Origin of the sequence: Nocardia sp. NPDC003269, from assembly GCF_042888005.1 — a bacterium.
Lineage (GTDB): Bacteria > Actinomycetota > Actinomycetes > Mycobacteriales > Mycobacteriaceae > Nocardia.
In genome coordinates this window covers 278347-335076 of record NZ_JBIAPA010000003.1, presented here as the reverse complement: position 1 = coordinate 335076, position 56730 = coordinate 278347, and the positions used below count along the sequence as shown (strand labels likewise).

Here is a 56730-nt window from a genome sequence, read left to right as displayed (position 1 = left end):
CAGGCGGCGCGCTGCTCGGCGCGGTGGGGGCGCTGCTGGCGATCCCGGCCACCGCGACGGTGCAGGCGTTCCTGTCCGAATACGTCAAACACTATGCGGTGAGCGAGGATCCGCGTATCGAGCAGACGGCGTCGCGCCGCAAGCGCGCCAAGAGCGCTCCGGCCCCGCAGACCGATCAGGACGCGGAGTAGGTCTGATCGCCGCTGATCTACCCGACGGTAGGGGCCACCGGCCGGTGTGAATCTTGTACTGTCACAACAGATCAGAAGCTGCCTACCGTCAGCACTGCTCGTCCGGGTGACTGACGCCGTCGAACTCTGCTGAGGAGCCAGGTTCATGACCGAAACCGATACCCCGGTGATCCGGACCGACATCCCCCATTCCGCCCGGATCTGGAACTACTGGATGGGCGGACAGGACAACTACGAGATCGACCAGATCGCCGGCGACGCCGGACTGGCCGTCGACCCCGACATCTCCACCATGGCCGTGCAGTCGCGCCAGTTCCTGATCCGCGCTGTCGGCTTCCTCGCCCGCGAGCGCGGCATCCGCCAGTTCCTCGACATCGGCACCGGCCTGCCGACCATGCAGAACACCCACGAGGTCGCCCAGAGCATCACCGCCGACGCGCGCATCGTCTACGTCGACAACGACCCGCTGGTGCTGACCCACGCCCGGGCCCTGCTGCGCAGCACCACCCCCGAAGGCGTCACCACCTACATCGACGCCGACTTCCACAACCCCGAGCAGATCGTCGCCGACGCGCGCAACGTCCTCAACTTCAACGAGCCGATCGCGGTCATGTTCATGGGTGTGCTCGGTCATGCCCGGACCTACGAGGACCTGCTGCGGATCGTGCGGACCGTGGTCGGCGAGGTGCCGTCGGGCAGCCACCTGATCATGTGGGACGGCACCGACGACAGCGAGGCCTATGTCACGCTGTGCGAGAACTACACCGGCACCGGCGGCACCCCCTACATTCCCCGGCCGCAGGCGCAGATCCGCGCGGTGTTCGACGGCCTCGAACTGGTCGACCCCGGCTTCGTGTCGATCACCCAGTGGCGCCACGACACCGTCGAGGTGGGCGAGGTGCTGCCGATCTCGGCCTACGGCGCGGTGGCACGCAAACCCTGAACACCACCGGCCACCACCGGCAGCGCGACACCACCAGCCGCCCTGCCGGTGGTGCCGGGGACCGCTTGTCCGGCGAATGATGTTTCAGCACAGAAACATTCATGTGACATCCGATGGTCGGGGTAGCGAACGGCGAAGAACGGAAGCAAAGATGAGGAGACCGCCGACTCGCCCCGGGGACCATCTGTGAGTCGAGCGCCACCGATGCCGCGTGTGGAGCGAGATCGCCTATGCCACAAGGGAGCCCGCCGGTGAGCCAAGCATTCTTTCGTGTGACGACCGAGGTCCGCACCCAGACCGAGATCCTGATCCCGGAGCCCGAGGCGGTCGCCGGCTGGGAGGGCGGACAACTCCGCGGCATGGCCGTCGGCGCCGCACTGGCCCGCGCGGTCGAACGCGAGGTCGCGGCCAAGGGCCGGACCGATCTGCGGCCGGTCCGGTGGACCCTCGACCTGTTCCGCCCGGTCTTCCTGCGCCCCTGCCGCATTCGCGTCACCGTGGTGCGCGACGGCCGCAGGCTCTCGCTCTTCGACGCCGTGCTGATCCAGGACGACCGACCGGTCGCCCGCGCCGGCGCGCTGTACCTGCGGCCCGGGGTCGATCCGCAGGGTGTCTGCTGGTCGCCCGGCACCATCGCCGATCCCCCGCCCACCGATCGGCTCCCCGAACCCGGCCGGAATCGGGTCTACTTCAGCGAGGACGCGGGCTGGGGACCGGACCCGCGCACCCATCACAATGTGGGCCGCACCGGAATCTGGCACCAGCCCATCGCGGTGGTCGCCGGCGAAGAGCCGACGCCGTTCCAGTTCGTCGCCGGACTGGCCGACGTGACCAATGTGATCGCCAATCTCGGCAGCAACGGCCTCGAATACATCAATGCCGACGCCACACTCACGCTGACCCGGCTGCCGGAGGGCAACGAGGCCGGGCTGCTCTGCCTCGATCGGCTGGCCGAGGACGGCATCGTGATCGGCACGGCCGCGGTCTACGACCGCAAGGGGGTGTTCGGCACCACGACGGTCAGCTCCCTCGCGAACGCACGCGGTGCCGCCGATCTGAGCGTCATCGGGACGCTGGCGCGGGCCGGGGCCGCCGAGGCGGGCTGATCACGGCGCCGCGCGCAGTTCCCGCTTGTAGAGCTTGCCGGAATCGTCGCGCGGGAGTTCGGCCACGACGCTGATCCGCGAGGGCAGCTTGTAGGCCGCCAGTTCCCTGGACAGCGCCGCCGCGACCTCGTCGGGATCGAGAGCGTGGCCGGGACGGGCGACGAGGTACAGCACCAGCGCCTCGCCGAGGTCGTCGCCGGACGGCACACCGACCGCGGCGGCGTCCTCCACGCCGGCCAGTGCCATGGCCGCGTTCTCGATCTCGGCCGGGTAGATGTTCACCCCGCCGCGGATCACCACCTCGCTGGATCGCCCGGTCAGGAACAGGTAGCCGTCGGCATCGAGGTATCCGGTGTCGCCGACCCACAGCAGATCGCCGTGGGTGACCGCCGACCCGGCCCGGTGCAGGTAGTCGAAACGCGGCCAGTAGTCGGCGCCACGGACGAACACCCGCCCCGGCTGCCCGGCGGGCAGTTCCGCGCCGTCCTCGTCCAGGATCGCGACCGCCGACCCGTCGGCGGGGCGACCCACGCTGCCGGGCCGTGCCAGCCATTCCGCGGCACCGATCCAGGTGATGGTGCCGGTCTCCGTGCTGCCGAAGTATTCGATCAGCGCATCGCCGAACCAGTCGATCGCCGCCCGTTTGATCGCGGGTGGGCACGGCGCCGCCGAATGGATCAGGTGGGTGAGGCTTCTGGTGTCGTAGCGCTCGCGCACCTCGGCGGGCAGTGACAACAGCCGGGACAGCATCGTCGGCACGATCTTGGCCTGCTGGATGCGATGCCGCTGCACCAGCCGCAGGAATCGTTCGCTGTCCCAGCGCGGCATGATGGTGATGTCGGTGCCCATCCGCAGCGCGAGCACGGCCACCGCGTTCGGCGAGGTGTGATACATCGGCCCGGCCACCAGGATCCGGCCGCCGGGGGTCACCCCCATCCGCTGCGCGATGCCGCCCGCGATGGACAGCAGCTGGTGCGGCGTCATCCGTTCCCGCAGGACGCCCTTCGGGGTGCCGGTCGTGCCGGAGGTGTAGATCAGTCCCATCGAATCGGCCACGGCGCCGTCGAGATAGCCGACCGGCTCGGGATGGTCGGTGATCCACTCCGTCAGGAGCGGATGCCTGCCCGTCGGCACCGACAGCGCGAGGTCGAGCCCGGCCTCGGACAGTGTCGTTGCCGGCATGGCGATCTCGACGATCCGGGCCGTGCTGCCCACGCGGTCGCGGGCGTCTTCGACCGTGGCGACGAACTCGGTGTGCGCGAAGATCACGCGCGGGGCACAGTCGGCGAGCACATGGGCGACCTCGCCCGCCCGCCAGCGGGTATTGATCGGCACCGGGTTCCCGCCCGCCGACGCGATGGCCAGCGACACCTCGAGGAATTCGATGTCGTTGCGGGCCAGCACCGCGACCCGGTCCCCACGGCCGACACCGGCGGCGAGCAGTGCCGCGGCCAGGCGGCCCGCCCGGTCGTGCGCGTCTGGCTGGGCACGCAATCGGTCGCCGCAGCGGATGATCGGAGTCGCGGTGTCGGCCATCGCTACCTTCGCCTCGGGAGTCGGTGTCCCTCAGCGTATCCGGACCCCGGAGCGGGGACAGTGCCGCGCGGCTCAGGTCGCCAGGTCGATGGCGACGGCGCGCCCGGTGCGGAACCAGTACTCGTGCAGCGCACGGATCTTCGCGCGCGAGGGCAGGCCGCGCAGGTGGAGCGCGCACTCACCGACATCGACCGGGACCACGGTGTCGCACAGCAGCGCGCGGGCGACCTCGAGCTCCGCCGGATCGGTGATCTCCCTGGCCGTGCCGTGGTGGGTGCCGTCGCGCAGTTCCAGGGTGACGCGCGGATCGGCGCGAACATTGCGCAGCCACGCGTTGACCGCCTGCGGCCGGTCGAGGGTGACCTGGGGCGGCATCAGCTGCACCAGATACGCCCGATCACCGGCCCGCATCACCCGCACGCATTTCGGGCGGGGCAGGCCGGTCTTGCGTCCGGTGGTCGTGAGGATGCCGTAGCCACGGGGAACCCGCAGCCGGAACCACGGCAGCATCCCGGCGCTGAGCAGCTTGCCGTCGCGCGGACCGCGGATCAGCCGACCGTGCTTGCCGACTTCCGCCTGCGCCGCCGCTCGCCGGGCGCGCTGCTCCGCTGCCTCGTCCATCTGTCCATCATGCGCGCACCGGCCCGGGGGCGTCGCCGCTTCGCCGGTCACCGCGACGGCGGGTGCACGCCGGGATCGCGGTGCAGCAGCCACCACGCGACGATGAGGTCGTCGGTCCGGCCCAGATCGAGGCCGGTGAGCTCGGCGAAGCGGGTGAGCCGATTGCGGACGGTATTGCGGTGCAGGTACAGCCGGGCCGCCGTGTCGTCGATGCGCTGGTCGCAATCGAGGTAGGTCCCGACCGTACCGAGGATCTCGTCGGCTCCGCCGTGGCGGCGCAGCGGCGCCAGGTGTTTGTCCGCGAGCAGCCGCGCGATGTCCTCGGCCTCGCCGAGCAGCGGGAGCGGCCCCAGCGATCCGAGATCGACCAGGCCGCTCCTGCCGTGCCGCATCGCGAGATCGAACGCGCGACGCGCCTCCCGGTAGGACGTCGCGGCGTCGCCGAGCGGTACCGCGGATCCCACAGCGACCAGGCTGCCGTCCGGCAGCGTGTCCGGGGTCCGCGGCAGCAGGGCGACCAGGTGCTGATCCACCACCGTGTCCACGACCGGCAGTCGCGTCGTCGAACCGCGTGCCCGCAGGGCGGCGAGCAGGTCCGTGGCCGCGGCCGTACCGTTCCACGCGGCGCAGGCGATCCGGTACCGGTGCGCGGGATCGAGCCGGTGCTCGCGCGCCTCGGCGCGCAGGACCGCCGGGGCGACCGTGCCGTCGACGAGGCTGCGCAGGAAGTCGGCCCGCCGCGCGGCCCCGGTCACCGCCCGTTCCCGCAGCACCCGGTGGATCGCGGTGGCGGACGCGGTCGCCCATTCCCAGGTGAGGTCCTGCATCTCGTCGATCTCGGCGGCGGGCACCCCGTGCGCGGCGGCCCGGCGGCGGATCAGCTCGAAGATCCGGCGCGCGCCGATCTGCAGGCTGTGCGCCACCAGATCCAGCGGGATCTGCTGGTCGGCCCAGGATCTGGCCAGGGTGGTGAGCTCGTCGAACCCCGCCTGCGCGGCGTCGTCCTCGCCCAGTTGCCCGACGACGATGCGCAGCACAGCCCGGGTGTTGGTCTCGATCGAGCCCGCGTCGACCTGGTCGTAGACCGGGATGCTGTCGCGGTAGAGCCGTGTCAGGTCGGCGGCCATCTCGTTGAGTTCCGGATCGACCTCCGCGATCAGCGCGGCCACCCGGGCCGCGGCCTTGCGCCGCCGTGGTCCCAGCTCGAGCGCGGGCATCGGCGGAGTGGTGTGCATACGCACAGTCAACTCGGGTGGCGCGCCTATTTCAACGTCGCTGACCGGGGCCCAGAATGGCATGTGCACAGAGCGCGGCAGTGGGCGGCGCTCGATCACAGGGGAGGCACGCATGGTCGTCGGTGCTCGGTCGGGACCTCGGATGACGCCGGTGCGCTGGTCGCCACCGACGGCGACACGCAGGGCCGGGCAGCGCCGGAGCACGCCGCCGATGCCCGCGATCCGGCGGATCGAGCTCCCCGGCGCGGGCCCCGAAGACGTGGTGATCGGTGCCGACGGCCTCGTCTACACCGGCATCGCCGACGGCCGGATCCTGCGCGTCGACCTCACCACCGGGACCGTCGAGACGGTCACGCACACCGGCGGCCGTCCGCTGGGCCTGTGCGCGGTCGCCGACGGAACCCTGCTCGTCTGCGACGCCCACCGCGGCCTGCTGCGCTGGACCGGGACCGAACTCGAGGTCCTGGTGGACACCGTCGACGACGGCCCGGTGAACATGGCCAGCAATGTCGTGCGGGACCCTCGCGACGGCACCGTCTATTTCACCGCGTCCTCCCGCCGCTGGCCGCTGGACCTGTGGATGGGCGATCTCATGGAGCACTCCGGCACCGGCCGCCTGTTCCGGTACTCCCCCGACGGAACGACCGAGACCCTGCTCGACGGTCTCCAGTACGCCAACGGCGTCGCCTTCACCCCCGATCAGGACTCACTGATCGTCGCCGAGACGGCGGCCTACCGGCTCAACCGCTACTGGCTGCGCGGCCCGAAGGCCGGTACCCGCGAGGTACTGGTCGACAATCTGCCCGGTTTCCCCGACAACATCGCCCTCGGTTCCGACGGACTGATCTGGGTCACCCTGGCCTCGCCCCGCAATCCCCTGCTCGATCGGCTGCTGCCGACCCCGCCCCTCGTGCGACAACTGTTGTGGCAGGTGCCCGATCGGCTCAAGCCGCGCCCGGTCCGCACCGCCTGGGTGATCGCGGTCGATCCGGACGGGACCATCGTCCACGACCTGCAGCGCGACGGCGCGGACTACGCGATGGTCACCGGCGTCGCCGAGGCGCACGGCACGCTCGTGCTCGGCAGCCTGGACGAAACCGCCCTCGCGATCACCCACCTCCCCGCCTGACCACCGGCGAGATCACCACCCGTTCCCTTTCCCCGAAAGCAGAGACATGGACTTCGCACCCAGTGCCCGCGCCACCGATCTCGCCGGCCGCGTCCGCGGCTTCATCGCCGAGGAGATCGCCCCGATCGAGGCGGACTATCACCGCCGGGTAGCCGCGCTGCGCGAGACCGGCGCCGATCCGTGGGATCCACTGCCCGTGCTCGCCGACCTGCGCGCCATGGCCCGCGCGGCCGGACTGTGGAATCTGTTCCTGCCCGCCGCCCACGCCGGCGAGTACGCCGCGCGCTTCGGGACCGACGGCGGCACCGGCCTCACCAATGTCGACTACGCCCCGATCGCCGAGGAGACCGGGCGCTCGTTCCTGGCGCCGTACGTCTTCAACTGCAACGCACCGGATTCCGGGAACATGGAGGTCCTGCTCCAGTACGGCGACGCCGCGCAACGGCAGCGGTGGCTCGAACCGCTGCTCGACGGCGGCATCCGGTCCGCCTTCGGGATGACCGAACCCGACGTCGCGTCCTCCGACGCCACCAATATGGCGGCCACCGCCGTCCTCGACGGCGAGGACGTCGTCGTGAACGGCCGCAAATGGTGGACCACCGGCATCGGCCATCGCGACTGCGCGCTCATCATCTTCATGGGCCTGACCTACCCCGAGGCCGAGAAGCATCGCAGGCACACGATGGTGCTGGTCCCCGTCGACACTCCCGGGGTGCGGATCGAGCGGATGCTGCCCGCGATGGGCCGCTACGACGAGCCGTTCGGCCACGGTGAGGTGTCGTTCTCCGACGTGCGCGTGCCCGTCGCGAACATCGTGCTCGGCCCCGGTCGCGCCTTCGAGATCGCCCAGGGCCGTTTGGGTCCCGGCCGCGTCCACCACTGTATGCGGCTGATCGGCCTGGCCGAGGCCGCGCTCGCCGCGGCCTGCGAGCGGGCGACGATCCGCACCGCGTTCGGCAAGCCGCTGGCCCGGCTCGGCGGCAACCGGGAACGGATCGCGCAGGCGCGCATCGCGATCGACGCCGCGCGTCTGCTCGTCCTCAACGCGGCCTGGAAGCTCGACACCGTCGGCGCGTTCGGCGCGCTCAGCGAGATCAGCCAGATCAAGGCGCACGTGCCGTCGATGGCGCAGCACGTCATCGACTTCGCCATGCAGATCCACGGTGGTGCCGGGCTGTCCGACGATGTGCCGCTGTCGGCCGCCTGGACGACCGCGCGGGCGATCCGCCTGGCCGACGGTCCCGACGAGGTGCACCTGGACATGGTCGGGCGGCTCGAGCTCGCCAAGTACGGGCAGGGGCGCTGACGTGGCCCGAGTGCTGATCACCGGCGGGGCGTCCGGCCTGGGTGCCGCCTTGGCCCGACGCTTCGCCGCTCGCGGTGACCGGGTCGTGGTCACCGATCTCGCCGACGACGCCCCGGTGCCCGCGGGCGCCTCGTATCTGCGCCTGGACATCACCTCCGAGCAGGACTGGGACCGCGCCCGCGACACCGTCCGCTCCACCCTGGGCGGCCTCGACATCCTCATCAACAACGCGGGCATCGCGGCGGGCGGGCGCATCGACCGGGTGCCCGCTGAGGAGTGGGCCCGGGTCATGTCGGTCAATGTGCTCGGTGCCGCGACCGGGTGCCGGACCTTCACCCCGATGTTCCAGGCGCAAGGCAGCGGTCACCTGGTCAATATCGCCTCGATGGCCGGTCTCGTGCATCCACCGGCGATGGCGCCCTATACCGCCGCCAAGGCCGCGGTCGTCGCCCTCAGCGAGAGCCTTCGCTACGAGCTGGCGCCGCACGGCATCGCCGTCTCGGTGGTGTGCCCGTCGTTCTTCCACACCGACCTGGCGTCGTCACTGAGCGACGCCGACCCGCTGATGTCCGAGATCGCCCGCCGCCTGATCGACGGCGCGACCGCCGACGCCGAGGCCATCGCCGCCGCCGCACTCGCCGGCATCGACGCCCGCCGCTTCCTCGTCCTGACCGACCGGTCCGGACGCGTGGCCTTCTGGACGAAACGACTGCTGCGCCCGCTCTACGACCGGCAGCTGACCACGATCGGCCGTCGCATCACGGCGGCCGAGAACAAGGAGACTTCCCGATGAGTACCGGCACCATCGTCATCACCGGCGCCAGCGCCGGGCTCGGCGCCGAGATGGCGCGGCAATTCGCCGCGCGCGGTTACGATCTCGGCCTCTGCGCCCGCCGGGTCGACCGCCTCGACGACCTGCGCGACGAACTCGTCGCCGCCCATCCCGGCATCGTGGTCCGCACCGCCGCCCTCGATGTCACCGACGACGCCGCCGTGCAGACGGTATTCGAGAAGTTCCGGGCCGAATTCGGCGTCCTCGACCGGGTCGTGGTCAACGCGGGCCTCGGCCACGGGGCTGCCCTCGGCACCGGCGGGCACGCCGCCAACCGGCGGACCGCGCTCACCAATTTCGTGGGCGCGCTCTCCCAGAGCGAGCACGCGCTGGCGGCGTTCCGGGCGCAGGGCCGCGGTCACCTGGTCCTCATCTCGTCGTTCTCCGCGCTGCGCGGTATGCGCCGTTCGATGACGGTCTACGCCGCGAGCAAGGCCGGTGTCGCCGCCCTCGCCGAAGGCCTGCGCTCGGAACGCATTCCCGGCGTGGACATCTCGCTGATCTGCCCCGGCTACATCCGATCGGAGATGACCGACCGCAAGGAGGGCCGCACCACCTTCATGGTCGACACCGAGCCCGGCGTCGCCGCGATGGTCCGCGCGATCGAGGCGCGCAAATCGGTCGCCTACGTCCCGGCGTGGCCGTGGGTTCCGCTGTCGGTCGTGGTGAAGCGGCTGCCGGTGTCACTGCTACGGCGGCTGACATGACCCGGTCCGCCACCCGCACCGTGCGCGCCGAGGACGCCTTCGATGTCGCCGCCCTGGCGGCGTGGCTGCGCACCGAGACCTCCGAAACCCTCACCGGGCTCCCGCAGGTGCGTCAATTCTCCGGTGGCGCTTCCAATCTCACCTATCTCGTGCAGTACCCCGAGCGGGATCTGATCCTGCGCAGGCCGCCCGGCGGGCACCGCGCCGACGGCGCGCACGACATGGCGCGCGAGTACCGTGTGCAAACCGCCCTCGGCCCGGTGTTCGACTACGCACCGCCGACGGTCGCGCTGTGCGAGGACGACAGCGTGCTCGGTTCGCCGTTCTACCTGATGGAACGGCTCGACGGCCTCATCCCGCGCAAGGAACTCCCACCCGAACCCACCTGGACGGCGCCGCGGGTGCGCGCACTGTGCACCAATGTGCTCGACGTCCTCGTCGACCTGCACGCCATCGATCCGACCGCCGCGGGCCTGGACTGGATGTCCAAGGGCCCCGGCTATGTCACCCGGCAGGTGTCCGGCTGGTCCGATCGCTATCGCCGCGCCCGCACCCGCAACGTCGGCTCGTTCGAGTCGGTCATGTCGTGGCTGGCCGCCCACCAGCCGCCCGATCGCGCGACAGCCTTGATCCACAACGACTTCCGCTTCGACAACATCGTGCTCGACCCCGCCGACCCGATCCGGCCCATCGGGCTGCTCGACTGGGAGATGGCCACCATCGGCGACCCGCTGATGGACCTCGGCAGTGCCCTGGCCTACTGGGTCCAGGCCGACGACAACCTCGCCTTCAGATTCTTCCGGCGCCAGCCCACCCACACCCGCGGCATGCTGACCCGCGACGAGGTGGTCGAATACTACTGTCGCCGCACCGGAATCGGGCTCACGGATCGCGAATGGGCCTTCTACGAGGTCTTCGGGCTGTTCCGCCTGTCGGTGATCTGCCAGCAGATCTACTACCGCTACTACCACCGCCAGACCACCAACCCGGCCTTCCGCTCCTTCGGTCTCGCCGTCCGACTCCTGGAATGGCGCTGCCGCGCGGTCATCCGCCGTAGCAAGTGAGCGTCGGCCTCAGAGCCCGGTGTTCTCCGCGAACACCGGGCTGGCCAGCACGAAACTCGCGAAGTCCAGCTTCCGGATCTTCCAGGCGCCGTCGCGCCGCACGAACTCGAACGCGTACCCGCCCGACAGCAGTTGATGCCTGCCGTCGGACGTCAGGCGGAAATAGATCACGTCGGCCGTCGCGGTCGCGGTGTCACCCGCGATCTCGACCACCGATTCGAACTTTCGAGTGACCGTGGATGATTCGTGCCGAAGTAACCGGTCGAGCAGGGTGACGACCCGACGTGATCCGCAACGATCGCTGCGCGACCTCATTCGGCGCAGCTAGTTCTTGAAGGCGTCCTTGAACTTCGCGGCGGACTGTTTCAGGTTGCCCTTGGCTTGTTCGATGCGGCCTTCGGCCTCGAGGCTTCGATTACCGGTGGCGCGACCGAACACCTTCTTGATCCGGCCCCTGGTGGCCTCGACGGAATTCGCGATCTTCTTGCTCATACTCATGGCGGTTTCCTCGCTGTCTGAGAACCAAGTCAACGCCGCGGTCTCCTCGGTGTCAACGATGCTGCGCTATGGCAGAGCATCGTCAGCCGATCGCGCCCTGTTCACGCAGGGCGGCGAGCTCGGCGGGAAGGAAGCCCCAGTCGCCCAGCACCTCGTCGGTGTGCTCACCGGGTTCAGGCGGTGGGCGCTGGATCATGCCCGGCGTGCGGCTGAATCGCGGCGCGGGGGCGGGTTGGACCACTCCGTCGATGTCGACGAAGGTGCCGCGAGCGCGGAGGTGTGCGTGTCGCGGTGCTTCGGCGAGCGAGAGCACCGGAGCCAGGCAGGCCTCCTGACCATCTGCGAGGGCACACCACTCGTCGCGGGTCCTCGTCAGGAATATCGCCGTGAATCGTTGGTGCACCGACGGCCACTGCGATCTGTCGTGCTGGTCGGGCATCTCGGATTCGTCGATGCCCATGATGCGCAGCAGGTTGCGCCAGAATCGGGATTCGTTGGCGCCCACGCTGATCCAGCCGCCGTCGGCCGTTTCGTAGACGTTGTACCAGGGCGCGCCCGAGTCGAGCCGGTTCACGCCGCGTTCGTCGCTCCAGTAGCCGGCGGCGAACAGGCCGTAGAACAGGGTCATCAGGGAGGCCGAGCCGTCGACCATGGCGGCGTCGACCACCTGGCCACGGCCCGACGTCGTGCGCTCCAGGAGCGCGGAGACGAGGCCGAGCGCCAGATACAGTGAGCCGCCACCGAAGTCGCCTGCCAGGTTGAGCGGAATCGCGGGCGGTTCGCCCGCGCGACCCACCGCGTGCAGGACGCCGGTGAGCGAGATGTAGTTGATGTCGTGGCCGGGATCCTGGGCCAGCGGGCCGCCTTGGCCCCAGCCCGTCATCCGGCCGTACACCAGCGCCGGGTTGGCCGCGAGGCACTGCTCGGGTCCCAGTCCCAGCTTCTCCGCGACGCCAGGACGGAATCCCTCGAGCAGGATGTCGGCCTCGACGACCAGTTTCAGCACGGCCGCCACGGCGGCGGGCTTCTTCAGATCGACGACAGCGCTGCGCCTGCCGCGGTTGAGCAGATCGAATCGGGCGTCGATCGGGGCGCCGCCGTCGTAGCCGGGTGGCCGGTCCAGCCGGATGACGTCGGCGCCCAGGTCCGCCAGCAGCATGGCGCAGAACGGGGTCGGCCCGACCCCGCCGAGTTCGACGACACGAACGCCGGCCAGTGGCCCGCGCGCGTCACCCATGGCCGAGCCCACCCGGACGCTGCCCCAGGCTGTCCCGCAGCGCGTCGTCGGAGGCCCCGATATCCTGCGCCGCGGGCAGCGGCGGCGGGCGGCGGCCGTCGAAGGACAACGGCAACCCGACCACCCCGATCTCGTCCGCGGACGGCGCGCCGATGATGCCCAGTGCCCTGGTCTGTTCGTGGGCGACCATCTCGGCGGTGGTCTGCACCGGCGCGACCGGAACACCGAAGTCCTGCAACCGTTTCTGCCAGTACTCGCGCGGCTGCCCGGCCAGCCGATCACCGATCAGGCGGTCGATCTCGGCGCGGTTGGCCAGCCGTCCGGCGTTGGTGGCGAACCGGTCGTCGCTCGCCCATTCCGGCCGGTCCAGCGCCTCGCTCAAACGCGCGAACAGGCCGTCGTTGCCGCAGCTGACGATCAGATCGCCGTCGGCGGCCGAGTACGCGCGGTGCGGCACGATGAACGCGACGCCGGAGCCGTGCCGCTCGCCGGGCGCGCCGTCGGTGTTGTAGCCGGCCACGCCGACCGACATCCACGTGATCGCCGTTTCCAGCAGGGAGGCGTTCACCGCGGCCCCGTCGAGCTTGGACCGGCGCCGGTGCAGCGCGGCGAGGATGCCGATGGCGGCCCACATGCCGGTGCCGAAGTCGATGATCGACACTCCAGCGCGCACGGGCGCGCCGTCGTGTTCGCCGGTGATGCTCATGATGCCGGAGAAGGCCTGCATCAGCGGGTCGTAGCCGGGCAGGGTGTTCATCGGCCCGGTGTGGCCGAAGGCGCCGACCTCGCAGTGCACGAGTTCGGGCTTGGTCACCCGCAGGCTTTCGGCGTCGAGGCCGTACTTCGCCGCGGAACCCGGCCGCAGATTGTGCAGGAACACATCGGCGCGTTCGGCGATCAGCTGATGCAGCAGCGCGAGCTGATCGCGGTCCTTGATGTCGATGCGGATGGAGCGTTTGCCCCGGTTGAGCGCGTGGAACGCCGCGCCGCTGCCCTGCCACATGCTCGGGCCCCAGCCGCGCGAGGAGTCGCCGGTGGGCCGCTCGACCTTCCAGACCTCGGCGCCGAGTTCGGCGAGGATCTTGCCGGTGAACGGCGCCGAGGCACTGTCGCCCAGTTCGACCACGACGATTCCGGACAGTGGAAGTTCGTTCTGCATCGGCTGCTCCTGTCCTCGTCGTGATCGATCATGTCCTGTCATCGTGCACCTCTACCCGGGGCTCGTGGCGGTGAAAACCGGGATGGTCTGGGCGCCGCGTTCGACGAACCGGACGGTGACGTCCTGGTCGATCGCGATCGACTCCGGCTCGCCCTCGATCTGGGCGAAGAGCACATAGCCCTCGGCCATCTGTACGAACCCGACCGTGTACGGGGTGATCGACGCCCACACCGGGGTCGGGCCGCGCGTCACCGTACTGAAGGAATAGACCGTGCCTCGCCCGGCCGACTCCGCCCAGACCAGCGCGGCCGAGGAGCAGTAGGGGCAGGACGAGTGTGCGGGCCAGACGGCTTCGGCGCAGTCGGCGCAGCGCTGGTAGGTCAGCCGCTGTTCGTCCAGGGCCGCCCAATAGGGCGCGGCGTCGAGCAGTTGGTAGGGCTGCGGCCACTCGGTGGGTGCGGTTGCTTCGCTCATGATGTTCTCCGATTCCGCTCAGGCCGCCAGCACGAGGACACTGCCCGCGGCCAGCATGCCGCCCGCGCCCTGGACCAGCGCGGTTTCCGGCTTGCGGTTCGGTGCCAGGCCCAGCGGCTGCCCGCGCAGCTGGCGCACGGTCTCGACGATGGTGTCCATGTTGCAGGAGATGCCGGGCTGGCCGAAGGACAGCCAGCCGCCGTTGGTGTCGGTCGGCAGGTCGCCGTCGATCCCGGTGCGGCCTTCGCGATAGATGTCGATGCCGTGTCCCTTCTTCGCGAAGCCCAGGTCCTCCATGACGATGGGGCCCATGTGCGCGAAGTTCACCGACATCTGCACCATGTCGATGTCGGACGGGCCGAGCCCGGACATCGCGTAGGCCTGCCGGGCGGCCTCGATGGTGGCGGTGTGGGTGAGATTGGGCAGCGTGCCGAAGCCGGGAAACTTGCAGGCGCGCATGTTCATCCGGTCCGACAGGTATTCGTGCGTGGTGGCCGAGCCGTACCCGTGCAGGTAGACCGGTTTCTGATGCGCCCGCACATTGTCGGGCGCGGTGACGACCAGCGCGCCGCCGGTGCCGCCGCCCCAGGTGGAACACATCCACCGGCGCAGCGGGGTGGCCACATACGGCGAGGCGAGCACGGTGGCGACATCGATCTCGCCGTGCCGGGCCTTGGCCGCGTGCGGATGGTGCGCGCCCCAGCGCTGATTGGCGACAGCGACTTCCGCGAGATCGGTTTCGGTGATCCCGAATTCGTGGAAGTACCGGCGCGCGGCCTGGGCGTAGAGCGACGGGATCGTCGGTCCGTACATCACTTCGTACTGCGGATCCGCGTCGGCCTCCGCGCCCATGGCCACGGCGTCGACGAACAACTCCGTCGCATCGCTCTGCAGGCACAGCACGTACTCCGCCTTGCCCGCGGCGATCATCTGCGCGGCCTGCGCGAGCGTGGCGGTCAGGCCGGCGCCGTGCAGGGTGAGTTCACTGGTGAACGTCAACGGCATCTGCATGTGCGAGGCGAAGATGTTGTTCCACTGCGAGCGCTTGTCGGCCCACGGCGAGCGGCCGGTGAACAGGGCGTCCACCTGGTTCTTCGTGATCCCCGCGTCGGCGAGCGCCGCCACGGTGGCCGCGACGGCCAGCTGCAGCGGGTCCTGGCGATTCGCGCGTGTGGCATAGGCGTCGCCCATGCCCACGATCGCGGCGACGGGTTGTGCGGTCATCAGGTCAGCCCCGCACCTTTTCGGTCGGCAGCGAGGCGCCGACGAGGGCGTCGAGGTCCGCGCGCTTGCGCAGCATGAGCAGGCTCCACTCGCTGCGCTGGACCACGTCGCCGTGCTGGTTGAGTGCCTTCATCAGGAACGTGATGACGCCGAACTTCTCGTCCTTGTCCTGCTTCGCCACGACCTCGGCGGTGACGTAGATGGTGTCGTTGATCAGCACCGGCTTCAGGTAACGCAGATTGTCGATGCCGTAGTTCGCCTGGATCGACGGGCCGAACTGGATCAGGCCGGTCATCAGCGAATAGGTCAGCGATCCCTGCACCAGGCGCTCACCGAAGCGGGTCTGCGCGGCGTAGTGGACATTGGAGTGGATCTCGATCCAATTGCCGGTCAGCGCACAGTAGTTCACCACGTCGGCTTCGGTGATGGTACGTCCGCCCGAGCGGAAGACGGTGCCGACCTCGATCTCGTCGAGCGGCATGTCGATACGGTTGTTGATGGTGGCCATCGCAGGTTCTCCTCGAAATTGTTGCGGGCGTGCGGGATCAGAGGCGCATCGACTTGGCGATGATGGTGCGCTGGATCTGCGAGGTGCCGCCGCCGATGGTGGACTGCACGCTCTCGCGCAGGTAGCGCTCCATGTCGGCCTCGGGCAGGTTGGCGTAGCCGCCGAGGATCTGCATGCCGTCGAGCGCGCACTGCTTGAGGGTCTCGGAGCCGTAGAGCTTGGCCATCGAGGTCTCGCGGGCGGCGGGCAAGCCGGCGGCCTTCATCTTGGCGGCGCGGTAGCAGAGCAGCCGCGCGGCGTCGACCCGGGTCTGGTTCTCGGCCAGCATGTGCTTGAGCACCTGGAACTCGTAGATCGGCTTGCCGAACTGGATGCGCTCGTGGGCGTACTTGTTCGCGGCCTTGACGGCCTCCTGGGCATTGCCGACGTAGGCGGCGGCGACCGCGCAGCGCTCGAGCTCGAGGTGGTCGGTGATGATCTTCCAGCCCTGGCCGACCTCGCCCAGCAGCGCGTCGGCGGGGACGCGAACCTCGTCGAGGAAGATCTCGGTGGTGCCGGTGGCGTGCCGCGACAGGGTCGGCAGCTTGCGGATGTCCAGGCCGGGAGTGTCGTTCGGGATCAGCAGGACCGACAGGCCGCCGTGCTTGTCGTCGGCGTCGGTGCGCACCAGCATCGCGATGACGGTGTCCTTCGCGGCGGCACCCGAGCACCACAGCTTCTGGCCGGAGACGATCCAGTCACCGTTCTCGTCGCGTCGGGCGCGGGTCTTGGTGTTGGAGGCGTCGGAGCCGGCGTCGGGCTCGGAGATCGAGACCGAGAAGCGGATCTGGCCGTCGATGAACGGCTTGACGTAGCGCGCCTTCTGCTCGTCGGTGCCGTACTTGAGGATGTTCATGGCGGTGAAGGTGGGCACCAGCACCGAGCAGGCGAAGTCGAAGCCGAACTTGCCCAGACCCTCGGCCATCAGCGAGTAGTCGAAGATGTCGCCGCCGGAGCCACCGTCGGCCTCGTCGATCAGGATGCCGAGCCAGCCCTGGGCGGCGATCTTCTCGTACGCCTCGTACGGGTACTCGCGGCCCACATCGCACTTGCGCACGTACTCGACGGTGATCTCGTCGTCCATGAACTTGTTCACGACATCGAGCCAGGCGGACTGCGCCTCGTCCAGGAAGTTCGAATTCATTCTCTGTGCTCCGTAATGCGATGGTTTCGGATAATTGTTCGCCGAGCATTACGGTATTCCCGCTCCGGCCACGCGCCAAGTGATGATCTTCGAATTCATCATTCGACAGTTTCGAATCCCCTTCCCCCGTTGGCAAGTGAAGAATTTCGAAGTCGCGATTCGAAGACAGCGAATTGAATAGCGGTAATTGCCGAACTATGGTCGGAGAAACAATCGCCGCCGGACGACAACGGTAGCGCGGCGGTTTTGCATCGGCCATTCGGGAGTTCATCATCATGAGAAAAGTTCCTTTCTCGGCGCAGTACTGGAGTGCCGTCGAGACCCTGTCCGCGACGGAATCGCGCCGGGTCCAGGACGAGCGGCTCCGGGAGCAGCTCACCTACCTGGCCGCGCACAGCGCGTTCTACCGGGCGAAGTTCGCCGAGCACGGGGTGGACGTGGACAAGGTCCGGACGGTCGCCGACCTGGCCGGACTGCCGTTCACCGAGAAGCAGGAACTGCGTGACAGCCTGGCCTCGACCCCGCCGCTGGGCGCGCACGTCGCGGCCGACGCCGCCGACATCGTGCAGATCCAGGCCTCCTCGGGGACCACCGGCTCGCCCTCCTACGTCGGCCTCACCGAGCGCGACATCCGCACCTGGAGCGAGCTGGGCGCCCGTGCCCTGTACGCCAACGGCTTCCGCCCCGGTGACCGGTTGCTGCACGGGTTCGGCATGAGCAAGGGCTTCGTCGGCGGACTGCCGATCGTGCAGATCCTGCAGTACATGGGCATCGTCGACATCCCCATCGGCGCCGAAGCCGGCGCCGAGCGGTTGCTGCGGGTGCAGGCCGACCAGCGACCGAATGCCCTGATCGGCACCCCGTACTTCCTCACCCACCTCGCCGAACAGGCACCGCGGATCGTCGGCCGCGCCGCCGCCGAGCTCGGCGTGCGGGCGATCAGCGTCGGTGGCGAGCCGGGCGGCGGACTGCCCGCGGTCCGCGAGAAGCTCGAATCCCTCTGGGGCGCCACGGCACGAGAAATGCTGGGCGGCACCGACATCGCGTGCACCTACTGGGGCGAGTGCGAGGTCGGCGACGGCATGCACTTCCTGTCGCCGGACCTGATGATCGCCGAACTCGTCGACCCCGAGACCGGCGACCAGGTCGCGCCGGTGGCGGGAGCCACCGGCGAGCTCGTCTACACCGCGCTGCGCCGCCAGGCCTCGCCCCTGCTGCGCTTCCGCACCCGCGACCACGTGGTGGTCACCGGCACCGACTGTGCGTGCGGCCGGACGGGGTACAAGGTGCGCTGCGTAGGCCGCACCGACGACATGCTCATCGTGCGCGGCATCAATCTGTTCCCTTCGGCGGTCAAGGAACTCGTCATGGAACTGGCGCCCGCCACGACGGGCGAGATGCGCATCCGCGCCGACTTCGAGGGCCACTCCACCCAGCGACCGCTGCCGCTGGTCGTCGAGTTCGCGCCGCACCTGAGCGTCGAGCAGCAGAGCGACCTGCGTGCCACCATCGAACAGCGGGTGCGCTCGGCGCTCAACGTGAAGGCGGTCGTCGAGCTCGTGCCCGACGGCACCCTGCGGCGCCCCGACCACGTGAAGGTCGCCCTGATCGAGCGCGTCCCGGCACTCTGAATGCAACATATACGATATATAGCATTTGGTGACGGCGTATGATCGAGCTCACCGGTACGGCGCACACGGAGGTGGAATGGGCACGCTCAACCGGCTGCATCTGATCCGGCAGGTGGACCTGTTCACCCTGCGGCTGTTCCTCTCGGCCATCGAGGAGCAGCAGATCGGCCTGGCCGCGATCAGGGAGAACATCGCGGCCTCCACCGCCACCAAACGCATCCAGGTGCTCGAGAACATCGCCGGCGTCAAGCTGCTCGAGCGCACACCCAAGGGCGTCGTCCCGAGCGCGGCGGGCGCCATTCTGGCCCGGCACGCGCGGATGATCTTCGACAGCCTCGACGACATGCGCACCGAGTTCGCCTCGCTCACCGAGGGGGTCCAGGGCGAGCTGCGGATCGTCTCGGCGCGGTCGGTGCTCGTGCCCTTCCTGGCCCGTGAACTCGGCGAGTTCGGCCGCGAGTACCCGCTGGTGGATCTGGTCGTGCACGAGGTGGAGAACGCCGACATCGTGCAGGAGGTCGCGCGCGGCGAGGCCGACCTCGGCGTCTTCGCCTCCGCCTACGGACTCGACCTGGACGGCGTCGACGTGACCCCGTACCGGCGTGACCGGCTAGTCGCGGTGGTGCCGCTGGGCCACCGGCTCAGCGAGGCGGGCAGCGTCACCATCGGCGATCTGCTGCCGGAGAACCTGATCGCCCCGCGCGCGCTGGTCGGCGCGTTGCGCGCGGCGGCGCACCGTATCGGCCTGGACTACGCGCCCAAGCACGTGCTGCGCAGTGGCGGCGCCGCCATCAGCCTGGTCAACGCCGGACTCGGGGTCACCGTGCAGCCGGAGTGCCTGGTCGGGCACGAATGGACCGGCCGGGTCGCCGTGCTCGAACTGGCCGAGCCGTGGGCCGAGCGCCGGATCCACCTCGCCACCGCCCGCGGCCGCGAGTTCAGCCCGGCTACGAAGATCCTCGTCGAACAGCTGCTGACCCGGCCGATCGACGACCCCGAGCCGACCGACGACTTCTGAGTCACCCCGTCACTCCTCCCGCGCCGGTGCGTGTCACCACCGGCGAATCGGTGTGCGCCACAGAAAAATACGGACATGATCGAACCGCACTCCCCGCCATTCCGCGGTTCGTTCCCGGCCCGAAACGTCACCTCATCGGCGGCGAGTGGGTCGACGCCGCCTCGACAAGGCCGCCCCGGGGGCCGCGATGGACATCTTCACCAACAGCGGCCAGGTTCGACGACCTCGACGAGGCGCTGGCCGGCGACACCCCCTACGGACTGGCGGGCGGGGTCTGGACCCGCGACCTGTCCACCGCGCGCACGGTGGCCCGCGGCATCGACGCGGGCACCATCTGGTCTATATCAATCTCGGCCGACGAGGCTGCCGCGGGACGCCCCGGCGTACGATCAGCGAACACACTGAGGCGGGGTAGTCCAACGAGGTGATGTCGCATGGTCGAGACGGATGTGCTGGTCGTCGGTGCCGGTCCGGTGGGCACGGCCGCCGCTGTCGAACTGGTCCGGCGCGGGGTGCGCTGCCGGGTCGTCGACACGCAGGCCCACCCGCCCAGATACGCCAAAGCGGTCGGCATCCAGCCGCGCACGCTGGAGCTGTTCGAGGGGATGGGCGTTCTCCGCGACGTCCTCGACGCCGCGATCCTGATCCGCGGCCAGCTCGTCTTCGTCAACGGCGTCGAGTCGGGGCGGCTCGACCTGGCGCTGCCACCCGAGGTGCCGTTCGCCTTCGTCGGGCTGCCCCAGTACGAGACCGAGCGCATTCTCTGGCAGCGGCTGGCCGCGCTGGGCACGCACGTGGAACGCGGGGTGACGCTGACCGGGTTCACCCAGGACGACGACGGCGTCGACGCAGTGCTGGCCGGACCCGACGGCGAGCACACGGTGCGGACGCGATACCTGGTGGGCTGCGACGGCGCGCACAGCATCGTCCGCAAGACCCTCGGGCTCACCTTCGAGGGCGCGGCGTTCACGGAGCAGTACATGCTCGGCGATGTCGAGCTGGACTGGTCGCAACCGCGCGGCTACGGCGTCCGGGCGATGCACCAGACCGACGGCGTCACCGACGACGTCCTGGTGTGCATCCCGCTGCCCGGCCGCCACCGCTACCGCGTCTCGATGCGGGTGCCCCCGGAACTCGAGATCGGCGCGGGCGCCGACGGTGTCGCGCACGGCTTCGGCAGTGGTCCGGCACCCGAATTGGCCAATATCCAGGCGGTACTGGACCGGTTGTCGCCCGAGCCGGTGCGCGCGTCACACCTGCGCTGGTCGTCGGTGTTCCGGATCAGCCACCGCATCGTCGACTCCTACGGGCGCGGACGGGTTTTCGTCGCGGGCGACGCCGCCCACATCCATCCGCCCACGGGCGCGCAGGGCATGAACACCGGCATCCAGGACTCGCACAACCTGGCCTGGAAACTGGCGCTGGCGGTCGCGGATCTGGCCGCGCCGCAGCTGCTGGCGAGCTACGACGCCGAGCGCAGGCCGGTGGGCGAAGAGGTCGTCGGCCGCACCGTGCGCCATGCCAGGGACGGCATCGGCGCGGGCGACCCCGACCCGGAGCATGTACTGCTGCGCGAAGCCCAGCTGCTCATCGACTACCGCGACAGTCCCATCGTTTTCGATTCCCCGGTCGGCGCACCCGCGCCGACGGCAGGCAGCCGCGCCCCGGACGCGACCGGGCTGACCCGCGACGCGGTGGCCTCGCCGTTCCGGTTGTTCCCGTTGCTCACCGGCCCGGACCACACCGTGCTCTGCTACGTGGACAGCACCTGCGACGCCGCGACGCTCGACGAGATCGAGAGCCGTGTCGAGCTGCTCCGGGAACTGGCCGACGACCGGCTCGACGCCTATCTCGTCGCCGCGCCGGGCGCCACCGCCGTGGCGGCGGCCGTGCTGCCGGTGATCCATGATCGCGACGGTGACTTCGCCCGGCAGTACCACGCCGGACCCGGCGCGGTGTACGTCGTCCGGCCCGACGGCTATCTCGGGTACGCGGCCTGCCCTGCCTCCGCGCACGACCTCACCCGCTACTTCGGCGCGATCTTCGCGCCCGTGCCGGAGGGTGTCGCCGGGACCGCCTGAGCGTGGCTCAGTGCTTCCCGTCCTCGATCCGACGGCGCAGCAGACAGAACTCGTTGCCCTCCGGGTCGGCCAGGACATGCCACGATTCGGCGCCGGTCTGCCCGATCTCGACCGGTCGGGCCCCGGCGGCGAGCAGCCGCCGCAGTTCCGCATCCTGATCGCGGTCGGTGGGATTCACGTCCAGGTGCAGGCGCAGTTTCTCGCGCTTCGGTTCCGTGCTGCGGCTGAACAGCAGGGTGGGCTGCGGGCCGCCGAATGCCGTTCCGGGCGGGCCGATCTGGATGTCGCCCTCGTCCCGGTCGAGTTCGACGTAGCCGAGGATCTCGCACCAGAAGTCCGCCAGCCGTTGCGGATCGGCGCAGTCGAGGACGAGTTCGGTGATCCGGCAGGCCATGCCGGCGACCCTACGCGGGTGGCAGCCGCGGCCGGGGACGACACCCGGTGCCCGGCCCGCGGGGCGATAAGCTGACCTGTGATGGCGACAGGAAGGCGACGATGACCCCCAGGGCCGAGGACCCGCGACCCACCGCGCCGGTGTCCAAGCGCAAAGCGGCGTCGGCCGGACGCGCGGCACGCAGGCTCGGGGTCGAGGACTGGACGAACGCGGCGCTGCGGGTCCTGCTGCGCGAAGGGGTCGCCGGCATCACGATCGCCAAGTTGTGCGATGAGCTCGGGGTGACCAAGGGCAGTTTCTACTGGCATTTCGACGGTATCGATCAGCTGTTGCAGACCACGGCCCAGTTCTGGTGCGCCGATCAGAACGATGCCGCGCGCGGCTTCCAGGGCCTCGAGGAACTGCCGCCCCGCGAGCGGCTGGCCCGCATGGGCGAACTGCTCACCGCGGAGCGGGTGTGGCAGATCGAGCTCGCGGTGCGGGACTGGGCGCGCACCAACGCCGAGGTGGCCGCGGCCGTCAAGGCGCTCGATCAGCGGATCTTCCACGCGCTGTCCGACACGCTCGTCGAGATGGGCTTCGCCGCCGATCAGGCCGAGATGCGGGCGGGCCTGATGTGTTTCGCCGGGATCGGCTTCGTCCACGGCAACCAGAATCTCCCGGTGCCGACCGAGGATCAGCGCCGGGAGTTCTTCCGCTTCATCACCAGCACGGAGTCCGTGGACTGACCGCTGATCAGGTCAGCGCGACCAGTTCGTGCAGGGTCGTCCCGGTGCGGTGCTCGGTGCCCGCGCCGGTGCGCACGGCCAGCGTGAAGGTCGACTCGAACCGGAAGTAGCCCGGATGCCCCACCAGCCGGTGCACGAGCGGTTTGATCAGCCGGGACCGGGCCACCGGGACATCGTCGAGCAGGTCGTGGGCGTGGATGACGCGCACGACGTCCAGGCGCAGCTCGAGGCTGCCGGGCACGGTCAGTTCCACCCATTCGGGGTAGGTCCGTCCGGCGGTGGCGTCGAAGCGCGCGGGTCCCTCGGTGAGGACGGTCTCGCCGGTGGACAGCACGATCTGCTCGTGGTGGGCCAGCATCAGCGGGCTGATCTCGTGCCCGCCCCGGCGCTGCTGGGTCAGGACGGAGGCGAACAGCAGGGAGTAGTCCTCGACGTAGAGCCGTCCCCAGTGCCAGCGCTCGATGATCTTCTTCATGTCGCCGACGCCCCAGTTGTGGTCGTGGTATCCACGCCCGGTGACCTCGTGACGCACACCGTCGAGTTCGATCGCGCCGGTCACCCGGGCCCGGGGCGCGCCCACCATCCAGCCGAAGGAATCCCTGGTGCCGAAACGGGTTTCGCCCTTGCCGGGCATCCAGCTGGGCACTTCGTTGTGGAAGCGCAGGTCGAAGACGATGCCGTCCTCGGCCATCCAGAGATGATGGATCGGCAGGCCGTCGGACCCGGTTTGGGTGCGGGCGGTGTTGTGGCCGACGCGGATATCGCAGGCCACGGCCGAGAACGACGTCTCGGCGCGGGGATAGCGCCGCGACACCTGACGGCGGGTGCCGTCGGGCGCGTAGACCATCATCTCGACCCACGGCCGCGCGGTGGGCAGGTCCTCGGGCCTGCGCTTGGTGAGGAAGCCGATCACCACGTGCCCGGTGTCGAGGTGGGCGTCGAAATACCAGTGTTCGAAGGCGAGCCTGCTCGGCGAGGGATGGAGTCCGTTGTGCCGTGGCTCGACTGTTGTCAGGACACCGTCGCGGCGTCCCGGTCCGTTCCACACTTCGACGATGTCGCTGGTCATGACTGCTTCCGGTCGGTTCATCGGCGCAGGGCGCCGCTGGCGTCGAAGGCCGCTTCCCGGCCCTGCATCTGGGCGCGATACCAGTTCTCGCGATGCCACAGCATCAGCTTCTCGTGCGCCCGCGCGAACGGCGGGCAGACCCGGCGGGCGACCTCCATGGCGGTGATCAGCGGGAACCGGACGATCGGCACGACGATCCACGGAAACGCGGGCGGCATCGTGTAGCGACGGCGGGTGCCGGGCGCCATGTACATCGCGGAGTACACGGAATTGATGCGGTAGTTGTACTTCTCGCGTAGCCGGGTCAGGCCACGGTGACCGTCGCGGGGCGCGAAGGCCGCCGGGTAGGACTCGATCAGTTCCGTGCCGTGCTGTCCCGCGTCGTAGGAGCGCGACACGATCGTCATGGCCAGCACCCGCAGCGCGTCCAGGACGGTCTCCGGGTACCAGCGCAACCGCACGCCGAGCAGGTGCCCCAGGTACTTCTGGAAGTGCAGCAGCGCACGGATTTCCGACGGCGTGGTCTGATACCCCAGTACCCACAGTCCCAGGCCGGGCGTCACACTGCCGCCGAGCAGCGTCAGCATCTGGTAGGTCTGGCTGATCGGCAGACCCCACCGTTCGATGTCCCATTCGGGGTGACCGGCGACCTTCGCCCGCACCGAGACGTGCATGACGCGCACCTTCAGCGCGGTGGCGCGACCGGCCGAGCCCGGGGTGAGCAATGCGTCGGGGGCCGAGACGTCCATCCAGAAGCGGGTGGTCTCCAGGAACCGGCGCAGGGCGCTGTCCCCGGCGTAGCCGCCGGCGAGCGACAGCGGGGTCGCGACCGCCGCCTCGGTGTACATCTCGAGCGTCTCGGCGCCGGCGAAGCTGAACAGCATGGTGCCCCAGCGCCGCCAGATGGCCGCGCCCTGTTCCACCAGCTCCGGCACCACCCACTCGGGTACGGTCTCGAACTCGTAGAACAGCGCGCGCATGGATTCGGGCGCGTCGGGCACCGCGTCGATACCCTCGGCCAGCGCGCGGTCCAGCAGGCGGCGTCCGGCCTTCGCGCCGATCGCACCGTGGCTCACCTCGGCGACGAACCGTTCGGCCACCGGGTCGCCGGTGAACAGGTCCGCGCACAGCGCCACGGCTTGTTCGTCGCTGGGAAACAACCGCTGCCGGGTCACCGTGGTGAACAGGCGCTCGATCCGGCGCACCCGCGCGGTACCGCGTGCCTCCCAGTAGCGGAAGGCGGTGGGGCACTGCACCGGTGGCCGCTCGACCGCCGACCGGGGTGGGTCGGATCGGACCTGACTGTCGACGAATTCGGCCAATGCCGTGCTCCTGACGTGAAATTCGCTCCCCGGCTGTCGCGATAAGCCGACCATACTACGGAGAACATGTATCCGTACCTGAAAGTATGGAAGCGAGCGTCAGGGCACGATGCGGTACTTCAGCATCATGTCGTGATCCTCGTGATCGAGCAGGTGACAGTGCCACACGTAGCCCTGCAGATCGTCATGCGAGCGGCCGCTGTGATCGGCGGTGCGGTGCGCGCCGTGGGAATCCGTGGCGTCGAGTTCGGTCGCGATCCGGCGCGGGAAGGTCGCGTCGGGGTCGAAGCCGAGTTCGGCCGCGGTGGGGAATCGGACGATGATGCTGGTGACGGTGCCGCCGTCGACCCGCACGATGTCCTTCCAGCCGGCTTCCCACGGCTGCGGCGGCACCATCGGACCGGCCAGGAATCCCTCGGCCGAGGGCGCCCACTTCTGCCCGATCGGCGGCTGCGGATGCGCCAGCTGGTAGTCGACCGTGCGCAGCGGTGTCCGGCCGAGAATCCGGAAGGTGACCAGGTGCAGGTGGATCGGGTGCGGGTCGGGCGTGATGTTGATGATGTCCCACTGCTCGACGGTGCCCTGTCGCGGCCGCTCGATGTCCGGGCTGGCGAAGGTGAGATTGTTCAGCGACATGATCGCGGGCGGCACCCGCAGCTCGTAGGGCTGACTCACCGTCACCTGACGGACCACCGTCGGGGTCTCGAGCGCCGGGAGCACCGCGGGACGAGATCCCCCGCCGCGCAACCGCTCCGGCACGCCACCCGCGAATCCGGGCCGATCCTGTACCCGGAACTGGCAGAACACCGGCATCGCCACCTCACCGAGAACAGCCGCCTGGAAGACCGGCGCCTCGTCATTGCACAGTTCGACGGTCTCCCCCGGCGCCAGTCCGGCGAAATCGACCAGCACGTCCACCCGTTCCCCCGGCGCCAGCCGCAGCTCGTGTACCGGGACCGGCGCGTCCAGCAGTCCGTGCTCGGTGCCGATCACCCAGAACCGCATCCGGTTGCCGAAGAACAGATTCCACACACTGAACGAGGCCGCGTTGAGCATCCGGAAGCGGTAGAGACCGCGCGCGACCGGCAGGTACGGCCAGATCTTGCCGTTGACCACCCCGACGTCCCCGACCGCCCCGCCTTCCCATCGCCCCTGTGGAACGACCGGCGTCGAGCGCACCGATTGCCGTCCGTCGGCGGTGAACAACTTCTCCTGCAAGACCAGTGGCACTTCGAACTCCCCGGCGGGCAGACCGAGCGGGTTGCCGGGCGCACCCGTATCGACATCGTCGCGGAGCAGCAGCATTCCGGCGAGTCCCGCGTAGACGTTCACGCGGGTGATCCCCATCGCGTGGTCGTGATACCAGAGGTGGCCCGCGTCCTGCGCCAGCGGGAAGTCGTGGTCGAGATCGCCGCCGGGATAGACGAGTTGCTCCGGGTGCCCATCGCTGTCCGGCGGTGTCACTCCCCCGTGCAGGTGCAGCGAGGACGGCGGAGCGGCCCGGAAGCTCTCGGCGACGCCGTGCAGGGTGGTGTCCATGTCGGCGGCCAGCGGATGGGCGCTCATCCGGTTCGCGAAACGCAGGCGCAGCGGCGTGCCCGCCCGATGCTCGATGGTCGGCCCCAGGTAGGTCGACCCGTTGTAGCCCAGCGCCGGTGATTCCGGCAGATCACGGTGGAAGCGATGGGAGGTCGTCGCCGCGACCAGATCGAGCCGGTCTCCGCGCACCACCGGCAATCGGGGCAGCTCGTCCACGAACGGCTCGACCTTCGGGGAAGGAAACAGCAGCGGACTGCGCGCCCGCGGCGGCACCGCGGCGGCCGAGGTCTCGAACAGCGCCGCGCCGAGCAGGCCAGCCCCGGCGGCACGCAGGAACCCACGACGTTCGATCGGATATCCCATGGCCGAGCCCTTCCCGGGCTGCACCGTCGCACGCACCGCCGTGCGACCATACCATTGGGTACAGTTATCAGTACCTCATCGAATGTCGCGGGACCGAGCTGTTCATCGCGTCGCCGGACAGCGCGACTGGCCGATCGGCCGCCTCGTCTCGGACGCCTCGAGCGGTCGCGGCGCGAACCCCGACATCGGCCTCGTCACCTCGGATGCCGATGCGGGACAGACGACCCCGTCCGCCGGACCGAAGTTCATCGTGGCGAGCGGTGCGCAGACAACCTGGGCGAGGGCGATGAGACACAGCATCTCGGTCCGCGTCGGCGCCGCATCCAGGTCGCGACTGCGCCGGAACGCCCGGGAAGCAGCGCCGCCCCACACTCGACCGAGAAATCGTCGACAGCGGCTCACCGGGTCGACAGGCGGTCGTTGGCAACCAAGGCTTCCGAGGCAGCGAGTGCAACTATGCACGCGAGTTCGGTTGCGTACGACGGAGCCTCGTCGAGCACGCTCAGCCACGCGAACAGCGGCGCGAGGAGTAGCGACCTGGTGATCGCGGGATCGGGGCGGCAGCGCAGCTCGCCACGGCGGATCGCGCGATCGAGCAAGGTGGCGACCACCGCGCGCTCCGTCACCGGACAGGTCGACGCGAACCGGGCGCTCAGCGTGCAGTCGCCGCGGATATCGGCCAGCAGACCCGCCACTGTCTCGCCACCCGATCGCCGCAGCCGGGCGCCGAGACCGTCGGCGAGGGCACCCAGATCGCCCCGGAGCGAACCGGTGTCGGCGGGCGGATTCTCACGCAGGGCATGCAACAAGGCCGCGAAGGCCATCTCCTGACGGGTGACGAAACGCCGGTGGATCGCCGCCACGCTCACCCCGGCCCGCGCCGCGACCGCGTCGACGGCCAGACCCGCGTATCCGGACTCGTCGAGGATCTCGCGCATCGACTCCGCGATCGACTCGTCGATCCGCCGCTCGCGCACGCGGACATCCTCGCGTTTCACCGTCACCATGAAGGCAGCATACGAAACTGTTAGTTTCGATATCAAGCGTCTCGTAACCGGTGACCCCGCTACTCGATCAGACGCTCGCTCTTCAACCAGTCGTAGGCGACATCGGACGGGTCCTCGCCGTCGATGTCGACGCGGCCGTTGAGGTCCTGCATCAGTTCGTCGGTCAGCCGCTCGGAGATGGTGCCGAGCAGTGCCCGCAGTTCGGGGTGCTGCTCGATGACCACGCCGCGGACCACGGCTGTGCCGCTGTAGGGCAGGAAGAACTTCTTGTCGTCGTCGAGGACGGTCAGGTTCAGGTTCTTGACGCGGCCGTCGGTCGTGTAGACCATGCCGAAATTGCAGGGCTGGCTCTTGGCGGTCGCGGTGTAGACGACGCCGGCGTCCATCCGGGTGACATTGCCCGAGGGCACGCCGTTCGGATCGTTGTACGGGATGCCGTACTTCTCCAGCATCGGCAGGAAACCGTCGGAGCGGCTGAAGAATTCGTCGTCGACACAGAAGGTGCGCTCGGCCACCGGCAGGGCGGCGGCCTCGGTCAGCGACCGCACGCCCAGCCGCTGGGCGGTCGGCGCCGACGCGGCGAAGGCGTAGGTGTCGTTGAAGTTGGCCGGTGGGAGCCATTCCAGGTCGTAGTCGCGCTTCTCGACGTCGTGGACGCGCTGCCACAGTTCCTGCGGGTCGGCGATCGTCTCGGTCTCGTTGTGGTAGTTCACCCATCCGGTGCCGGTGTACTCCCAGAGCACGTCCGCGTCGCCGTTGAGCTGGGCCTGGCGGGAGGAGGCCGAGCCCGGCGCGCCGGTCAGGTCGGTGACCGAGGCGCCCGCCGCGGCCAGATAGGTCGCGGTGATCTTGCCGAGCAGCACACCCTCGGTGAAGCTCTTCGACGTCACCACGATGTCCGCGCCGTCGAGCGGGCGGTCGCCGCCGGGCAGGCTCGCGTCGTGGAAGGTGCCCGACGAGCTCACCAGTCCGCATCCGGTGAGCAGGGTCAGACCGGCCACGAGCACCGGAACCAGCCGTCGTCTCATGAGACACCTCGCGGGGTCGCGGCCAGTTCGACGAGTCGGCCGAGCCAGTCGATGATCAACGCCAGCAGCCCGACCAGGACGGCACCGGAGATCAGCAGCTTGGGCAGGAACAGCGTGACGCCGGTGGTGATCAGGGTGCCCAGGCTGGTCGCGCCGATGAACGTGCTCAGCGTCGCGGTGCCGACCAGGATGACCAGCGCCGTGCGCACCCCGTTGAGGATCACCGGCACCGCCAGCGGCAGCTCGACCTGCACCAGCGTGCGCGCGGCGGAGAAGCCGATCCCACGCGCCGCTTCGATGGTCCGCTGATCCACCTGCCGCAGTCCGACGATCGTGTTCTGCAGGATCGGCAGCACCGCGTACACGACCAAACCCACGATCGCGGTGCGGAATCCGGTGCCGAGCCAGAACGTGAACAGCACCAGCAGGCCCACCGCGGGCGCGGCCTGCCCGATATTGGCGATATTGACCGCGATCGGCTCGAATCGCTTCAGCGCGGGCCTGGTCAGCGCGATGCCGAGCGGAATCGCCACCAGCACCACGATCAGCGTGGCGACCACCGTCAGCCGGATGTGTTCGGCGATGGTGGTCTGCAGATTGTCCCAGCCGAGGGAGGCCTGCTCGGTCGCGGTGAAGGTCGTCGACCGGTACCAGAGCAGGTAGCCCAGGCCGACCACCACGATGATGATCGGCTCGAACCACACGTCGATCGGCACGCGACGCAGCCTGCTCATGACGGTTCGGCCGGTGTGGTGCCGTCGTCGGCGGCGACGACCGGGGTCGGCGTCGGGTCGGACCCGTCGACATAGGTCTCGTAGGAGGACGCGGGCTCGGTGGCGTGATTCTCGGCCAGCTTCGTCTGGATCACCTCGGTCACCGACCCGATGCTCAGCGAGCCGACGACCGCGCCGCGCCCGTCGGTGACGAGGGTGGCGCCCTGACTGGCGGCCAGCATCGCGTCGAGCGCGTCGTTGAGCGTGGAGGACTGCGCGACCACCGGCAGCCGGCGATCCAGATAGTCGGAGACCTCGGGCTTGCTGGCGACTTCGGTGAGCGAGGGCCACGAGCGCGGCCTACCCGCCGCGTCGACGACCACGACCCAGGTGTGCCCGGCCGCCCTGGCCCGCTGGATCACCGCCTGCGCCGGTTCGCCGATGCGCGCCGTGGTCACCGGGTCGTAGGCGACATCGCGCACCCGCGAGACCGTCAGATACGCCAGTTTCGCGCCGGAGCCGACGAATTCCTCCACGAACGGTGTCGCGGGATCGGTGAGGATCTCCTCCGGGCGCGCGTACTGCTCGACGTGCCCACCCTCGGACAGGATGAGCACCTTGTCGCCGAGCTTGGTGGCTTCCTCGAAGTCGTGGGTGACGATCACGATGGTCTTGCCGAGTTCGTGCTGGATCGCGATCAGGCTGTCCTGCAGGCGAACCCGGGTGATCGGATCGACCGCGCCGAACGGTTCGTCCATCAGCAGCACCGGCGGGTCGGCGGCGAGCGCGCGGGCCACGCCGACGCGCTGCTGCTGGCCGCCGGACATGTCCTTGGGCAGCCGGTCGGCGAAGGTGGCGGGATCGAGACCGACCAGATCCAGCAGGTACTCGGTGCGTTCGGCGATGCGTTTCTTGTCCCAGCCGAGCACCCGCGGAATGGCGCCGATGTTCTTGGCCACCGTCCAGTGCGGGAACAGGCCGCCGGACTGGATCACATAGCCGATCGACTGGCGCAGTTTGTCGGGGTCCTCCCTGGTGACGTCGCGGCCGCCGATGAAGATCCGTCCCTCGGACGGCTCGATCAGCCGGTTGATCATCTTCAGCGTGGTGGTCTTGCCGCAGCCCGAGGGCCCGACGAAGGCGACGATGTCGCCGGCGTCGATCTCCAGATCGAGCCGCCGCACCGCGGGCGCGTCCTGCCCCTTGTACCGCTTGACGACACCGTCGAGCGTGATCGACGCCCCGGTCACGGTGCGCTCCGGCGTGGCCGGGGCGGGCTGGCTGGTCACTTCGGTCATGTCAGTCCTTCGGCAATCGTGAGCCGTCCGAGCAGGACGAGCAGCGCGTCGAACACCAACGCGATCGCGACGATGAGGATGGTGCCGGTCAGCGCCATCTCGAGGGCGTTGGCGCCGCCGAGGCGGGACAGGCCGTTGAAGATCAGCGAGCCCAGTCCGGGACCGAGCACATAGGCGACGATGGCCGCCACGCCGACGATCATCTGGGTGGACACGCGGATACCGGTGAGGATCACCGGCCACGCGATCGGGAACTCGACCGTCAGCAGGATCCGCCATCGCGACAACCCGATGCCGCGCGCGGATTCGATCACCGAGGGCGGCACCGACCGCAGCCCCACGATGGCGTTGCCGATCACCGGCAGCGCCGCGAAGAAGGCCAGCATGATGAACGACGGCACCACGCCGAGCCCGAACGGCACCAGCAGCAGCGCCAGCAGGGCCAGCGAGGGAATGGTCAGCGCGACCCGGCTGGAGGTGAGGGTCAGCGCCGAGGCCAGCGGCAGGCGATAGACGGCCACCGCGACGAGGACGGCGACGAGGGTGCCGACCAGCACGGTCTGGAAAGCCAGCGAGGCGTGCTGGTAGGTCAGGAAGGTCAGCAGCTCCCCCCGACCCCGCACATAGTTCCACAAGTTCACGGGAATCCCATCGTCGAGCCGGGCCGGTCAGGACCTGTGCGCGCGTGATCACCGGACGTACGTGTCGTCGAAGGGTAATCCATGACGTGCGTTCGGCCGGGGACCCGAAGTTCCGGAGGTGTTGCGATGCCGGTCGATTCCTAGGCCGCGCGCCGGTGCGGTGCACTCGTGTAGCCGGCGGCGTCGCCCGCGATCACCGTGCTCGGCGTGCCGTCGACGCCCACCGGGACCGCGCCGGCCAGGGTGATGCGGGTCAGCCTGCGGTGCTCGCGGCCGTCGTAGTCGTCGACGGCGTAGTGCTGGGTGGCGCGGTTGTCCCAGACGGCGACGTCACCGAGCGACCAGTCCCAGCGGGTGGTGTGCTCGAGCCGGGTCACCCGATCCTGGAACAGCCGGAACAGCGCCCGCGATTCCGAGCTCGACAGCCCGACGATCTCCTTCACGAAGCAGCCGAGCAGCAGGGCGGGCTCACCGGTCTCGGGGTGCACCTCGACGACGGGATGCTCAGTCTCGAAGTAGGTCGACTCGAACTCGCCGCGGTAGGCGCGGTCCTTGTCGTCGGGCCGGTCCTCGATGTCGGCGGCGTAGTCGTAGCGGTTGGTGTGCCGGGCACGCAGGTTCTCGGCCAGCAGTTTCAGCGGTGCGGGCAGCGCGTCGTAGGCGGCGACGGTCGAGGCCCAGGTGGTCGAGCCGCCGTAGCTGGGCAGCGCGACGGCGCGCAGGATCGAGGCGCTGGGCACCCGGTCGACGAAGGTGACATCGGTGTGCCAGACATTGGAGCGGGTCTGGTGCGAGTCGATGGCCAGGCTCTTCGCCCCCGCCGAGGTGACGGTGGGGTGCGGGGTGGTCGGGGTGCCGAGCAGCCGCGCGAACTCGTACTGCCCGTCCTCGGTGAGGTGGTGCTGATCGCGGAAGAAGATCACCTTGTGCTCGTGCAGCGCGGCCCGCACCGTGGCGACGGTCCGCGCGTCGAGCTCGCCGCCGAGCCGCACGCCCTCGATCCGCGCACCGAGGTGCGCGCCGAGCTTGACCACCCGCACACCGGTCGCGGGGACGGTGGTGTCATCGACGGACATACGGGGCCTCTCGCTCGAACCGGGACGATCCGGTCCTACGAAACCATCCGTGCCACGGCGGGAACAGGATTGGACTCACGGCGAGCGGAACCCCCGTCCGACGCCGTGGACCTGCTACTGCGCGGCGTCGCGTACGTTGGTCGGCGCACACCCGGCTCGAGCGAGAGGCAGATTCCCCGATGGTCCTCACCGACGAGCCGCTCCTGCGCTCCCCAGGTCTCTACCTGGACGGGCGCTGGGTGCGGCCGGTCGACGGCGGCACCAGAGCCGTCCACGATCCGGCCGACGGTGGCGTCCTCACCATCGTCGACGAGGCGGGCCCCGCCGACGTGTCGGCGGCGATCGCGGCCGCGCGCGCCGCCTTCGCGACCGGTGACTGGCCCACGACACCGAAGGCCGAACGATCGGCCCTGCTGCTCCGGATCGCCGAGCTGCTCGACGCCCACCGCGACGACCTCGCCCGGATCGAGACGGCCGACACCGGCAAGACCCTGCGCGAGAGCCACCTCGACATCGACGACGTGATCGCGGTGTTCCGCTACTACGCGCACCTGGTCACCCTCGACACCGACCGGCTCGTCGACACCGGGAACCCGGCGGTGATCAGCCGCGTCGTGCACGAACCGGTGGGGGTGTGCGCGCTCATCGCGCCGTGGAACTATCCGCTGCTGCAGATGTCGTGGAAGATCGCGCCCGCGCTGGCGGCCGGGTGCACCGTGGTGGTCAAGCCCAGTGAGGTCACGCCGCTGTCGACGATCGCGCTGGTGCGGTTGATCGACCGGGCCGGGGTGCCCGCCGGCGTGGTGAATCTCGTGCCGGGCAGCGGCGACGTGGTGGGTGCGGCGCTCACCGACAGCCCGGACGTCGACCTGATCTCGTTCACCGGCGGCGCGAGCACGGGGGCGAAGATCGCGGGCCGGGCGGCCCGGCACGTCACCCGCGTCGCCCTCGAACTCGGCGGCAAGAACCCGCATCTCGTCTTCGCCGACGCCGACCCCGACAGCGCCGTCGACGCGGTGCTCACCGGCGCATTCCTGCATTCCGGTCAGGTGTGCTCGGCGGGCACCCGGCTCATCGTGCACGCCTCGATCGCCGACGAGTTCGTCGCCGAGCTCGCGCGCCGTGCGGCCGCGATCCGGGTGGGCCCCGGTAGGGACCCGTCGTCGCAGACCGGTCCGCTGGTCTCCCCCGAGCATCGCGCGAAGGTGGAAGCGTATGTCGCGCTGGGCCTTTCGGAAGGTGCGCGGCTGGTGGCGGGTGGCCGCCGCCCCGACGACCCCGCGCTGGCGGCGGGCAGCTACTACCTGCCCACCATCTTCGACGACTGCGACCGCTCGATGCGCATCGTCCAGGAGGAGACCTTCGGCCCGATCCTCACGGTGGAACGCTTCACCACCGAGGCCCAGGCCGTCGCGCTGGGCAACGACACCGCCTACGGCCTGGCCGCCGGTGTCCGCACTGCCGACCCGGCGCGCGGCGAACGGGTGGTGCGCGCCCTGCGGCACGGCACGGTGTGGCTCAACGACTTCGGCGTCTACACGCCCGCCGCCGAATGGGGCGGATTCGGCCGCTCCGGCATCGGCCGCGAACTCGGGCCGACGGGACTGGCCGAATACCAGGAGACCAAGCACCTCTGGCACAACACCGCCCCGGCCGTCGGCGGGTGGTTCAGCACCGGGTAGCCGGAACCGGAACGACTCGGCGACAGCTCATTTCGCGTCGCCGTAGCACTGCACCACCGCGGTGGTGAACGGGAACCGCACCGGGGTGGGCCCGAAGGCGAGCCGGCCCGCGGTGTCGGCGGCGGTGGCGATCACGTCGACGATCATCGCGGCCTCCTCCTCCGGGCAGTGCACGATCACCTCGTCGTGCTGGAAGAAGACCATCTCGGCGCGCAGTCCCGCGCTCGCGATCGCCTGGCGGATCGCCGCCAGGACGAGCAGCGCCCAGTCGGCGGCGCTGCCCTGGACCACGAAGTTCCTGGTGAACCGGCCACGCGCCCGCGCGGCCGGCGTCCCGGTGAAGACCGCGCCGTTCTCCTCGGCGAGATCCGGGGACGTCGCCGTCACCGGCGGGCAGGTGCGGCCCAGCCAGGTGCGCACCAGCCGGCCTTCCTCCCCCGCGTGCGCCGCGTCGTCGACATAGGCCACCGCGGCGGGATACTGCCTGCGCAGGCCCGCCAGATGGGTGAGGGCATCGCCCGAGGTCTGCCCGTAGATGGCGCCGAGCAGCGCGAGTTTGGCCTGCGCGCGGTCGCCGCCGAAGCCCCGGGTCGCCAGGTCGGCGTAGAGGTCCTCGCCGCGACCGGTCACCTCCATCAGGGCCGGGTCGCGCGAGATCGCGGCCAGGATCCGCGGTTCCATCTGCGCGGCGTCGGCCACGACCAGCGACCAGCCGGGGTCGGCGCGGATCGCCTGCCGGATCACCTTCGGAATCTGCAGGGCGCCACCGCCATTGGTCGTCCAGCGGCCCGACACCGTCCCACCGGGCAGGTATTCGGGCCGGAAGCGGCCGCCGTGCACCCACTGTTCGAGCCAGGACCAGCCGTGCGCGGTGTGCACGCGGTACAGGGATTTGTAGGCCAGCAGCGGCGCGACCGCCGGGTGATCGATCTGCTGCAGTTCCCATTTCCGGGTGGAGGACACCATGATCCCGGCGCGGGAGAAGGCCTTGACGATGTCGTTGGGCAGATCGGGCCGCACCCGCACCCCGCCGCCGAAGGCCCGCGACACCTCGTCGGCCAGTTCCGCCATCCGGCGCGGTTCCAGCGCGCCCGGAAAGCGTTCGCCCAGCATGGTGTCCAGCAGCGCGCGGTGGATGTCGGCGCGCCACGGGATCCCGGACCGGGCCATCTCGGCCGCGACGAGCATGCCCGCGGACTCGGCGGCCAGGAGCAGTCGCATCCGTTCCGGGTGTTCGGTCCGCGCGGTCCGGGTGACCTGTCGCTCGTAGACCGCCACCAGCGCGGTGAATTCGTCGGTGCCCGGCGGCAGCGGCACCGGGCCCGAGTCGAACAGGGAGGGCTGGGTCTCGGCGGCGCGCACGGGAGCGTCCGGCGGGACGGCCAGTCCGTGCAGGCGCGCCCAGGCGGCGGCCAGCGACCTGGCCTGGCCGGACTGACCTTCCTCGTGTCCGATCAGCAGCGCCTCGGCGGCCTCGACGTCGTAGCAGCGCTCGACCCGCACTCCGGAGGCCAGCAGGGTCCGGTAGATCTCGGCGGTCGATCGCCACACCCACCGCTCGACCTCGGGACGCGCGCGGACTGCCTCGGCCAGCGACGGTTCGTAGAGGATCGGTCCCGCGGGCCTGCCGTCGGGGTCAAGCGGGCACAGCCGAGCGCCACCGTCACCTGTCTCCGCCACCGCCCATCGCACCCGCCGAGTGTGGCATCGGGGTCCGACACGCCACGGCCGCGCTCATCGTCCCGCGGCCGTGAGCTGGTGATCCGCTTCGAGCAGCATCCACCCGCTCAGCTGTACCGACAGATCGCGGCTCAGGTTCGCCGCCGACGCCGCGTCGGCGCCGGCGAGATGGAGCAGCGAGCTCGGATACTCCGGCGCGGCGATCGGGCGGGTCCAGTCCATGCCGAACAGGGGCAGCCCGTCGACCTCGGCGCGATGCTCCCACGCGGCCCGCGCCGACGCGCGCACGATGGCCGCGGCGGTGGCATCGCCCAGCGCCAGCGCGGTTTCGGCCAGATAGCGGGCGAGGATGCCCATGAACAGCCCAGAGTCGTTCGCGGTGGCCGCGATGATGACGCCCCCGTTCGTCAGCGCGGTCGCCGTCGCCGCGACGAGCGCGGCCGCGCGGTCCCGGTGGACGGCGTCGCCGGTGCGCACCGCCAGTTCGGTCTCCAGCCCGATGGCCACGCCCTGGCAGTAGGTGTGGATGGTCCGGTTCACCTGTCCGTCGGGCTCGTGGACGCCGTCGAGGGTCAGTCCGGTGGCGGGGTCGCGCAGGCGGGTGTGCAGGAACTCGGCGAGTTGCCGTGCCCGGCCGAGGTCGCCGAGCCGCGCCAGCGCGATCCCGGTCGGCCCCACCGCCGGGGTGTTGAAGTAGGGGTCGCCCGACCGCCACGGCACCGCGCCGACCTGCGCGTTCCAGCCGTCGAGCAGGTCCGACCGCAGGTCACCGATCGCGTCACCGAACCTGATGCCCAGCAACCGATCGGCGCGTTCGAGCGCCAGCGCCAGCCACGCCATGTCGTCGTAGTAGCGGTTGGTCCAGCCGGTGATGTTGCGGGTGCGGATGCCGAGCGCGAGCGCGGCGACCCGGTCTGTGCGGGCGGGCGTGGGATCGCGGTGGGCGGCGTCGACCGCGCAGTCCACCAGGTGGGCCTGCCACCAGTAGCACCAGCGCCCGAACGACTGTTCCACCGGCGACGCGGGCCAGACCAGCGCGCCCAGACTCCGTTGCGGCAGGCCCCACAGCGCGCGCACGTGCCGGGAGACGATCGCCCGTTCCGCCAGCTCCGCCCGCTGCCCGGAGGTCAGCGCGTCGGCGGCCGGCGGGCGCCGGATCGTGCCCGCTCGCGGTGGTTGCCCCAGCACCCCGATACCGATCGCGGCACCCGCCGCGATCAGCGCACCGCGCCGGCTGATGCCCTCGTTCCGGCGAACCATCCGCTCGGACTCTCCTTCCGCACGACGACGCCCGAGCCGGGAACCGTACCGCCGGGGCGTCGGTCCGCGGTGGCCGGAACTTGAACTGTTCCGGTGTACCGCGAGAACGTTCGGCGGAGCCGGAGGCTGTCCGGCGGGTGTCGGCCGTGCGGTCCGGGCGGGGCGATCGGCGCGGCCGACGAGATCGGCGGCCCAGCCGTTCACAGACGACGAGGTCGGCGGGCAGTTCGGTGCCGTCGTCCAGGATCACCGTGTCCTCGGTGAATTCCCGGACTCGACCGTGTGCCAATTTTATCTCGCCGCCGGCACGCGGGGCCGCAGTGCAGAGGGTCGTGGACCAGGCGGCGCCGGTTCAGTCCTGATCTCCCGCCACACCACGTTTGTGGTCGCCGAACGGTTCGTCGCGTTCCCGCACCGCTTCCCGGAATCCGACAGTGGCCGAACGGAGTTGGAAGGCGTAGCCCTCGCGGGTGTGCCGGGAGATACCGTCGAAGACGGTGCTGACCATGCCCGAGTTGGCGACACCCTGGGCCAGCAGACTCGAGTTCAGCGCCAGCTTCGCCATCATGAGCTGATTGACCGGCATCCGCGCGATCCGCTCCACCAAGGCTTCGGTGCGCGCGTCTAGTTCGTCGGCGGGCCACGACTCCACCGCCAGACCCCACTCGGCGGCCTGCTTGCCGGTCAAGCAGTCACCGGTGAACAGCAAGCGCTTGGCGCGCTGGTCACCGAGGCGGTGCGCCCACATGCCCGCCGCCGGGATACCCCACACCCGGGTGGGTGGATAACCGATCTTGGTGTCGTCGGCGCAGATGATCTGGTCGCTGTAGAGGGCGATATCGGTCCCGCCCGCGACCGCGAAGCCGTGCAGTTTGGCGACAGTCGGCTTGTTCGCGTGCAGCAGGCTCGCGAAGCCGCGATTGAACCGGCTCATCATGGCGTAGTCGAGCATCGGATCCCAGGTGCCCCAGGGATTGTGGTTGACCGCCTGCGCGATCGGGTCGACGGCGGTGCCGGTGACCTCGTCGGCACCGCCCGCGCTCGCGAAACCCCGCTCGGCGAAAAGGTCCAGGTCGTAGCCGCCACAGAAACCCTTGCCGCGCCCCGACACCAGGATGACGTGCACGCGCGGATCCAGATCGGCCCGCTCGACCGCGTGCGCGAGATCCACCGGCGTGTCCGGGGTGATGGCGTTGCCCTTGTCGGGCCGGCCGAAGGTGATCCGGGCGATGCGACCGTCCCGCTCGTAGGTCAGCGTCCGGTATTCCCGCTCGGTGCTCGGGTCGGGGCGGTCGCGCCACGGGGACTCGGGCCCTTCGGTCCAGTTCTCGTACCACGCCGCGGGCCGCTGTCCCGCATGCGATTCGTAGTCCGACATGTGGCTGCCTCCTGAGTACGCGGAACGTGACGGCGAGGCCGATGCTATCGGCAGGCCAGGCCACGGCCCGCCGATTTCGCCTCGTCGTCTCCCGCCGCTGCCGCGCTAAGGTCGAACGGCGTGGCCGTCCGTGACCGCGGGCGGGTTCCCCAGCCAACCGACACGAAGAGGCATGTCATGCACCTCGGCGGTACGACCATCCGGGCCCTGATCGCGACGGCTGTCGTCGCGGTACCTGTGGGCGCGCTCGCGCCCGTCGCCGCGGCCGACCGCGGCCTGCTCGACGACGCGATCACCCTCACCAGCGGCGGACTGTGTGTCGGTCACGTCCATTTCGCGACGGTCTTCGGACCGGACACCCCGTATTTCGGCCTGGTCAGCGCGCTGCACGGGATCGGCCCGTGCTCGGTGGAGGTCGCGGTGGACTGGCGCAATCTCGACACCGGCGCCACCGGCACGGTGCGGCAGCAGGTCTACGGCACCGGCGGCACCCAGATCTCGTTCGATCCCGGGCCGGGGCGGATCACCGGCACGCTCACCACCGACGCGCCGCACAAGCCGGGCACCTTCGAATTCCAGCGCACCGCACCGTGATCCGCCGCGGCCGGAAGGTGACCGGCCGCGGCGGAATCGAGGTGACGCTCAGGCGCGGGTGAGCGCGCCCGCGTACTCGGACCGGGCGAATCTGCCCGCGGGCTGGAACCGGGCGAGCACGTCGGCCGCGGGCACCCCGGTGATCTCCTCGATGTAGGCGCCCGCCTGCTCGGCGGTGTCGATCCCGAGGAACGGCTGCGGCTGGTGCAGCAGGCCGACCAGTGCGCTCGCGAATCGGGGCTCCACCGCCGCGGCGGCGAAGAACTGGCCGCCGATGTCGGCGAATTCCGGGTCGCTGAGGAACAACCGGGTCACCTTGGCGGCGGCATCGCTGCGCGCGGCGAGGAACTCGGCGTAGCGGGCGGCGATCCAGGCCTCGTCGAAGGCGCCGTCGTGCACGGCGGCCGCGGCCACCAGGCGTTGCGCCTGGATCAGGCCGCTCTGCGCGCCCTGCCCGGCGATCGGGTCGTAGGCGACGGAGGTGTCGCCCAGCGAGGCCACCGGATGACCGCTCGCGGTCCGGCCGACACCGGCCCGGACCACCGGTCGGACAGCGCCCTTGAGCCACGAGTGCGGGTCGTCCTCGATCACCCGGGTGGCCAGGACCTCGGGCAGGTCCCAGTCGATGTAGTCGCGGTACAGCTCGGTGACGATCCGGTGCGCCGACGCCGCCGAATCGGCCGCCCCGAACCGCGCCGCCCAGTCGCTGCCCGGCCGGGCCCAACCCAGGAACGCCCAGCTCGGACCGGCGTCCTTGTGCAGGTAGGGCCCCCACCAGCCCTCGCCCTGATCGGCGAAGATGGAGAACCCGCTGTGCCCGCCGCCCGCCGGACTGCGATGCGCGAACACGCTTGGATCGTGGCCGAGCCCGGTGACGGTGACCGTGAGCAGCGAACGCTGGGGCGCGTCGTAGACGGTCCGTTCGGTGTCGACGGGGAACAGGTCGGACAGGCCACCGCGGCCGGTCGCGACGAGGGTCAGGTCGTACCGGGCGGCGATACCGTCGAGGGATTCCGGGGTGACCTGCTCGACGACGAAGCGCCCACCGCGTTCGCGGAACGCGGTGAGCCGCTCGTCGGCTTTGAGCCTGGTGTCGACCGCGACCCCGACGTAGCCGTCGAACACGCCGTCGAAGGCGATCAGCTCGGCGCGGTCGGGGTCGGCGATCCGGACGCTGAGCCCGGTGTGCCGGGGCGCCCTGGCGGTGTAGGTGTCCAGGCCGAGTGCCAGTTCGGCCTGCTGGGTCACCCCGAATTCCAGGGCCGTGCCGGTGGCGGGGACGTCGTCGCGGAGGGCCGGTTGGTCGCGGTCGCTGTAGAGCGTGACCTCGAAGCCGGCGTCGAGCAGACCTAGCGCCGCGGAGACGCCGGTCTGCCCGGCGCCGACGATCGCGGCCGAACGCGTGGAACGAGAAGCGGGATTCTGCGATGTCATATCGACATGGTTCTCGATTCCCTTCCGCCGCAGCAGGGTTGCGATCAGTGGGAATCGATGGCCGCGGCGACCGAGCCCGGTCGTGACTCCGCGTCGGGCAGGACGGTCGAATTCCGGCCGCCCACCCGGTAACTCGCGCCACGATGGTCGGCCGGGAGCCGGTCGCCCGCACCGAACAGCGCCTGCCGCAGGGTGCCGGGGGCGTACTCGGTGGCATAGGCGCCGCGGGCGGTCAGTACCGGGACCACGTGCCGCACGATGTCCTCGAACGTGCCGGGGGTGATCGCGTAGGCCAGGTTGAACCCGTCCAGGTCGGTCTCGGCCACCCAGTCCTGGAGCTGATCGGCGAGGGTCTCCCCCGACCCGACGAACACCGGGCCCATGCCGCCGATACCCGCCCAGCGGCCGATGTCGCGCACGGTCCACGCGCGGCCGTCGTCGTCGAACTCCTGGAACGCGGCGACCGCCGACTGGATGGCGTTGCTCCGCACGTCGCCGATGGGGTCGTCGAGGTCGTAGCGCGACAGGTCGATCCCCAGCCAGCCGGACATGAACACCAGCCCGCCTTCCACACTCGCGTAGGACAGGTACTCCGCGTGCTTGGCGCGGGCGGCCTCGTCGGTGGCATCGGTGACGATGGTGGCCAGCGCGTAGATCCGGGCCGCGTAGCGGTCACGGCCCGCCGCCTCGAGCGCGTCCCTGACCCGCGACACCGTCTGGGCGAGTACCCGTTTCGACGGTGCGGCCACGAACACGGCCTCGGCGTTCTCCGCGGCGAAACGCACCCCGCGCGGGGACGCGCCCGCCTGGTAGATCACCGGGGTGCGCTGCGGTGACGGCTCGGACAGATGGATGCCGGGCACGGTGAAATGCCGTCCGCGATGGCCGATGTGGTGCACCTTCGCCGGGTCCACGTAGATACCGCGGTCGACGTCACGTACTACCGCGTCGTCTTCCCAGGAACCTTCCCAGAGCTTGTAGAGCACCTCGAGATACTCGTCGGCCTGGTCGTAGCGGTCGTCGTGGTCGAGCTGGTCGTCGGCGCCGAGATTGCGGGCGGCCGAGGGCAGATAGCCGGTCACCACGTTCCAGCCGATCCGGCCGCCGGTGAGGTGGTCCAGCGTGGACAGCCGCCGGGCGAACGGGAAGGGGTGCTCGAAGCCGGTGCCGGTGGTGATGCCGAAGCCGAGATGCTCGGTGACCGCGGCCATCGCCGTCACCAGCAGCAGCGGATCGGCCACCGGCACCTGGGCGCCCTCCCGCAGCGCGGCGAGGTCGTTGCCGCCGTAGACGTCGTAGACGCCGAGCACGTCGGCGATGAAGATGCCGTCGAAGCGGCCGCGTTCGAGCAGCTGGGCGAGCTCGGTCCAGTAGCTCAGCTCCTTGTAGCGGTGCGACTGGTCGTCGGGGTGGCGCCACAGGCCGGGCGACTGATGGGCCACACAGTTCATGTCGAAGGCGTTGAACCGGATCCGGCGGGTCATCGCGTCTGCCCGTCGGCCGCGACCCGCTCGCCCGCACTCCAGCCGAAGGGCAGGTCGGTGCCGTTGAGCAGGTGATCGCCCACCGCCCTGGCCTTCTGGATCGCGGGGTTGTGCACGGAGATGGTGCGCGCGTTGCGCCAGTGCCGGTCCAGGCGCAGCCCCTCGGACACGATCGACGCGCCACCCACCTCGAACAGCAGGCTCGTGGCGGGCAGCACGGTGTCGATCACCGCGAGCTGGGCTCGCGCCGCGGCGAGTTCGACCGCGATGAGCGCGGACTCGTCCTTCGCCCCGGCGGCGAGGACCTCGTCGAGCAACTCGGCCACCGCGAGCACGTTCGCGCGGGCGGAGAACGCGGCCGCCGACAGGCGGCCGATCACCTGCTGCACCAGCGGATCGTGCCGGGGCAGGTCGGCGGCGGAATGGGTGTAGCCACGCGTGCGTCGCGAGACCCACTCGCGCACATCGCTTTCCGCGCGCTGGGCGATCCCCGCGAGCACCGCGAGCTGAACCAGCTGCAGGTAGGCGGTCGCGTAGGTGGGGCCGGACACGCCGTAGCCGGGGCCGAGGATCTGGTCCTCGGTGACCCGCACCGCGGTGAATTCGGTGGTGCCGCTGGCGGTGAGCCGCTGTCCGAAGCCGTCCCAGTCGTCGTGCTGACGCACCCCGTCGGCCTGCGCGCCGACCAGCACGCCGACCCGTTCGCCGTCGCGGTCGGCGGCGACGAGGATGTGGTCGGCGTAGAGCGAACCGGTGCTGTAGTACTTGGTGCCGTCGAGCCGCCAGTGCTCGCCGTCGCGAGTGAGCCGGGTGCGGTACCGGTCGACCGCGCCGACACCGGGTTCGGTGATGGCGTTGCCGACCAGGGTGCCCTCGGTGATCGCCCGCAGCCACCGCTCGCGCGCCGGTCCGGCGGCCGCCAGCAGCTGGTCCTCGACGAAGGAGAAGTGCACGCGCAGGGCCTGCGGCAGGTTCGATTCGGCGGCGGCGAGGTCGATGAGCAGCCGGAACAGCTGGCGCACGGTCGCGCCGTAACCACCGAACTCCACCGGCACCCGCAGCGCGCCGAAGCGGGCCGCGCGCAGGTCCGCGATCTCGGCATGCGCCAGTGCGCGGTCGGTCTCGCGGGCGACAGCGCCCTCGGCGATACGGTCGAAGAGGGGACGGAAGACGTCGTCCAGTTCGGAATCGGCCACGCGTTTCGTCTCTGTGGAAGTCATTCCCCCACCATGACGCCGCGGGCCCGCGCGCTCACGGGTTGCGCGCAGCGGGATCGCAAAGCGGGCCGGGCCCGTGGCGATCAGGCCGAGCCGGGGACCTGTGCCCCGGCGGGGTCTCTGCGACGATGTCGGCATGAGCACCGCCACCCGACCGGGTGTCTTCACGACCGGCACGCTGGTTCTGCTGTCCGCGCTGTACTTCGCGCAGGGTCTGCCGTTCGGCTTCTTCACCCAGGCGCTGCCGGTGGTGCTGCGCGAATCGGGCTATTCGCTGGTGGCGATCAGCGCGTCGGGTGTGCTGTTCCTGCCCTGGGCGCTGAAGTTCCTGTGGGCGCCCTATGTCGACCGGTACGGCACCCGGCGGACGTGGCTGCTGGTGCTGCAGCTGTCCGCGGCCGCGGTGGCGATGCTGCTGGCGTGCCTTGACCTGTCGTCGTCGCTGCGGTGGCTGTTCGTCGGCATCGTGGTGGTGAACCTGCTGTCGGCGACCCAGGACGTGGCCACCGACGGACTCGCCGTGCGTCTGCTCGGTCCGCGCCAGCGTGGACTGGGCAACGGCATCCAGGTCGGTGCCTACCGCGTCGGCATGATCGTCGGTGGCGGGGCGCTGCTGTGGTTGTTCGCCCTGGCCGGGTGGCGGGTGCTGTTCCTCGCCATGGCGGTGCTGATCGTGGCGACCACGATTCCGGTGTGGCTGCTGCGCGAACCGGTCGTCGACCGCCCGCCGCGCCCGCATCCCGCCCGCCTGCTCGGCACCTGGTGGACCCGGCTGCGCAGGCCGGGCGTCCTCGCGTTCATCGCGCTGATCGGCGCGTTCAAGTTCGGTGATTCGATGGCCTCGGCGCTGACCGGCCCGTTCCTGTCCGACGCCGGGCTCGATCTCGGCCAGATCGCGCTGATCAAGGGGGTGCTCTCCTCGGCGGGTGCCCTGGCGGGCGCGGCCATCGGCGGCTGGCTCGCCTACCGCTTCGGCCGCAGGCACGCGCTGCTGATCGGCGGGGTCACCCAGACCGCGAGCATCGCGCTGTATCTGTTCGCGGCCCTCGGCGTCGGCGGATTCGAACTGCTCGTCACCGCGAGCCTGGCCGAGCACGTCTTCGGCGGCGCCGCCACCGTCGCGGTGTTCGCGCTGATGATGGACGCCGCCGACACCGATCACGCGGGCAGCGACTACACCCTGCTCGCCTGCGCCATCGTCGTCGTCCAGGGGATGGCGGGGCTGGCGGCCGGGGTGATCGGCGACCTCGCGGGCTATCCCGCCCTGTTCGCGACGAGCCTGGTCCTGTCCGGACTCGGTTGTGCCGCACTGATTCTCGGGCTGTCGCGCGGGCTCGGGCCCGTCGGCGTACGCCGGGCGCTGGCGGACACCGACGCGGCCGCGCGTCCGGTCCCGGAACCGGCGGCCGAGGAGTCTGCCAGACTGGGCCGGTGAGCGATGCCGATGCGGGTACCTACGTCGAGCCGGGCGAATTCCGTCGCGATACGAACTACATCACGACGCGGATCACCGCCGACGGTCGCGACGGTTACCCCGTCGAACCGGGGCGCTACCGGCTCGTCGCGGCCAGGGCCTGCCCCTGGGCCAACCGGACGCTGATCGTGCGCCGGTTGCTCGGCCTCGAGCCGGTGCTCTCCCTGGGCCTGTGCGGGCCGACCCACGACAAGCTCAGCTGGACCTTCGATCTGGACCCGGGCGGGTTCGATCCGGTCCTGGGCATCCACCGGCTGCGCGACGCGTATCTGGCCCGGTTCCCGGACTATCCGCGCGGGATCACCGTGCCCGCGGTGGTCGACATCCCGACCGGGCAGGTGGCCACCAACGACTACGCCCAGATCACCCTCGACTTCTCCACCGAGTGGACCGCGTTCCACCGCCAGGGCGCTCCGCAGCTGTATCCGGAGCCGCTGCGGGACGAGATCGACGAGATCAACCTCGACGTGTTCCGCAACGTCAACAACGGTGTCTACCGCTGCGGATTCGCCGGCGCCCAGGACGCCTACGACGCCGCCTACACGCGCCTGTTCGACGCCCTCGACCGGCTCACCGAGCGGCTGAGCACCCAGCGCTACCTGGTCGGCGACACCATCACCGAGGCCGACGTGCGCCTGTTCACCACACTCGCCCGCTTCGATCCCGTCTATCACGGCCATTTCAAATGCAACCGCAGCAAACTCACCGAGATGCCGGTGCTGTGGGCCTACGCGCGCGACCTGTTCCAGACCCCCGGCTTCGGCGACACCATCGATTTCGGTCAGATCAAGGAGCACTACTACGTCGTCCATCGCGACATCAACCCCACCGGCATCATCCCGGCGGGGCCGGAGCTGTCGAACTGGCTGACGCCGCACCACCGCGAGGAACTGGGCGGTCGCCCGTTCGGCGACGGCACCCCACCGCCGCCGCCCCTGCCCGCCGAGCAGGTTCCGCCGATTATCTGAGATCGACTGTCCCACATCGACGCCGAGGCGCGTGGACACTGGGGGTATGCCCGAACTGCTGCCGCCCGTGGTGGATCCCGATCGATTCGCCGCGACACCGCAACCGCATCTCTCCGGCGTCGACGGCCTGACCCTGCGGCCGTGGGCCGAGGCCGACGCGCCCATCGTGTACCGGGCGTTTCAGGACGCGGCGATCAGCCGCTGGCACGTTCGCACCGCCGAATCCGTCGGCCAGGTGCGCCGGTGGATCGAGCGGTGGCGCACGGCGTGGTCGGCCGGTAACGGGCAGTGGGCCGTCACCGTCGACGACGAGGTGGCGGGGCGGATCGGCTTGCGCCGCAGCGACCTCGGCGAAGGCCACACCGAACTCGCGTACTGGACGCTGCCCGCCTGGCGCGGTCACGAGATAGCGCCCCGCGCCGCCCACATCCTCACCCGATGGGCGTTCGAGGACATCGGTTTCGACCGCATCCAGCTCACGCATTCGGTCCACAACGCGCCGTCGTGCCGGGTGGCGGCCAAATGCGGATTCGTCTTGGAAGGAACGCTGCGCGGGGCTGGGCGCCACCGCGACGGCTATCACGACATGCACCTGCATGCCCGGCTGCGCACCGATCGACCGGGACTCCGCTGAACGATCGGCTGCTTGCCTCCCCCTTCTACTGTATACACGAATCCGGGTCCTCATGAGGCGCGCAATCGTGGTCCATAATCGCTCGCGAAATACCGAAACCACCAGGTGAGGAGTAGCGGGGATGGCCTATGTACTGGATTTCGGGGAGATCGATCGCACCCGGGTCGCAATCGTCGGCGGCAAGGGCGCGAACCTCGGTGAGCTGGCCCGGATCGACGGAGTCGACGTGCCTGCGGGCTTCTGCGTCACGACCGAAGCCTTCGCCGAGGCGGTGACGGGCGCACCCGCCATCGAGGGTCTGTTCGAGGAGGTATCGCGGCTCACGGCCGACGACCGGGCGGGTATCGCCGCCGTCAGCGCCCGTGTTCGTCGCGCGCTCGAAGACCTGGTCGTGCCCGGGCACATCGCGGCCGAGATCCTCGGCGCGCACGCCCGGCTCGGGGTCGACGGCGCCTACGCGGTCCGGTCCAGCGCGACGGCCGAGGACCTGCCGACCGCGTCGTTCGCGGGTCAGCAGGACACGTTCCTGAACGTCGTCGGGCCCGCGGCGATCCTCGCGAACGTCAGCCGGTGCTGGGGTTCGCTGTTCACCGAACGGGCCGTCACCTACCGACTGCGCAACGACCTCGGCGAGCAGCCGATGCGGATGGCAGTGGTCGTGCAGCGGATGGTGTTCCCGCGCGCCTCGGGCATTCTGGTCACGGCCGACCCCGTCACCTCCGACCGGACCGTGGCCTGCATCGATGCCGGATTCGGTCTCGGCGAAGCGCTCGTCTCCGGTCTCGTCGACGCCGACATCTACCGGGTCCGCGACGACGCCGTCACCGAGCGGACGATCGCCACCAAGAAACTCGCTGTCGAGCCGGCGCCGGAGGGCGGCACCCGGGTGCGCGAGATTCCCGAGGAGCACCGCACCGACCCCGTGCTGTCGGAGGCCGAGGTACTGCGGCTGGCCCGGCTCGGCCGCCGGATCGAAGCGCATTTCGGCAGTCCGCAGGACATCGAATGGTGCCTGGACGGTCCGGACCCGCGGATCGTGCAGAGCAGGCCGATCACCACGCTGTTCCCCGTTCCGGTGGCCGCCGACGCGGAGAACCGCGTCTACGTGTCGGTGGGCCACCAGCAGATGATGACCGACGCGATGAAGCCACTGGGAATCTCGCTGTGGCAGTTGACGAGTCGCGCGCCGATGCGGGACGCGGGCGGTCGGCTGTTCGTCGATGTCACCGAAATGCTGGCGGCACCGGCGATCCGCACCGGTCTCATCGACGGGCTGGGCAAGTCCGATCCGCTGATCGGCGACGCGCTGCGGTCCGTGGTCGAGCGCGATGACTTCCTGCGCCCGGCGACCGACGACGTCGCGGTCCGCGCACCCGCCGGTGTCCCCGCACCGGGCGCGGCCCGTGCGCCGATCGAGGCCGATCCCGCCCTCGTCGCCGCACTGGTCGCCGATATCGACGGCTCCATCGCCACGCTGCGGCGCGAGATCCCGGCCTACGCGGGCCCGGCGCTGATCGACTTCCTCCTGGCCGATATCCAGGAGTTGCAGCGGACGGTGTTCGCGCCGCGCAGCCTGCAGGCCATCATGTCCGCGATGGAGTCCACCGAGTGGCTCAACGACCGGCTGTCGGACTGGCTAGGCGAGAAGAACGCCGCCGACATACTGCTGCAGTCGGTTCCGGGCAATGTGACCTCGGAAATGGGGCTGGCCCTGCTGGACGTCGCCGATGCGATCCGGCCGCACCCGGAGGTCGTGGCCTACCTGCGCGAGGTGGAGCAGACGGGTGCGGAGCGCGACGACTTCCTCGATCAGCTGGGCGCACGCGCCGGTGGGACTGCGGCCCGGGCCGCGCTCGAGGGGTTCCTCGACCGGTACGGCATGCGCTGTGTCGGCGAGATCGACATCACCCGGCCCCGCTGGAGCGAAAGCCCCACCACGCTCGTGCCCACGATCCTGGGCAATATCAAGAACTTCGGGCCCGGCGCGGGCAAGCAGCGCTTCGACGACGGCCTGCGCGACGCCGAGCAGGCGAAGCACCGGCTCCTCGATCGCGTGCGCGCCCTCCCGGACGGGGCAGCGAAAGCCACGGAGACCGCGGCGATGATCGATCGCCTCCGCACGTACTCCGGGTATCGGGAGTATCCGAAATACGGCATGGTGAGCCGCTACTTCGTCTACAAGCAGGCGCTGCTGCGCGAAGCCGACCGGCTCGTGCGCGACGGCGTGCTGCGCGACCCCGAGGACATCTACTACCTCCGGTTCGACGAGCTCGGCGAGGTGGTCCGCACGCAGCAGGCCGACGCCGAACTCATCGACGAGCGCAAGGACGCGTTCCGCTCGTATCGAACGCTCACCCCGCCCCGGGTGCTCACCTCCGACGGCGAGGCTCTCACCGGCGCCTACCGGCGCGCGGACCTGCCGCCGGGCGCGCTGCCAGGGATGGCGGTGTCCGCCGGGACGATCGAGGGCCGCGCGCGCGTCGTGTCCGATATCGGGCAGGCCGATCTCGACCCGGGCGACATCCTGGTGACCGCCTACACCGACCCCAGCTGGACGCCGCTGTTCGTCGCGATCCGCGGCCTGGTGACCGAGGTCGGCGGCCTGATGACCCACGGCGCGGTGATCGCCCGCGAGTACGGCCTTCCCGCCGTCGTCGGCGTGGAGCACGCCACCACGCTGATCCGCGACGGGCAGCGCATCCGCGTGCACGGCACCGACGGCTACGTCGAGATCCTGACGCCGGACGAGTGACGCCGGCACCGGCGCTCGGCGACCCAGCCCGGGCCGGGCCGCCGAGCGTCCGGTCTAGACGACCTTGGCGTCGATCAGCAGGTTCCAGATCTCGCCCTGGTCGACGACCTCCACGCCGAGCTTCTCGGCCTTGGCCAGCTTGCTGTCACCGACACCGGCGCCGGTGATGAGCAGATCGGTGTTGGCCGAGACCGAGGAGGCCGCGGTCGCGCCCGCCTGCTCGCACAGCCGCTGGAAGGTCGGGCGGGCGACCTTCTCCCCCGACCGCGGGTCGCTGATGGCGCCGGTGATGACGACCGTCTTGCCCGCCAGCGGCGCGCCTGCCGCGACGACCGGGGCGAGGTCTTCTTCGCGCACGTCCAGGTCGACACCGGCCGCCCGCAACCGGTCCAGCTCCGGGCGTAGCCGGGTGAGGTGCGCGACCAGGGAGGCGGCGACCTTCGGGCCGATGTCGTCCACCGCGACGAGCCGTTCCTCGCCCGCGTCGGCGACCTCCTCCAGCGAGCCGAATCCGGCCCTGGCCAACCTGGCGGCGGTGCCGTCGGAGGCCATCGGGATGGCCAGCCCGATCAGCGCGCGGCGCAGGCCGACCCGGCGGCTCGCGTCGATGGATTCGATCATCCGCGCGGCCGATACCTCGCCGATCCGATCGAACTCGAGCAGGCGCTCCTGGGTGAGGGTGTAGAAGTCCGACGGGTGCTCCAGGATGCCCGCCTCGGCGAGGCGTTCGATCCACACCTGACCGATGGCGTCGATGTCGGCCGCCGCGCGCGAGGCCCAGTGGATGAGCCTGCGCACCGTCTGGGCGGGACAGGCGACGTTGGTACAGAACAGCTCTCGGCTGTTGCCCTGTTCGGTCACCGGCTGCCCGCACGAGGGGCACACGGTGGGTGGCACGATCTCGCGCTCCGCGCCGGTGCGCTTCGCCGCGTCGAGCACGCCGGCCACGAACGGGATCACGTCACCGGCGCGGCGCACCAGCACGGTGTCGCCGATCTTGATGTCGCGGGCGCGGATCACCTCCTGGTTGGCCAGCGTGGCCTTGGTGACGGTGGTGCCACCGACGAACACCGGTTCCAGCCAGGCGACCGGGACGATCTTGCCGGTCTTGCCGACATCCCAGACGACGTCGGCCAGCAGCGTGGTCTTCTCCTCGGCGGCGAACTTGAACGCGAGCGCGCCGCGCGGCGAATTGGACCGGGTTCCGGCCGCCGCGTAGGCGTCCCGGTCGGCCAGGCGCAAGACCGCGCCGTCGATGTCGTAGTCCAGGTCGTTGCGGCCCTGCTCGATCTCGGTGATCGCCGCCTGCGCCGCGGTGGCGTCGGCGCACACCCGCATCCGCGCACCCTCCACGCCCAGCGCCAGCAACCCCGCGCCGAGATCGTGGGCGGCGCCACCGTCGGCGGTGTCGAGGTCGAAGCCGAAGAACTGCAGGCGGCGTTCGGCGACCGTGGCCGGGTCCTTGGCTCGCAGCGTGCCCGCCGCGGCATTGCGCGGATTGATCAGCGGTTTGTCCGGGTGGGCGGCGTTGTAGGCGGCGAAGGTCGACCGCAGCATCACCGCCTCGCCGCGCACCTCCACGCGTCCGGGCAGCTCGATCCGCTCGGGAACGCCGTCGACCAGGGCGCGGACCAGCATGGTCACGTCGTCACCGGTGGTGCCGTCGCCGCGCGTCACCGCCCGCACCAGGCGCCCGTCCTCGAAGACCAGCGACAGCGACAGGCCGTCCAGTTTCGGCATCACCACCACCGGCTGCCCGGGGAAGCGCTGGAAGAACGCCTCGACCTGCTCGGGCTTCGTGGCCTTCTCGAGCGACAGCATGGGCCGCGCGTGCCGGACCGGCGCGTGCAGCACCGCGGGCGCGCCGACCTGGTCGAGCGGGTTCGGGTCGGGCGTGAGTTCGGGGTGCGCCGCGATCAGCGCACGCAACTCGTCCTCGATCGTGTCGTACTCGGCATCGGCGACCAGTGGCGAGCCCTGGTAGTAGGCGTCGCGCAGCGCCACGATGCGATCGGCGAGTTCCTGGATACGTTCCCCTGTTTCCACAGCACGCGACGCTACCGATGCCCACCGACAGCTCCGGCGAGGAGGGTGCGCCACCCGCCCGGCCGCTCACGAAATCCTCACGAGGGCGGCGGCAGTATCGGTGCCGGATCAGGTGCCCGGCCCCGCCGACCGAGCGAACCCGACGCCCGCGGCGGCACCTCGCGCCCCGCGGACCCGCACCCCGAGCTGCCCTCGCGGTGCGGATCGCTTCGTGGCCGCCACTGATCCGGCGCACCCGCCGACTGTTCCTCCGGCGGGTGCGCCTCTTCCCCGATCGTCGGCTGCAGGCGATCAGGCCGCGGCGATGCGCCGAATCGCCTGCAGCCGTTCCGTTGTCGGCGGATGGGTGCCCAGCCAGCGGGCCCTGGCCGCGAGCAAGGCCGACTCCGGTGAGGTCTCGTACGGCAGCCACTTCCGCAGTGCGCCATGGAGATCGCGGCCGTACCCGAACTCGACCGCCATCCGGTCGGCGGCGAACTCCGCGCGCCGCGAGCGCGCCGCCGCCGTCAGCTGTTCCAGGACGAGCAGGCCGATCAGCACGACCACGACCGGCACGCCGATGCGCGGCGTCAGCACGACCGCCGCGACCACCAGCAGCGCGGCCGAGATCGCCGACCGGATCAGGAACCGGACGACCCCGGGTCCCCGTGCCGCGCGGACCGGGATCTTGCCGATCGCGCGCACCATGCGGGCCGGGAGCGCGACCCACTCCTCGAGCAGCCGCAACCGTGGATCCAGCATCAGGTGATGGGCGAGTTCATGGGCGAGCACCGCCGCCAATTGCCGTGGCCGCAGCGACCCGATCGCCCAGCTCGTCACCGCGACCATCCGCGCGGGCGCGGCGAACGCGTTGAGCGTGCCCGATTGCTGCACCCACAGCGAGTAGGGCCAGCCGTCGACGCCGGCGGTCCGGGTGACGTCGGACCACGCGGTCGCGAGCAGGTCCGGTTCCGCGCCGACCGGCTTGCGGAAGCCATAGGCGGCCGCCGCCTGGCCCCGGTTCGGGTGGAACCACGCGGCACTGGCCACCCCGCACCCGATCACGAACCACAGCGCGAGCACGATCGCCGCCGCCCAGCGACCGACGGCGACGCCGACGACGCACACCAGCACACCGTTGAGCGCCACGCTCGGCAGCGTCAGCAGAAATCCACCGGCGAATGCGCGAATCCTCCCCACGCACGCGAGTTTACGGCGGGCCACCGACACTCCCGGTGAGCCCGACCACCAACGCTTGCCGCCCGGTAACCGGCGTGCCATGGTGGAGAAGAGCCCGGACTTCGGGCTTCCGGACGAGGGGTGCCGTACCCGGAGTGCGACAAGACGGCCCGAGGAGGGCTGTGATGTCGTGGATTCTGCTCGTCGTGTCCGGATTCCTGGAAGCCGTGTGGGCGACCGCGCTGGGCAAATCCGAAGGCTTCGCCCGGCTGGTGCCGTCGGTGGTGTTCTTCGTCGCGCTCATCGCGAGTATGGCCGGATTGGCCTTCGCCCTGCGCGAACTACCCGTCGGCACCGCCTACGCGGTCTGGGTGGGCATCGGCGCGGTCCTCACCGTCACCTACGCCATGGCCACCGGCGAGGAACCGATCACGATCGTCAAGCTGGTGTTCCTGACCATGATCGTCACCGGCGTCGTCGGCCTCAAACTGGCCCACTGACCTGCGACCCGGATGTCCGCTCGTCAGCGGACCGGGACGGTGTGGCTTCGACCAGTTCGCGGAGTGCCTCGACGTCGCGGGTGAGGTTGTGTTGCAGCATGCGTGCCAGGAGCGAGCCGAAGAGCCGTTGCAGTCCGTGCGGTCGCACCCGCAGGTCGAGGCGGACCGCGCAGCGGCCGGGCGCGAGTGCGGTGACGGTGCGCGCGCCGTCCGCGTCCGCTCCGCTGACGGTGCGCCAGGTCAGGCGGGTGCCCGGAACGACGGTGCCGACCTCGCCCCGCGTCCGCCAGGTACGCCCGGCGAAACGGAGTTCCTCGGTGGTGCGGGTCGCCGCGGTGGAGATGCCGGGTGGGTCGGCGGTCATCGCGACCACTCCGGTGCGCCACCGCGGGTCGTTGGCGTAGTCGGCGAGGACCGCCCAGACCTGCGCGGCGGGCCGGAAGACGGTCGTCGCGGCACAGAGTTCGAAGGTGCGCGCGTGCTGGGGATCAGACATGGTTCGGCCCTCACGGTGTCGGTGCGAGCGGCCGGTCGGCGGCTCCTCTCGACTGTCGCGCCCGGGTGTTTCAGTCCCGCTACAGCGACGGCGGCCCAGGCCCGAGCTCCGGCCGGTCGGCCCGGGCCAGCGCACCGACCAGATCGATCACCGCGGGCCAGCTCAGCGCCGCCCCGTCGGTCAGCTCGTCCGGTCGCGAGTGGGCGGCCAGCAGCCGGTCCATCCGCGCGACGATCGCGGGATGGGCGAACTGGACGTAGCGGCGTGGGTCGGCGCCGACTCGCGCGGAGTGGTGCAGTGCCGCCGCGCGCACCCGCAGCGCCTGCTCCGGTCGGCCCCGTGCCATGAGCGCGTACGACGCGGCGTACACCGCACCCAGCGCGTCGGCGATGTTCGACTGCCGGGCGAACACCCCCAGCGCGCGATCGAGGGCGGTGAGAGCTGCGGCGGCGCCGTCGGTGTCGTCCGGGTCGGCCAGGATCGCCCAGGCCAGCACCACATCGGCCATGCCTTCACACCACAGGTGACCGCAGTCGGCGCTGCGTTCGCGGGCCACCCGCAGCAGGCGCACGGCCTCGGTCCGACGGCCCTCCAGTAGCAGCACGGTGCCCGTGCCGAACTCCGCGCAGCCGCGGATCCACTCCGGCGTCGGCAGCCGGTCGACCTCCGCGACGAGCACGTCGACCGCCACCCGCGCGGTCGCCGGGTCACCGAGCGCGGTCCACGCCAGTGCGCGATACATCAAGGCGGACAACCACAATTCCCGCTCGGCCTCCGGTCCGCCCAGGACGGCCATGGCGGCGTCGGCGCTCGCGAGCGCGTCCGCGGGCTCCCCGGCGTGGAACGACACGATCGACAGACCGAGCAGCCCGAAGGCGCGATCGGCGGCGGGGGCATCGGCCGCGGCCGCCAACGCGTCGCGCAGCAGGGTGCGGCCGACCGCCACGATGCCGAGCACACTCCACGCGAACTGCAGGGCCGCCACGGTCCGCAGGGCCGCCACCGGATGGTGCTCGAGATCGTAGGCGATCCCGGCCCGGAGATTCGGCAGCTCCGCGGCCAGCGACCGATAGGCGTCTGCGGCGTGATGGCCGGTCAGCAAGGCCGATTTCTCGGCGGCGAAGGTGCGCACCCAGGTCGCGTGCCCGGCCCGGCTCGCCCCCGGGGCCGGGTCGACGCCACGACAGTAGCCACGGACGGTCTCCAGCAGGCGGTAGCGGGTGCCGGCGGGCGTGTGCTCGAGGGTGAGCACGGACCGGTCGACGAGCGAGGCCAGCGGGGCGAGCACCCCCGCATCGGGGTGTGTCGCCGCGGCCGCCTGCCAGGTGAATCCGCCCTCGAACGGCCACAACCGCACCAGCAGAGCCCGATCGCCGGGGGCCAGATCGTCGACGCTCCACCCGATCGCCGCAGACAAGTCGGCGTGCCGCGACAGCGATCCGTGCGGGGTCGGACCGAGCACGTCTCGCCGGTCGCGCAGATGGGTCGCGATCTCGGATAGCCCGAACGCGCGTTCGCGCGCGGCCGCCAGTTCGATGGCCAGGGGCAGGCCGTCCAGCATCGCGCAGATCTCGTGCGCGGCCGTCCGATCCGCCGCGTCGGGCCGCCAGCCCGCCCGGCCGGCGCGCACCCGATCGAACAGCAGGCGCACCGCGGCACCGTCGTCGCCGACTTCGTCGAACACCGGCAGCGGCGACAGGGCCAGCACATGCTCGCCGTCGACACCGAGCGGCTGTCGGCTGGTGGCCAGGATCCGCAGGTGCGGGCAGGCGGCCAGCACCGTCACCACGACGCGGGCGACCGGTTCGATCAGGTGCTCACAGTTGTCGAGCACCAGCAGGCCGGGCGTCGCCGCCAGCGCCCGGCAGATCTGGGTCACGGGGTCGCCGGTGCGCTGGACCAGCGACAGCGTCGTCGCGATCGCGGTCGGCACGGCGTCGCCGTCGTCGACGTCACCCAGGCGCACGAACCATCGGTCGACAGGCGCCTCCGCCGCGGTCCAGTGTTCGATCGCCAACCGGGTCTTGCCCACGCCGGCGGGTCCGACCACGCTGACCAGTCGCTCGGTGGTGAGCAGTTCACCCAGCACGCGCAGCTCGTCGTCGCGGCCGAGGAAGGTCGACAGCGGCCGCCGATGCGGTGGGCGGCGGCCCGGTGGGGAATCCGGCCGCGCGCCAGGCGATTCCACCAGCAGACCCGGATCCTGCTCGAGCATCCGGCGCTCGAGCGACCGCAGCGCGGGCCCGGGTTCCACCCCCAGTTCCGCCACCAGCAGCTCGCGCACCCGGCGCAGTTCGGCCAGTGCCTGCGCCTGACGACCGCTGCGGTACAGCGCCGAGGCCAGCAGCTCCCAGCGCCGCTCCCGGAACGGTGCGGCCGTCACCGCCTCGCCGAGATCGGCCACCGCCGTCGCGAGCTCACCGCACGCCAGCCGCGCCGCCGCTCGCTCCTCGATCGCGACCTCGTACAACTCCCTGAGCCGGATGCGCTCCGCCAGCGGACCATCGGCCTGCTCCAGCTCCGGCCACGGGTCACCCCGCCACAGCGCGAGCGCTTCGCTCAGTACCCGCTCGGCGGACACGGGATCGTCGACGGCGAACTCGCGCACTCCGGCGGCGACCAGGTCGGCGAACCTGCCGAGATCGGTGTGCTCGGCCGGGAGTGCCAGCAGGTAACCGGACCCCCTGCGGCGCACCAGCTCTCGCCCAGCGGGGCCCAGTGCGGACCGGAGCCGGGAGGCGACGACCCGCAAGGTCGCCGATGCCTGTCGTGGCTGCTCGGCACCCCACACGAGGTCGGCGAGGGCGGCATCGGAGAGCGGCGAGCCCGCGCCGGTCGACAGCGCCGCGAGGAACCGTCGCGGCACCGGGCCGCCCAGATCCACGACGTGCCCGTCCACCTCGACCTCGATCGCGCCCAGTGCCCGCAGGAACACCACCCGGAAACCCTATCCCGAGGCCGACACGCGATCCGGGATCCGCGTTGCGACCTTGTCGCCCCGCACCCCCGCTGGCACAATTGCTCGGAAATTGCCGAGGTCTCGCTCTTCCTCCCGTTGAAGGGGTAGCCCATGCCGCAGACATCGAAGACGCGAAAGACACATCGATCGGCA

At 70.5% G+C, this 56730-nt stretch carries 51 protein-coding genes and 1 riboswitch (1 of these 52 only partly in view); of the genes, 20 read left to right on the top strand and 31 right to left on the bottom strand.

The window, feature by feature from the left end:
* From ACFYWJ_RS21525 to ACFYWJ_RS21515, 3 genes are all read left to right on the top strand, one after another.
* Nucleotides 1–191, top strand: the 3' portion of a protein-coding gene (locus tag ACFYWJ_RS21525) for an AI-2E family transporter (protein ID WP_355272358.1). 976 nt of this gene lie to the left of the window's left edge; 191 of the gene's 1167 nt are visible here — the last part of the coding sequence; its start codon lies off the left edge, out of view; its stop codon occupies nt 189–191.
* A 145-nt stretch (nt 192–336) separates the two neighbouring features.
* Entirely contained in the window at nt 337–1134 is a 798-nt protein-coding gene (locus tag ACFYWJ_RS21520; RefSeq protein WP_355272360.1) for an SAM-dependent methyltransferase, read from the top strand.
* A 272-nt stretch (nt 1135–1406) separates the two neighbouring features.
* Nucleotides 1407–2240: an acyl-CoA thioesterase domain-containing protein gene (locus ACFYWJ_RS21515; RefSeq protein ID WP_355272362.1), complete on the top strand. Its 834-nt coding sequence runs from the start codon at nt 1407–1409 to the stop codon at nt 2238–2240.
* Here ACFYWJ_RS21515 and ACFYWJ_RS21510 read toward each other — a convergent pair whose 3' ends face one another.
* From ACFYWJ_RS21510 to ACFYWJ_RS21500, 3 genes are all read right to left on the bottom strand, one after another.
* Nucleotides 2241–3776 carry an AMP-binding protein gene (locus ACFYWJ_RS21510; RefSeq protein ID WP_355272363.1) on the bottom strand — a complete coding sequence of 512 codons (1536 nt, stop codon included), beginning with the start codon at nt 3774–3776 and terminating at the stop codon, nt 2241–2243.
* 72 nt (nt 3777–3848) lie between these two features.
* Complete coding sequence (locus ACFYWJ_RS21505) at nt 3849–4397, bottom strand: nitroreductase/quinone reductase family protein (RefSeq protein WP_355272365.1); 549 nt, start codon at nt 4395–4397, stop codon at nt 3849–3851.
* A gap of 47 nt (nt 4398–4444) precedes the next feature.
* Nucleotides 4445–5632, bottom strand: coding sequence for a helix-turn-helix domain-containing protein (locus ACFYWJ_RS21500; protein WP_355272367.1), 1188 nt, complete (start codon nt 5630–5632; stop codon nt 4445–4447).
* A 211-nt stretch (nt 5633–5843) separates the two neighbouring features.
* Here ACFYWJ_RS21500 and ACFYWJ_RS21495 point away from each other — a divergent pair, with 211 nt between their 5' ends.
* The 5 genes from ACFYWJ_RS21495 to ACFYWJ_RS21475 are packed head-to-tail and all read left to right on the top strand — an operon-like array spanning nt 5844 to nt 10670.
* Nucleotides 5844–6761: an SMP-30/gluconolactonase/LRE family protein gene (locus ACFYWJ_RS21495; RefSeq protein ID WP_355272368.1), complete on the top strand. Its 918-nt coding sequence runs from the start codon at nt 5844–5846 to the stop codon at nt 6759–6761.
* Between the two features lie 46 nt (nt 6762–6807).
* A complete protein-coding gene (locus ACFYWJ_RS21490) occupies nt 6808–8067 on the top strand; it encodes an acyl-CoA dehydrogenase family protein (protein WP_355272370.1) in 1260 nt (419 codons plus the stop codon).
* Between the two features lies 1 nt (nt 8068).
* The gene (locus ACFYWJ_RS21485; protein ID WP_355272372.1) at nt 8069–8860 is read left to right on the top strand and encodes an SDR family NAD(P)-dependent oxidoreductase; all 792 of its coding nucleotides are present in this window, start codon (nt 8069–8071) and stop codon (nt 8858–8860) included.
* The gene (locus ACFYWJ_RS21480) at nt 8857–9606 is read left to right on the top strand and encodes an SDR family oxidoreductase (RefSeq protein ID WP_355272374.1); all 750 of its coding nucleotides are present in this window, start codon (nt 8857–8859) and stop codon (nt 9604–9606) included. The genes ACFYWJ_RS21485 and ACFYWJ_RS21480 overlap by 4 nt, the downstream gene beginning before the upstream one ends.
* Nucleotides 9603–10670 carry a phosphotransferase family protein gene (locus tag ACFYWJ_RS21475; RefSeq protein WP_355272375.1) on the top strand — a complete coding sequence of 356 codons (1068 nt, stop codon included), beginning with the start codon at nt 9603–9605 and terminating at the stop codon, nt 10668–10670. Before ACFYWJ_RS21480 ends, ACFYWJ_RS21475 begins: the two co-directional genes overlap by 4 nt.
* Before the next feature lie 9 nt (nt 10671–10679).
* Here ACFYWJ_RS21475 and ACFYWJ_RS21470 read toward each other — a convergent pair whose 3' ends face one another.
* From ACFYWJ_RS21470 to ACFYWJ_RS21435, 8 genes are all read right to left on the bottom strand, one after another.
* Complete coding sequence (locus ACFYWJ_RS21470; protein ID WP_355272377.1) at nt 10680–10985, bottom strand: nuclear transport factor 2 family protein; 306 nt, start codon at nt 10983–10985, stop codon at nt 10680–10682.
* 9 nt (nt 10986–10994) lie between these two features.
* Nucleotides 10995–11168: a CsbD family protein gene (locus ACFYWJ_RS21465; RefSeq protein WP_387162073.1), complete on the bottom strand. Its 174-nt coding sequence runs from the start codon at nt 11166–11168 to the stop codon at nt 10995–10997.
* 82 nt (nt 11169–11250) lie between these two features.
* Nucleotides 11251–12405 (bottom strand): CaiB/BaiF CoA-transferase family protein, encoded by a 1155-nt coding sequence (locus ACFYWJ_RS21460; protein WP_355272379.1) that lies wholly within the window; start codon nt 12403–12405, stop codon nt 11251–11253.
* Entirely contained in the window at nt 12398–13564 is a 1167-nt protein-coding gene (locus ACFYWJ_RS21455) for a CoA transferase (RefSeq protein WP_355272380.1), read from the bottom strand. The genes ACFYWJ_RS21460 and ACFYWJ_RS21455 overlap by 8 nt, the downstream gene beginning before the upstream one ends.
* Before the next feature lie 51 nt (nt 13565–13615).
* Entirely contained in the window at nt 13616–14038 is a 423-nt protein-coding gene (locus tag ACFYWJ_RS21450; RefSeq protein WP_355272382.1) for an OB-fold domain-containing protein, read from the bottom strand.
* Nucleotides 14039–14056: 18 nt separating this feature from the next.
* Nucleotides 14057–15262, bottom strand: coding sequence for a thiolase family protein (locus tag ACFYWJ_RS21445; protein ID WP_355272384.1), 1206 nt, complete (start codon nt 15260–15262; stop codon nt 14057–14059).
* Nucleotides 15263–15266: 4 nt separating this feature from the next.
* Entirely contained in the window at nt 15267–15770 is a 504-nt protein-coding gene (locus ACFYWJ_RS21440; RefSeq protein WP_355272386.1) for a MaoC/PaaZ C-terminal domain-containing protein, read from the bottom strand.
* A gap of 37 nt (nt 15771–15807) precedes the next feature.
* The gene (locus ACFYWJ_RS21435; protein WP_355272388.1) at nt 15808–16953 is read right to left on the bottom strand and encodes an acyl-CoA dehydrogenase family protein; all 1146 of its coding nucleotides are present in this window, start codon (nt 16951–16953) and stop codon (nt 15808–15810) included.
* Between the two features lie 275 nt (nt 16954–17228).
* On the opposite strand from ACFYWJ_RS21435, the gene ACFYWJ_RS21430 reads away from it, so the two are divergent.
* The 4 genes from ACFYWJ_RS21430 (at nt 17229) to ACFYWJ_RS21415 (ending at nt 21683) form a co-directional block, all read left to right on the top strand.
* Entirely contained in the window at nt 17229–18584 is a 1356-nt protein-coding gene (locus ACFYWJ_RS21430; RefSeq protein WP_355272390.1) for an AMP-binding protein, read from the top strand.
* A 76-nt stretch (nt 18585–18660) separates the two neighbouring features.
* A complete protein-coding gene (locus ACFYWJ_RS21425) occupies nt 18661–19602 on the top strand; it encodes a LysR family transcriptional regulator (protein WP_355272391.1) in 942 nt (313 codons plus the stop codon).
* 26 nt (nt 19603–19628) lie between these two features.
* Nucleotides 19629–20030 (top strand): aldehyde dehydrogenase family protein, encoded by a 402-nt coding sequence (locus ACFYWJ_RS21420; RefSeq protein ID WP_387208228.1) that lies wholly within the window; start codon nt 19629–19631, stop codon nt 20028–20030.
* Between the two features lie 6 nt (nt 20031–20036).
* Nucleotides 20037–21683: an FAD-dependent monooxygenase gene (locus ACFYWJ_RS21415; RefSeq protein ID WP_355272392.1), complete on the top strand. Its 1647-nt coding sequence runs from the start codon at nt 20037–20039 to the stop codon at nt 21681–21683.
* 7 nt (nt 21684–21690) lie between these two features.
* On the opposite strand, the gene ACFYWJ_RS21410 is transcribed toward ACFYWJ_RS21415, so the two are convergent.
* Nucleotides 21691–22077: a VOC family protein gene (locus tag ACFYWJ_RS21410; RefSeq protein ID WP_355272393.1), complete on the bottom strand. Its 387-nt coding sequence runs from the start codon at nt 22075–22077 to the stop codon at nt 21691–21693.
* Between the two features lie 101 nt (nt 22078–22178).
* On the opposite strand from ACFYWJ_RS21410, the gene ACFYWJ_RS21405 reads away from it, so the two are divergent.
* Entirely contained in the window at nt 22179–22805 is a 627-nt protein-coding gene (locus tag ACFYWJ_RS21405; RefSeq protein ID WP_355272394.1) for a TetR/AcrR family transcriptional regulator, read from the top strand.
* A 7-nt stretch (nt 22806–22812) separates the two neighbouring features.
* On the opposite strand, the gene ACFYWJ_RS21400 is transcribed toward ACFYWJ_RS21405, so the two are convergent.
* The 9 genes from ACFYWJ_RS21400 to ACFYWJ_RS21360 all read right to left on the bottom strand — a co-directional run bounded on the left by ACFYWJ_RS21400 (nt 22813) and on the right by ACFYWJ_RS21360 (nt 32861).
* Nucleotides 22813–23874 (bottom strand): lipocalin-like domain-containing protein, encoded by a 1062-nt coding sequence (locus tag ACFYWJ_RS21400; protein WP_355272396.1) that lies wholly within the window; start codon nt 23872–23874, stop codon nt 22813–22815.
* A 17-nt stretch (nt 23875–23891) separates the two neighbouring features.
* Nucleotides 23892–25196 carry an oxygenase MpaB family protein gene (locus ACFYWJ_RS21395; RefSeq protein ID WP_387208225.1) on the bottom strand — a complete coding sequence of 435 codons (1305 nt, stop codon included), beginning with the start codon at nt 25194–25196 and terminating at the stop codon, nt 23892–23894.
* A gap of 99 nt (nt 25197–25295) precedes the next feature.
* Nucleotides 25296–27098: a multicopper oxidase domain-containing protein gene (locus ACFYWJ_RS21390; RefSeq protein ID WP_355272397.1), complete on the bottom strand. Its 1803-nt coding sequence runs from the start codon at nt 27096–27098 to the stop codon at nt 25296–25298.
* A 398-nt stretch (nt 27099–27496) separates the two neighbouring features.
* Entirely contained in the window at nt 27497–28105 is a 609-nt protein-coding gene (locus ACFYWJ_RS21385) for a TetR/AcrR family transcriptional regulator (protein WP_355272398.1), read from the bottom strand.
* A 59-nt stretch (nt 28106–28164) separates the two neighbouring features.
* The gene (locus ACFYWJ_RS21380) at nt 28165–29133 is read right to left on the bottom strand and encodes a glycine betaine ABC transporter substrate-binding protein (RefSeq protein ID WP_355272400.1); all 969 of its coding nucleotides are present in this window, start codon (nt 29131–29133) and stop codon (nt 28165–28167) included.
* A complete protein-coding gene (locus tag ACFYWJ_RS21375) occupies nt 29130–29867 on the bottom strand; it encodes an ABC transporter permease (RefSeq protein WP_355272401.1) in 738 nt (245 codons plus the stop codon). Before ACFYWJ_RS21375 ends, ACFYWJ_RS21380 begins: the two co-directional genes overlap by 4 nt.
* The gene (locus ACFYWJ_RS21370; RefSeq protein WP_355272402.1) at nt 29864–31144 is read right to left on the bottom strand and encodes an ATP-binding cassette domain-containing protein; all 1281 of its coding nucleotides are present in this window, start codon (nt 31142–31144) and stop codon (nt 29864–29866) included. Before ACFYWJ_RS21370 ends, ACFYWJ_RS21375 begins: the two co-directional genes overlap by 4 nt.
* Complete coding sequence (locus ACFYWJ_RS21365; RefSeq protein WP_355272404.1) at nt 31141–31785, bottom strand: ABC transporter permease; 645 nt, start codon at nt 31783–31785, stop codon at nt 31141–31143. Before ACFYWJ_RS21365 ends, ACFYWJ_RS21370 begins: the two co-directional genes overlap by 4 nt.
* A gap of 140 nt (nt 31786–31925) precedes the next feature.
* The gene (locus ACFYWJ_RS21360) at nt 31926–32861 is read right to left on the bottom strand and encodes a TauD/TfdA family dioxygenase (RefSeq protein WP_355272405.1); all 936 of its coding nucleotides are present in this window, start codon (nt 32859–32861) and stop codon (nt 31926–31928) included.
* A 179-nt stretch (nt 32862–33040) separates the two neighbouring features.
* Between ACFYWJ_RS21360 and ACFYWJ_RS21355 the strand changes: the two genes are divergently transcribed.
* Nucleotides 33041–34543 carry an aldehyde dehydrogenase family protein gene (locus ACFYWJ_RS21355; RefSeq protein ID WP_355272407.1) on the top strand — a complete coding sequence of 501 codons (1503 nt, stop codon included), beginning with the start codon at nt 33041–33043 and terminating at the stop codon, nt 34541–34543.
* Nucleotides 34544–34570: 27 nt separating this feature from the next.
* On the opposite strand, the gene ACFYWJ_RS21350 is transcribed toward ACFYWJ_RS21355, so the two are convergent.
* The 3 genes from ACFYWJ_RS21350 to ACFYWJ_RS21340 all read right to left on the bottom strand — a co-directional run bounded on the left by ACFYWJ_RS21350 (nt 34571) and on the right by ACFYWJ_RS21340 (nt 38861).
* Complete coding sequence (locus ACFYWJ_RS21350; protein WP_355272409.1) at nt 34571–36235, bottom strand: bifunctional 3'-5' exonuclease/DNA polymerase; 1665 nt, start codon at nt 36233–36235, stop codon at nt 34571–34573.
* Between the two features lie 42 nt (nt 36236–36277).
* On the bottom strand, nt 36278–37483 hold the full coding sequence (locus ACFYWJ_RS21345; protein ID WP_355272411.1) for a glycoside hydrolase family 76 protein: 1206 nt from the start codon (nt 37481–37483) through the stop codon (nt 36278–36280).
* A gap of 352 nt (nt 37484–37835) precedes the next feature.
* Nucleotides 37836–38861 (bottom strand): crotonase/enoyl-CoA hydratase family protein, encoded by a 1026-nt coding sequence (locus ACFYWJ_RS21340; RefSeq protein WP_355272413.1) that lies wholly within the window; start codon nt 38859–38861, stop codon nt 37836–37838.
* Between the two features lie 177 nt (nt 38862–39038).
* Here ACFYWJ_RS21340 and ACFYWJ_RS21335 point away from each other — a divergent pair, with 177 nt between their 5' ends.
* Nucleotides 39039–39455, top strand: a complete 417-nt coding sequence (locus ACFYWJ_RS21335; RefSeq protein WP_355272414.1) for a hypothetical protein — start codon at nt 39039–39041, stop codon at nt 39453–39455.
* 48 nt (nt 39456–39503) lie between these two features.
* On the opposite strand, the gene ACFYWJ_RS21330 is transcribed toward ACFYWJ_RS21335, so the two are convergent.
* From ACFYWJ_RS21330 to ACFYWJ_RS21320, 3 genes are read right to left on the bottom strand one after another with little or no spacing between them, the layout of a single operon-like run.
* The gene (locus tag ACFYWJ_RS21330) at nt 39504–40889 is read right to left on the bottom strand and encodes a styrene monooxygenase/indole monooxygenase family protein (RefSeq protein ID WP_355272416.1); all 1386 of its coding nucleotides are present in this window, start codon (nt 40887–40889) and stop codon (nt 39504–39506) included.
* Between the two features lie 44 nt (nt 40890–40933).
* On the bottom strand, nt 40934–42373 hold the full coding sequence (locus ACFYWJ_RS21325; RefSeq protein ID WP_355272418.1) for an LLM class flavin-dependent oxidoreductase: 1440 nt from the start codon (nt 42371–42373) through the stop codon (nt 40934–40936).
* Nucleotides 42370–43593, bottom strand: a complete 1224-nt coding sequence (locus ACFYWJ_RS21320) for an acyl-CoA dehydrogenase family protein (RefSeq protein WP_355272419.1) — start codon at nt 43591–43593, stop codon at nt 42370–42372. The genes ACFYWJ_RS21325 and ACFYWJ_RS21320 overlap by 4 nt, the downstream gene beginning before the upstream one ends.
* 133 nt (nt 43594–43726) lie before the next feature.
* On the opposite strand from ACFYWJ_RS21320, the gene ACFYWJ_RS21315 reads away from it, so the two are divergent.
* The 4 genes from ACFYWJ_RS21315 to rph all read left to right on the top strand — a co-directional run bounded on the left by ACFYWJ_RS21315 (nt 43727) and on the right by rph (nt 49418).
* Nucleotides 43727–45025 (top strand): MFS transporter, encoded by a 1299-nt coding sequence (locus tag ACFYWJ_RS21315; protein WP_355272420.1) that lies wholly within the window; start codon nt 43727–43729, stop codon nt 45023–45025.
* A complete protein-coding gene (locus ACFYWJ_RS21310; RefSeq protein WP_355272422.1) occupies nt 45022–46032 on the top strand; it encodes a glutathione S-transferase C-terminal domain-containing protein in 1011 nt (336 codons plus the stop codon). The genes ACFYWJ_RS21315 and ACFYWJ_RS21310 overlap by 4 nt, the downstream gene beginning before the upstream one ends.
* A 46-nt stretch (nt 46033–46078) precedes the next feature.
* A complete protein-coding gene (locus tag ACFYWJ_RS21305) occupies nt 46079–46666 on the top strand; it encodes a GNAT family N-acetyltransferase (protein ID WP_355272424.1) in 588 nt (195 codons plus the stop codon).
* A 121-nt stretch (nt 46667–46787) separates the two neighbouring features.
* A complete protein-coding gene (gene rph, locus ACFYWJ_RS21300; protein ID WP_355272426.1) occupies nt 46788–49418 on the top strand; it encodes a rifamycin-inactivating phosphotransferase in 2631 nt (876 codons plus the stop codon).
* Nucleotides 49419–49472: 54 nt separating this feature from the next.
* Here rph and ligA read toward each other — a convergent pair whose 3' ends face one another.
* Together ligA and ACFYWJ_RS21290 are read right to left on the bottom strand one after the other, a co-directional pair.
* Nucleotides 49473–51464 (bottom strand): NAD-dependent DNA ligase LigA, encoded by a 1992-nt coding sequence (ligA, locus tag ACFYWJ_RS21295; RefSeq protein ID WP_355272428.1) that lies wholly within the window; start codon nt 51462–51464, stop codon nt 49473–49475.
* A 291-nt stretch (nt 51465–51755) separates the two neighbouring features.
* Nucleotides 51756–52643 carry a M48 family metalloprotease gene (locus ACFYWJ_RS21290; RefSeq protein WP_355272430.1) on the bottom strand — a complete coding sequence of 296 codons (888 nt, stop codon included), beginning with the start codon at nt 52641–52643 and terminating at the stop codon, nt 51756–51758.
* 87 nt (nt 52644–52730) lie between these two features.
* A riboswitch (guanidine-III (ykkC-III) riboswitch) is annotated at nt 52731–52797 on the top strand.
* Nucleotides 52798–52807: 10 nt separating this feature from the next.
* Here ACFYWJ_RS21290 and ACFYWJ_RS21285 point away from each other — a divergent pair.
* Nucleotides 52808–53122, top strand: a complete 315-nt coding sequence (locus tag ACFYWJ_RS21285) for a multidrug efflux SMR transporter (RefSeq protein WP_355272432.1) — start codon at nt 52808–52810, stop codon at nt 53120–53122.
* On the opposite strand, the gene ACFYWJ_RS21280 is transcribed toward ACFYWJ_RS21285, so the two are convergent.
* On the bottom strand, nt 53106–53618 hold the full coding sequence (locus tag ACFYWJ_RS21280; RefSeq protein ID WP_355272434.1) for an SRPBCC family protein: 513 nt from the start codon (nt 53616–53618) through the stop codon (nt 53106–53108). The genes ACFYWJ_RS21285 and ACFYWJ_RS21280 overlap by 17 nt on opposite strands.
* Nucleotides 53619–53697: 79 nt before the next feature.
* Complete coding sequence (locus ACFYWJ_RS21275) at nt 53698–56556, bottom strand: BTAD domain-containing putative transcriptional regulator (RefSeq protein WP_355272435.1); 2859 nt, start codon at nt 56554–56556, stop codon at nt 53698–53700.
* Nucleotides 56557–56730: the final 174 nt, after the last annotated feature.

Coding starts and splice junctions, on each gene's coding strand:
- ACFYWJ_RS21500 (WP_355272367.1), bottom strand. CDS start 5,632: ATGCACACCACTCCGCCGATGCCCGCGCTCGAGCTGGGACCACGGCGG.
- ACFYWJ_RS21415 (WP_355272392.1), top strand. CDS start 20,037: ATGGTCGAGACGGATGTGCTGGTCGTCGGTGCCGGTCCGGTGGGCACG.
- ACFYWJ_RS21370 (WP_355272402.1), bottom strand. CDS start 31,144: ATGACCGAAGTGACCAGCCAGCCCGCCCCGGCCACGCCGGAGCGCACC.
- ACFYWJ_RS21405 (WP_355272394.1), top strand. CDS start 22,179: ATGACCCCCAGGGCCGAGGACCCGCGACCCACCGCGCCGGTGTCCAAG.
- ACFYWJ_RS21435 (WP_355272388.1), bottom strand. CDS start 16,953: ATGAATTCGAACTTCCTGGACGAGGCGCAGTCCGCCTGGCTCGATGTC.
- ACFYWJ_RS21375 (WP_355272401.1), bottom strand. CDS start 29,867: ATGAGCAGGCTGCGTCGCGTGCCGATCGACGTGTGGTTCGAGCCGATC.
- rph (WP_355272426.1), top strand. CDS start 46,788: ATGGCCTATGTACTGGATTTCGGGGAGATCGATCGCACCCGGGTCGCA.
- ACFYWJ_RS21425 (WP_355272391.1), top strand. CDS start 18,661: ATGGGCACGCTCAACCGGCTGCATCTGATCCGGCAGGTGGACCTGTTC.
- ACFYWJ_RS21410 (WP_355272393.1), bottom strand. CDS start 22,077: ATGGCCTGCCGGATCACCGAACTCGTCCTCGACTGCGCCGATCCGCAA.
- ACFYWJ_RS21455 (WP_355272380.1), bottom strand. CDS start 13,564: ATGCAGAACGAACTTCCACTGTCCGGAATCGTCGTGGTCGAACTGGGC.
- ACFYWJ_RS21460 (WP_355272379.1), bottom strand. CDS start 12,405: ATGGGTGACGCGCGCGGGCCACTGGCCGGCGTTCGTGTCGTCGAACTC.
- ACFYWJ_RS21335 (WP_355272414.1), top strand. CDS start 39,039: ATGCACCTCGGCGGTACGACCATCCGGGCCCTGATCGCGACGGCTGTC.
- ACFYWJ_RS21470 (WP_355272377.1), bottom strand. CDS start 10,985: ATGAGGTCGCGCAGCGATCGTTGCGGATCACGTCGGGTCGTCACCCTG.
- ACFYWJ_RS21385 (WP_355272398.1), bottom strand. CDS start 28,105: ATGGTGACGGTGAAACGCGAGGATGTCCGCGTGCGCGAGCGGCGGATC.
- ACFYWJ_RS21285 (WP_355272432.1), top strand. CDS start 52,808: ATGTCGTGGATTCTGCTCGTCGTGTCCGGATTCCTGGAAGCCGTGTGG.
- ACFYWJ_RS21450 (WP_355272382.1), bottom strand. CDS start 14,038: ATGAGCGAAGCAACCGCACCCACCGAGTGGCCGCAGCCCTACCAACTG.
- ACFYWJ_RS21340 (WP_355272413.1), bottom strand. CDS start 38,861: ATGTCGGACTACGAATCGCATGCGGGACAGCGGCCCGCGGCGTGGTAC.
- ACFYWJ_RS21355 (WP_355272407.1), top strand. CDS start 33,041: ATGGTCCTCACCGACGAGCCGCTCCTGCGCTCCCCAGGTCTCTACCTG.
- ACFYWJ_RS21400 (WP_355272396.1), bottom strand. CDS start 23,874: ATGACCAGCGACATCGTCGAAGTGTGGAACGGACCGGGACGCCGCGAC.
- ACFYWJ_RS21360 (WP_355272405.1), bottom strand. CDS start 32,861: ATGTCCGTCGATGACACCACCGTCCCCGCGACCGGTGTGCGGGTGGTC.
- ACFYWJ_RS21330 (WP_355272416.1), bottom strand. CDS start 40,889: ATGACATCGCAGAATCCCGCTTCTCGTTCCACGCGTTCGGCCGCGATC.
- ACFYWJ_RS21325 (WP_355272418.1), bottom strand. CDS start 42,373: ATGACCCGCCGGATCCGGTTCAACGCCTTCGACATGAACTGTGTGGCC.
- ACFYWJ_RS21380 (WP_355272400.1), bottom strand. CDS start 29,133: ATGAGACGACGGCTGGTTCCGGTGCTCGTGGCCGGTCTGACCCTGCTC.
- ACFYWJ_RS21345 (WP_355272411.1), bottom strand. CDS start 37,483: ATGGTTCGCCGGAACGAGGGCATCAGCCGGCGCGGTGCGCTGATCGCG.
- ACFYWJ_RS21445 (WP_355272384.1), bottom strand. CDS start 15,262: ATGACCGCACAACCCGTCGCCGCGATCGTGGGCATGGGCGACGCCTAT.
- ACFYWJ_RS21305 (WP_355272424.1), top strand. CDS start 46,079: ATGCCCGAACTGCTGCCGCCCGTGGTGGATCCCGATCGATTCGCCGCG.
- ACFYWJ_RS21505 (WP_355272365.1), bottom strand. CDS start 4,397: ATGGACGAGGCAGCGGAGCAGCGCGCCCGGCGAGCGGCGGCGCAGGCG.
- ACFYWJ_RS21315 (WP_355272420.1), top strand. CDS start 43,727: ATGAGCACCGCCACCCGACCGGGTGTCTTCACGACCGGCACGCTGGTT.
- ACFYWJ_RS21510 (WP_355272363.1), bottom strand. CDS start 3,776: ATGGCCGACACCGCGACTCCGATCATCCGCTGCGGCGACCGATTGCGT.
- ACFYWJ_RS21430 (WP_355272390.1), top strand. CDS start 17,229: ATGAGAAAAGTTCCTTTCTCGGCGCAGTACTGGAGTGCCGTCGAGACC.
- ACFYWJ_RS21465 (WP_387162073.1), bottom strand. CDS start 11,168: ATGAGTATGAGCAAGAAGATCGCGAATTCCGTCGAGGCCACCAGGGGC.
- ACFYWJ_RS21490 (WP_355272370.1), top strand. CDS start 6,808: ATGGACTTCGCACCCAGTGCCCGCGCCACCGATCTCGCCGGCCGCGTC.
- ACFYWJ_RS21320 (WP_355272419.1), bottom strand. CDS start 43,593: ATGACTTCCACAGAGACGAAACGCGTGGCCGATTCCGAACTGGACGAC.
- ACFYWJ_RS21495 (WP_355272368.1), top strand. CDS start 5,844: ATGCCCGCGATCCGGCGGATCGAGCTCCCCGGCGCGGGCCCCGAAGAC.
- ACFYWJ_RS21480 (WP_355272374.1), top strand. CDS start 8,857: ATGAGTACCGGCACCATCGTCATCACCGGCGCCAGCGCCGGGCTCGGC.
- ACFYWJ_RS21520 (WP_355272360.1), top strand. CDS start 337: ATGACCGAAACCGATACCCCGGTGATCCGGACCGACATCCCCCATTCC.
- ACFYWJ_RS21475 (WP_355272375.1), top strand. CDS start 9,603: ATGACCCGGTCCGCCACCCGCACCGTGCGCGCCGAGGACGCCTTCGAT.
- ACFYWJ_RS21440 (WP_355272386.1), bottom strand. CDS start 15,770: ATGGCCACCATCAACAACCGTATCGACATGCCGCTCGACGAGATCGAG.
- ACFYWJ_RS21280 (WP_355272434.1), bottom strand. CDS start 53,618: ATGTCTGATCCCCAGCACGCGCGCACCTTCGAACTCTGTGCCGCGACG.
- ACFYWJ_RS21390 (WP_355272397.1), bottom strand. CDS start 27,098: ATGGGATATCCGATCGAACGTCGTGGGTTCCTGCGTGCCGCCGGGGCT.